The 55,857-nt window shown below is 69.7% G+C and carries 51 protein-coding genes and 1 tRNA gene (1 of these 52 only partly in view); 17 read left to right on the forward strand and 35 right to left on the reverse strand.

Going from position 1 to position 55,857, the window contains the following annotated elements; genetic code table 11:
• Positions 1–224: 224 nt before the first annotated feature.
• From gltA to BMZ47_RS05370, 3 genes are all read left to right on the forward strand, one after another.
• Positions 225–1,514: a citrate synthase gene (gene gltA / locus BMZ47_RS05360; RefSeq protein ID WP_007560684.1), complete on the forward strand. Its 1,290-nt coding sequence runs from the start codon at positions 225–227 to the stop codon at positions 1,512–1,514.
• A gap of 20 nt (positions 1,515–1,534) precedes the next feature.
• A complete protein-coding gene (locus BMZ47_RS05365) occupies positions 1,535–2,476 on the forward strand; it encodes a DNA-3-methyladenine glycosylase family protein (RefSeq protein WP_091859463.1) in 942 nt (313 codons plus the stop codon).
• Between the two features lie 72 nt (positions 2,477–2,548).
• Positions 2,549–2,797 (forward strand): amino acid transporter protein, encoded by a 249-nt coding sequence (locus tag BMZ47_RS05370; RefSeq protein WP_091859466.1) that lies wholly within the window; start codon positions 2,549–2,551, stop codon positions 2,795–2,797.
• A 261-nt stretch (positions 2,798–3,058) separates the two neighbouring features.
• Here the strand turns inward: BMZ47_RS05370 and parC are convergent, their stop codons facing one another.
• Together parC and recO are read right to left on the reverse strand one after the other, a co-directional pair.
• Positions 3,059–5,305 carry a DNA topoisomerase IV subunit A gene (gene parC / locus BMZ47_RS05375; RefSeq protein WP_007560693.1) on the reverse strand — a complete coding sequence of 749 codons (2,247 nt, stop codon included), beginning with the start codon at positions 5,303–5,305 and terminating at the stop codon, positions 3,059–3,061.
• 254 nt (positions 5,306–5,559) lie between these two features.
• The gene (recO, locus tag BMZ47_RS05380) at positions 5,560–6,279 is read right to left on the reverse strand and encodes a DNA repair protein RecO (RefSeq protein WP_091859469.1); all 720 of its coding nucleotides are present in this window, start codon (positions 6,277–6,279) and stop codon (positions 5,560–5,562) included.
• A gap of 145 nt (positions 6,280–6,424) precedes the next feature.
• Between recO and BMZ47_RS05385 the strand changes: the two genes are divergently transcribed.
• Both BMZ47_RS05385 and BMZ47_RS05390 read left to right on the forward strand, forming a co-directional pair.
• Positions 6,425–6,823 (forward strand): hypothetical protein, encoded by a 399-nt coding sequence (locus BMZ47_RS05385; RefSeq protein ID WP_091859471.1) that lies wholly within the window; start codon positions 6,425–6,427, stop codon positions 6,821–6,823.
• Between the two features lie 19 nt (positions 6,824–6,842).
• The gene (locus BMZ47_RS05390) at positions 6,843–7,538 is read left to right on the forward strand and encodes a gamma-glutamylcyclotransferase (RefSeq protein ID WP_091859474.1); all 696 of its coding nucleotides are present in this window, start codon (positions 6,843–6,845) and stop codon (positions 7,536–7,538) included.
• A gap of 3 nt (positions 7,539–7,541) precedes the next feature.
• Here the strand turns inward: BMZ47_RS05390 and BMZ47_RS28410 are convergent, their stop codons facing one another.
• Positions 7,542–7,685: a hypothetical protein gene (locus BMZ47_RS28410; protein WP_007560701.1), complete on the reverse strand. Its 144-nt coding sequence runs from the start codon at positions 7,683–7,685 to the stop codon at positions 7,542–7,544.
• 292 nt (positions 7,686–7,977) lie between these two features.
• Here BMZ47_RS28410 and BMZ47_RS05395 point away from each other — a divergent pair, with 292 nt between their 5' ends.
• Positions 7,978–8,607 carry a hypothetical protein gene (locus tag BMZ47_RS05395; protein ID WP_091859476.1) on the forward strand — a complete coding sequence of 210 codons (630 nt, stop codon included), beginning with the start codon at positions 7,978–7,980 and terminating at the stop codon, positions 8,605–8,607.
• A gap of 51 nt (positions 8,608–8,658) precedes the next feature.
• Here BMZ47_RS05395 and BMZ47_RS05400 read toward each other — a convergent pair whose 3' ends face one another.
• On the reverse strand, positions 8,659–9,573 hold the full coding sequence (locus BMZ47_RS05400) for a manganese catalase family protein (protein ID WP_007560704.1): 915 nt from the start codon (positions 9,571–9,573) through the stop codon (positions 8,659–8,661).
• A gap of 195 nt (positions 9,574–9,768) precedes the next feature.
• Positions 9,769–10,680, reverse strand: a complete 912-nt coding sequence (locus tag BMZ47_RS05405) for a LysR family transcriptional regulator (RefSeq protein ID WP_091859479.1) — start codon at positions 10,678–10,680, stop codon at positions 9,769–9,771.
• A gap of 100 nt (positions 10,681–10,780) precedes the next feature.
• Between BMZ47_RS05405 and BMZ47_RS05410 the strand changes: the two genes are divergently transcribed.
• Positions 10,781–11,455 carry a L,D-transpeptidase gene (locus BMZ47_RS05410; protein WP_091859482.1) on the forward strand — a complete coding sequence of 225 codons (675 nt, stop codon included), beginning with the start codon at positions 10,781–10,783 and terminating at the stop codon, positions 11,453–11,455.
• A 147-nt stretch (positions 11,456–11,602) separates the two neighbouring features.
• Here the strand turns inward: BMZ47_RS05410 and dnaE are convergent, their stop codons facing one another.
• On the reverse strand, positions 11,603–15,121 hold the full coding sequence (gene dnaE / locus BMZ47_RS05415) for a DNA polymerase III subunit alpha (RefSeq protein WP_091859485.1): 3,519 nt from the start codon (positions 15,119–15,121) through the stop codon (positions 11,603–11,605).
• A gap of 516 nt (positions 15,122–15,637) precedes the next feature.
• Between dnaE and BMZ47_RS05420 the strand changes: the two genes are divergently transcribed.
• On the forward strand, positions 15,638–16,951 hold the full coding sequence (locus BMZ47_RS05420; protein ID WP_091859488.1) for a glycosyltransferase: 1,314 nt from the start codon (positions 15,638–15,640) through the stop codon (positions 16,949–16,951).
• Positions 16,952–17,012: 61 nt separating this feature from the next.
• Here BMZ47_RS05420 and BMZ47_RS05425 read toward each other — a convergent pair whose 3' ends face one another.
• Positions 17,013–17,402 carry a hypothetical protein gene (locus BMZ47_RS05425; protein WP_244536734.1) on the reverse strand — a complete coding sequence of 130 codons (390 nt, stop codon included), beginning with the start codon at positions 17,400–17,402 and terminating at the stop codon, positions 17,013–17,015.
• Between the two features lie 427 nt (positions 17,403–17,829).
• Here BMZ47_RS05425 and BMZ47_RS05430 point away from each other — a divergent pair, with 427 nt between their 5' ends.
• Complete coding sequence (locus BMZ47_RS05430) at positions 17,830–18,489, forward strand: hypothetical protein (RefSeq protein ID WP_091859490.1); 660 nt, start codon at positions 17,830–17,832, stop codon at positions 18,487–18,489.
• A gap of 12 nt (positions 18,490–18,501) precedes the next feature.
• Here BMZ47_RS05430 and BMZ47_RS05435 read toward each other — a convergent pair whose 3' ends face one another.
• From BMZ47_RS05435 to proS, 3 genes are all read right to left on the reverse strand, one after another.
• A complete protein-coding gene (locus BMZ47_RS05435; RefSeq protein WP_091859493.1) occupies positions 18,502–19,215 on the reverse strand; it encodes an ABC transporter ATP-binding protein in 714 nt (237 codons plus the stop codon).
• A gap of 13 nt (positions 19,216–19,228) precedes the next feature.
• Complete coding sequence (locus BMZ47_RS05440; RefSeq protein ID WP_007560720.1) at positions 19,229–20,527, reverse strand: lipoprotein-releasing ABC transporter permease subunit; 1,299 nt, start codon at positions 20,525–20,527, stop codon at positions 19,229–19,231.
• Positions 20,528–20,758: 231 nt separating this feature from the next.
• Positions 20,759–22,084 carry a proline--tRNA ligase gene (gene proS / locus BMZ47_RS05445; RefSeq protein WP_091859496.1) on the reverse strand — a complete coding sequence of 442 codons (1,326 nt, stop codon included), beginning with the start codon at positions 22,082–22,084 and terminating at the stop codon, positions 20,759–20,761.
• A 658-nt stretch (positions 22,085–22,742) separates the two neighbouring features.
• On the opposite strand from proS, the gene BMZ47_RS05450 reads away from it, so the two are divergent.
• Entirely contained in the window at positions 22,743–22,940 is a 198-nt protein-coding gene (locus BMZ47_RS05450) for a hypothetical protein (RefSeq protein ID WP_091859499.1), read from the forward strand.
• Positions 22,941–22,969: 29 nt separating this feature from the next.
• Here the strand turns inward: BMZ47_RS05450 and BMZ47_RS05455 are convergent, their stop codons facing one another.
• From BMZ47_RS05455 to BMZ47_RS28415, 20 genes are all read right to left on the reverse strand, one after another.
• Positions 22,970–23,305 (reverse strand): DUF1467 family protein, encoded by a 336-nt coding sequence (locus BMZ47_RS05455; protein ID WP_091859504.1) that lies wholly within the window; start codon positions 23,303–23,305, stop codon positions 22,970–22,972.
• Complete coding sequence (mce, locus tag BMZ47_RS05460) at positions 23,302–23,706, reverse strand: methylmalonyl-CoA epimerase (RefSeq protein WP_091859507.1); 405 nt, start codon at positions 23,704–23,706, stop codon at positions 23,302–23,304. The genes BMZ47_RS05455 and mce overlap by 4 nt, the downstream gene beginning before the upstream one ends.
• Positions 23,707–23,976: 270 nt before the next feature.
• Positions 23,977–25,650, reverse strand: coding sequence for a ribonuclease J (locus BMZ47_RS05465; protein ID WP_007560730.1), 1,674 nt, complete (start codon positions 25,648–25,650; stop codon positions 23,977–23,979).
• A 16-nt stretch (positions 25,651–25,666) separates the two neighbouring features.
• Complete coding sequence (locus tag BMZ47_RS05470) at positions 25,667–26,470, reverse strand: biotin--[acetyl-CoA-carboxylase] ligase (protein WP_091859510.1); 804 nt, start codon at positions 26,468–26,470, stop codon at positions 25,667–25,669.
• A 49-nt stretch (positions 26,471–26,519) separates the two neighbouring features.
• Positions 26,520–27,965, reverse strand: coding sequence for an NADH-quinone oxidoreductase subunit NuoN (gene nuoN, locus BMZ47_RS05475; protein ID WP_007560733.1), 1,446 nt, complete (start codon positions 27,963–27,965; stop codon positions 26,520–26,522).
• A 10-nt stretch (positions 27,966–27,975) separates the two neighbouring features.
• Positions 27,976–29,496 carry an NADH-quinone oxidoreductase subunit M gene (locus BMZ47_RS05480; protein ID WP_091859513.1) on the reverse strand — a complete coding sequence of 507 codons (1,521 nt, stop codon included), beginning with the start codon at positions 29,494–29,496 and terminating at the stop codon, positions 27,976–27,978.
• A 1-nt stretch (position 29,497) separates the two neighbouring features.
• Positions 29,498–31,621 (reverse strand): NADH-quinone oxidoreductase subunit L, encoded by a 2,124-nt coding sequence (nuoL, locus tag BMZ47_RS05485; protein ID WP_091859516.1) that lies wholly within the window; start codon positions 31,619–31,621, stop codon positions 29,498–29,500.
• 98 nt (positions 31,622–31,719) lie between these two features.
• A complete protein-coding gene (gene nuoK / locus BMZ47_RS05490; protein WP_007560740.1) occupies positions 31,720–32,025 on the reverse strand; it encodes an NADH-quinone oxidoreductase subunit NuoK in 306 nt (101 codons plus the stop codon).
• Positions 32,026–32,047: 22 nt separating this feature from the next.
• Entirely contained in the window at positions 32,048–32,668 is a 621-nt protein-coding gene (locus tag BMZ47_RS05495; RefSeq protein WP_007560743.1) for an NADH-quinone oxidoreductase subunit J, read from the reverse strand.
• A gap of 120 nt (positions 32,669–32,788) precedes the next feature.
• Positions 32,789–33,277, reverse strand: a complete 489-nt coding sequence (gene nuoI / locus BMZ47_RS05500) for an NADH-quinone oxidoreductase subunit NuoI (RefSeq protein WP_007560744.1) — start codon at positions 33,275–33,277, stop codon at positions 32,789–32,791.
• Positions 33,278–33,306: 29 nt separating this feature from the next.
• Complete coding sequence (gene nuoH / locus BMZ47_RS05505) at positions 33,307–34,329, reverse strand: NADH-quinone oxidoreductase subunit NuoH (RefSeq protein ID WP_007560745.1); 1,023 nt, start codon at positions 34,327–34,329, stop codon at positions 33,307–33,309.
• Positions 34,330–34,339: 10 nt separating this feature from the next.
• Positions 34,340–36,421, reverse strand: a complete 2,082-nt coding sequence (gene nuoG / locus BMZ47_RS05510; RefSeq protein WP_091859764.1) for an NADH-quinone oxidoreductase subunit NuoG — start codon at positions 36,419–36,421, stop codon at positions 34,340–34,342.
• Between the two features lie 10 nt (positions 36,422–36,431).
• Positions 36,432–36,662 (reverse strand): hypothetical protein, encoded by a 231-nt coding sequence (locus tag BMZ47_RS05515; RefSeq protein ID WP_091859518.1) that lies wholly within the window; start codon positions 36,660–36,662, stop codon positions 36,432–36,434.
• Positions 36,663–36,666: 4 nt separating this feature from the next.
• Positions 36,667–37,968 (reverse strand): NADH-quinone oxidoreductase subunit NuoF, encoded by a 1,302-nt coding sequence (gene nuoF, locus BMZ47_RS05520; RefSeq protein ID WP_007560748.1) that lies wholly within the window; start codon positions 37,966–37,968, stop codon positions 36,667–36,669.
• A 12-nt stretch (positions 37,969–37,980) separates the two neighbouring features.
• A complete protein-coding gene (locus BMZ47_RS29105) occupies positions 37,981–38,112 on the reverse strand; it encodes a hypothetical protein (RefSeq protein WP_268868498.1) in 132 nt (43 codons plus the stop codon).
• Between the two features lie 5 nt (positions 38,113–38,117).
• On the reverse strand, positions 38,118–39,479 hold the full coding sequence (nuoE, locus tag BMZ47_RS05525; protein WP_091859521.1) for an NADH-quinone oxidoreductase subunit NuoE: 1,362 nt from the start codon (positions 39,477–39,479) through the stop codon (positions 38,118–38,120).
• A gap of 12 nt (positions 39,480–39,491) precedes the next feature.
• Positions 39,492–40,682 carry an NADH-quinone oxidoreductase subunit D gene (locus BMZ47_RS05530; RefSeq protein WP_007560751.1) on the reverse strand — a complete coding sequence of 397 codons (1,191 nt, stop codon included), beginning with the start codon at positions 40,680–40,682 and terminating at the stop codon, positions 39,492–39,494.
• A 16-nt stretch (positions 40,683–40,698) separates the two neighbouring features.
• Positions 40,699–41,346, reverse strand: coding sequence for an NADH-quinone oxidoreductase subunit C (locus BMZ47_RS05535; RefSeq protein WP_007560752.1), 648 nt, complete (start codon positions 41,344–41,346; stop codon positions 40,699–40,701).
• 9 nt (positions 41,347–41,355) lie between these two features.
• Positions 41,356–41,955, reverse strand: coding sequence for a NuoB/complex I 20 kDa subunit family protein (locus BMZ47_RS05540; RefSeq protein WP_007560753.1), 600 nt, complete (start codon positions 41,953–41,955; stop codon positions 41,356–41,358).
• A 41-nt stretch (positions 41,956–41,996) separates the two neighbouring features.
• Positions 41,997–42,362 carry an NADH-quinone oxidoreductase subunit A gene (locus BMZ47_RS28415; protein WP_007560754.1) on the reverse strand — a complete coding sequence of 122 codons (366 nt, stop codon included), beginning with the start codon at positions 42,360–42,362 and terminating at the stop codon, positions 41,997–41,999.
• A 342-nt stretch (positions 42,363–42,704) separates the two neighbouring features.
• Between BMZ47_RS28415 and BMZ47_RS05550 the strand changes: the two genes are divergently transcribed.
• Positions 42,705–42,781: transfer RNA gene (locus BMZ47_RS05550), tRNA-Asp, on the forward strand.
• 277 nt (positions 42,782–43,058) lie between these two features.
• Here the strand turns inward: BMZ47_RS05550 and BMZ47_RS05555 are convergent.
• On the reverse strand, positions 43,059–43,967 hold the full coding sequence (locus tag BMZ47_RS05555) for an EamA family transporter (RefSeq protein WP_091859524.1): 909 nt from the start codon (positions 43,965–43,967) through the stop codon (positions 43,059–43,061).
• 49 nt (positions 43,968–44,016) lie between these two features.
• Positions 44,017–44,313, reverse strand: a complete 297-nt coding sequence (locus BMZ47_RS05560; protein ID WP_091859766.1) for a DUF1127 domain-containing protein — start codon at positions 44,311–44,313, stop codon at positions 44,017–44,019.
• Positions 44,314–44,426: 113 nt separating this feature from the next.
• Between BMZ47_RS05560 and BMZ47_RS05565 the strand changes: the two genes are divergently transcribed.
• Together BMZ47_RS05565 and rnhA are read left to right on the forward strand one after the other, a co-directional pair.
• Complete coding sequence (locus tag BMZ47_RS05565; protein WP_007560757.1) at positions 44,427–45,818, forward strand: aminotransferase-like domain-containing protein; 1,392 nt, start codon at positions 44,427–44,429, stop codon at positions 45,816–45,818.
• 436 nt (positions 45,819–46,254) lie between these two features.
• Positions 46,255–46,929 carry a ribonuclease HI gene (gene rnhA, locus BMZ47_RS05570; RefSeq protein ID WP_091859527.1) on the forward strand — a complete coding sequence of 225 codons (675 nt, stop codon included), beginning with the start codon at positions 46,255–46,257 and terminating at the stop codon, positions 46,927–46,929.
• Positions 46,930–46,968: 39 nt separating this feature from the next.
• On the opposite strand, the gene BMZ47_RS05575 is transcribed toward rnhA, so the two are convergent.
• Both BMZ47_RS05575 and BMZ47_RS05580 read right to left on the reverse strand, forming a co-directional pair.
• On the reverse strand, positions 46,969–48,306 hold the full coding sequence (locus tag BMZ47_RS05575) for a sensor histidine kinase (protein ID WP_091859531.1): 1,338 nt from the start codon (positions 48,304–48,306) through the stop codon (positions 46,969–46,971).
• Positions 48,306–48,971 carry a response regulator gene (locus BMZ47_RS05580; protein WP_091859534.1) on the reverse strand — a complete coding sequence of 222 codons (666 nt, stop codon included), beginning with the start codon at positions 48,969–48,971 and terminating at the stop codon, positions 48,306–48,308. Before BMZ47_RS05580 ends, BMZ47_RS05575 begins: the two co-directional genes overlap by 1 nt.
• A gap of 271 nt (positions 48,972–49,242) precedes the next feature.
• On the opposite strand from BMZ47_RS05580, the gene BMZ47_RS05585 reads away from it, so the two are divergent.
• From BMZ47_RS05585 to BMZ47_RS05595, 3 genes are all read left to right on the forward strand, one after another.
• Positions 49,243–49,923, forward strand: coding sequence for a DNA-binding protein (locus BMZ47_RS05585; RefSeq protein WP_091859538.1), 681 nt, complete (start codon positions 49,243–49,245; stop codon positions 49,921–49,923).
• A gap of 130 nt (positions 49,924–50,053) precedes the next feature.
• Positions 50,054–50,362, forward strand: a complete 309-nt coding sequence (locus BMZ47_RS05590) for a hypothetical protein (protein WP_244536742.1) — start codon at positions 50,054–50,056, stop codon at positions 50,360–50,362.
• 278 nt (positions 50,363–50,640) lie between these two features.
• Positions 50,641–52,392 carry an ABC transporter ATP-binding protein gene (locus tag BMZ47_RS05595; protein ID WP_091859541.1) on the forward strand — a complete coding sequence of 584 codons (1,752 nt, stop codon included), beginning with the start codon at positions 50,641–50,643 and terminating at the stop codon, positions 52,390–52,392.
• 10 nt (positions 52,393–52,402) lie between these two features.
• Here BMZ47_RS05595 and BMZ47_RS05600 read toward each other — a convergent pair whose 3' ends face one another.
• A complete protein-coding gene (locus BMZ47_RS05600) occupies positions 52,403–54,790 on the reverse strand; it encodes a bifunctional diguanylate cyclase/phosphodiesterase (protein WP_091859772.1) in 2,388 nt (795 codons plus the stop codon).
• Between the two features lie 487 nt (positions 54,791–55,277).
• Between BMZ47_RS05600 and BMZ47_RS05605 the strand changes: the two genes are divergently transcribed.
• Positions 55,278–55,857, forward strand: the 5' portion of a protein-coding gene (locus BMZ47_RS05605) for an aldose 1-epimerase family protein (RefSeq protein WP_091859543.1). It continues 296 nt past the right edge of the window; only the first 580 of its 876 coding nucleotides appear in the window; the start codon lies at positions 55,278–55,280; its stop codon lies off the right edge, out of view.

Below are 55,857 nucleotides of genomic sequence, written 5' to 3' on the forward strand. Positions count from 1 at the left end.
ATCCGGTCGCGCTGATCGGGCGACCGGGAACTGCGGGCGCCGGGTTGGATTTCGCTTGGCGAAGGGGTCGGGTTGTCACCCACCCCGTTGCTGCTGCACTGCCGTTTGGGTAACCCATGGCGCGTGAGCACCCGCAACATAACGCGGCGTGCTCCGGCCCCGGGGTCGCCTCGGGCAACCCGAGGCCGGCATCCGCCACGTCGCCAGAGAAGGGTCCACGTTCCATGAGCGCATCCAGCACCATCACCGTGGACGGCAAGGAGATCGAACTGCCGGTCAAATCCGGCACGATCGGCCCGGACGTCATCGATATCGGCAAGCTCTACGCCAAGACCGGCGCCTTCACCTTCGACCCGGGCTTCACCTCGACGGCGAGTTGCGAATCGAAGATCACCTACATCGACGGTGACGAGGGCGTGCTGCTCTACCGCGGCTACCCGATCGAGCAGCTCGCCGAGAAGGGCGACTTCCTCGAGACCTGCTACCTGATGCTGTTCGGCACCCTGCCGACCGCGGCCCAGAAGGCCGATTTCGACTACCGGGTCACGCGCCACACCATGGTGCACGACCAGATGAACCGGTTCTTCACGGGCTTCCGCCGCGACGCCCACCCGATGGCCGTGATGGTGGCCTCGGTCGGCGCGCTCTCGGCCTTCTACCACGACTCGACCGATATCACGGACGAGAGCCAGCGGATGATCGCGTCGATCCGCATGATCGCCAAGATGCCGACGCTGGCCGCGATGGCCTACAAGTATTCCATCGGCCAACCCTTCGTGTATCCGAAGAACGACCTCGACTACACCTCGAACTTCCTGCGGATGTGTTACGCGGTGCCGTGCGAGGAGTACGAGGTCAACCCGGTCTTCGCCAAGGCGCTGGACAAGATCTTCATCCTGCACGCCGACCACGAGCAGAACGCCTCGACCTCGACCGTCCGGCTCGCCGGCTCCTCGGGCGCGAACCCGTTCGCCTGCATCGCGGCCGGCATCGCCTGCCTGTGGGGCCCGGCCCATGGCGGCGCCAACGAGGCGGCGCTGAAGATGCTGATGGAGATCGGCACGCCCGAGAACGTCGGCAAGTACGTCGCCAAGGCCAAGGACAAGAACGACCCGTTCCGCCTGATGGGCTTCGGCCACCGGGTCTACAAGAACTACGACCCGCGCGCCCGGATCATGCAGAGCACCACGCACCAGGTGCTGAAGGAGCTCGGCAAGACCGAGGATCCGCTGCTGCACGTGGCCATGGAGCTGGAGCAGATCGCCCTCAAGGACGAGTACTTCATCGAGAAGAAGCTCTACCCGAACATCGATTTCTACTCGGGCATCACCCTCAAGGCGATGGGCTTCCCGACCGACATGTTCACCGTGCTGTTCGCGGTGGCGCGCACGGTCGGCTGGATCGCGCAATGGGCCGAGATGATCGAGGACCCGATGCAGAAGATCGGCCGTCCGCGCCAGCTCTATGTCGGCCCGACCCAGCGCGACTACGTGCCGGTGGACCAGCGCGGCTGAGCCGGCCCATCGAACCCGATGTGACCCCTGGGGCGGCCGAAGGGCCGCCCCTCTCGTTTGCGCAGGCCGCGGGATCCGTCGCCAGGCTCCGCCTCCCCGTCCGGCCGCCCTACGATTGGGCGTCGATCCGCGCCTTCCTGGCGAAGCGGGCGATCCTCGGGGTCGAATCGGCCGAGACCGGCGGCCAGACCTATGCGCGCACCATCTGCATCGGCGGCCGGCCCGGCATCGTCGCGGTCGCGTTCGGCGATGATGCGCTGCACGCGACGCTCCACGGCCTCGCCTCAAGCTCCGAACCGGAGATCGCCGCGCGCCTGCGCCGCCTGTTCGATTGCGATACCGACCCGGCGGCGATCGCGGCCTGCCTGTCCCGGGACCCGACCCTGTCGGACTTGGTGGCGGCTCGCCCCGGATTGCGCCTGCCGGGCGCCTGGGACCCGTTCGAGACCGGCTGCCGGGCGATCTTGGGTCAGCAGGTTTCCGTCGCCGCCGCGATCCGGCTCGCCGGAAAGCTGGTCGCGGCCTTCGGGACGCCCCTGGCGGAGCCGGTCGGTCCCCTGACCCATGTCTTCCCGACGCCCGCCCAGCTGGTCGAGGCCGATGTGGCACTCGCCCTGAACATGCCCCGGTCCCGCGGCGCGGCGATCCGAGCACTGGCGGCGGCGGCACTTGCCGATCCGGACCTGTTCGCCCCCGCCGGGACCCTGGAGGCGGCGGTGCTGCGCTTCACGGCGATTCGCGGGATCGGTCCCTGGACGGCCCAGTACATCGCCATGCGGGCGCTCCAGCTGCCGGATGCGCTGCCGGTGGGCGATGTCGGCCTGCTGCGCGCCCTCGCGACCGGCATTGGCCGCCCGAGCCCGGCCGCGCTCCTCGCCCGGGCCGAGGCCTGGCGGCCGTTCCGCGCCTACGCGGCCCAGCACCTCTGGGCCGCGGACGAAGCGGCCGTGACGGGGCGGTGAGGCGAGCGGTGGGCTTCCTTTTCCCCATGGGCAGGCCGGGTTTACGTTAGGGCCGGCCGGGGGGCTTGGTTCATGCCGGAACTGGACGAGGAAGCGCGCGACAAGCTTGTCGCGAACGAGCGCATCAAGTTCACAGGGACCTACGCCAATGGTCTCGCCGTCGCGATCTTCGCCGTGGGTGGTTTCGCGCCGTTCATATCGACCGCCCTGTCGGATCGCCCACATTTCGCGCCCGTGCTCATCGCGATGGCGGTTTGCTGGATCATGAGTGGCGCCATACCTTCGGGTGTGCGGCACGCGCTACGGGATCTTCGCCCATGACGACAGCCCAGTTCCTTCTCCTGCTCGCGGTGCCCTTTGCTGGCGGCGTGCTGGCCTTCGGCGCGCTCTGGCTCGGCCAGCGTTCGCACTGAGACAGGGTCTGTCCCACCCGCGCCCTTATCCTAGGTGCCGGAGCGTAGCGGAGGCCTCGAAGGAGGCCCCCAGCTGGCCTTGCGATCTCTCAAGCCCTCCTTCGAGGCTGCGGCGCAGGATCTCGGCGACGAGAAAGCGGGTTCGGCGTCCGTCACGATCTCGTTTCGCTCAGCGCCCGAACCGCTCGAACTTCGGGAAGCTGCGCGCCATCATCAGGCCGACCTCGCCGCGATGGCCGAGCCACTTCTCCAGCACCGCAGCGTTGGCCAGCCGCCCCTCGGCCGAGCCGTCCTGCCAGGGCAGGCCGTCGGCCAGCTTGAAGACGTGCGCGTCCGTGAGGCCCCCGCTGCGGCAGCGCTGGAGGCGGACGCCCTTGCCGCGGGAGAGTTCGGCCACCTCCGAGATCGGGAAGATCAGCAGCAGCTTCTCGGTGTTCACCACCGCCACGTGATCGCCGTCGGCCGGGACGAGCACCACGGCGGTCGCGTCCCCGTCCAGGCCGAGCACGCCCTTGCCCTTGCGGGTGTTGGCCACCAGCGCGTCGGAGGGCGCCACGAAGCCGCGCCCGTCCGAGCCGGCGATGAGCAGCTTGGTCTCCGGCTTGTAAGGCAGCGCCGCCACCACCTCGGTGCCGTCGTCGAGGTCGACCATCAGGCGCACCGGATCGCCGAAGCCGCGGCCGCCCGGCAGCTTGGAGGCCTCGATGGTGAAGACCTTGCCGTTCGAGGCGAGCAGCAGGATCTTCTGGGTGGTCTCGCTCGGGAAGGCGATCTTCAGCCCGTCATCGCCCTTGAAGGCGACGCCCGAGAGGTCGGAGACGTGGCCCTTCAAGGCCCGGATCCAGCCCTTGGTCGAGACGATCACGGTGATCGGCTCGCGCTCGACCAGGGCCGCGGTGAAGTCGATGCCGCCGACATCGGGCGGGCTCGCGAGCGTCGTCCGCCGCTTGCCGAGCTTGGTCTCGGGCCCGAACGTCTTCTTCACGGCGCGGATCTGCGCCTGGATCGTCTTCCACTGCGCCGGCTCTGAGGCCAGGAGCGCATCGAGCTCGGCCTTCTCGGCGGTGAGCGCGTCCAGCTCGCGCTTCAGCTCCATCTCCTCCAGCTTGCGCAAGCTGCGCAGGCGGGTGTCGAGGATCGCGTTGGCCTGGACCTCGGTCAGCTCGAACCGCGCCATCAGAGCGGGCTTCGGCTCGTCCTCCTCGCGGATGATGCGGATCACCTCGTCGAGGTCGAGATAGACGATGAGTAGGCCGCCCAGGATCTCCAGCCGGCGGTCGATCTGCCCGAGCCGGTAGCGGGAGCGGCGCTGCAGCACCACCCGGCGGTGGTCGACCCATTCCCGCAGACACTCGGTGAGCCCGATCACCTTCGGCACGAGGCCGCCGACCAGGACGTTGAGGTTGAGCGGGATGCGGGCTTCGAGTTCCGTGAGCCGGAACAGCGATTCCATCAGGATCACGGGATCGACCGTGCGCGAGCGCGGCTCAAGCACGACGCGCACGTCCTCGGCCGATTCGTCGCGCACGTCGGCCAGCAGCGGCAGCTTCTTCTCCTGGAGAAGCTCGGCCATCTTCTCGATCAGCCGGCCCTTCGGGATGCCGTAGGGGATCTCCGTGACGATGATGTTCCAGGTGCCGCGGCCGAGATCCTCCTTGTGCCAGCGCGCCCGGACCCGGAAGGCGCCCCGGCCGGTCCGGTAGGCCTCGGCGATCGATTCGGGCGAATCGACCAGGATGCCCCCGGTGGGGAAATCCGGCCCCTGCACGAAGCTGTTGAGCTGGGCCGATGTCGCCCCCGGATGGCTGATCAGGTAGAGCGCCGCGTCGCAGAGCTCGGCCGCGTTGTGCGGCGGGATCGAGGTCGCCATGCCGACCGCGATGCCCTGGCTGCCGTTGGCGAGGAGGTTCGGGAAGGCGGCCGGCAGCACCACCGGCTCCTCCTTCTCGCCGTTGTAGGAGGGGCGGAAATCGACCGTGTCCTCGTCGATCCCGTCGAGCAGCAGCCGGGCGACCTCGGTGAGGCGGGCCTCGGTGTAGCGGTAGGCGGCCGGACCATCGCCGTCGATGTTGCCGAAATTGCCCTGACCGTCGACCAGCGGATAGCGCTGCGCGAAGTCCTGGGAGAGGCGCACCAGCGCGTCGTAGATCGCCTGGTCGCCGTGCGGATGGAAGTCGCCCATCACGTCGCCGACGATCTTGGCGCATTTCTTGTGCGCGGTGTTCGGGTCGAGGCGGAGCAGCCGCATCCCGTACAGGATGCGCCGGTGTACGGGCTTCAGCCCGTCGCGGGCATCCGGCAGCGCCCGGTGCATGATCGTGGAGAGCGCATAGGCGAGGTAGCGCTCCTCCAGCGCGGATTTCAGCTCGACGCTCTCGATCCCGTCGCCGGATGGCGGCTCGAAGGGCTGGCCCATGACGGCTCCTGTCTCAGGGCAGGGCCGCCGACCGGCAGCACCACCACAACGCGCGATCCGTCATTCCGGGGCGCCGGAGGCGAGCCCGGAATCCAGAACCGCCCGCCGTGCCCGGGGTGACGGACGCGTCCACCCGTTCGACGATGCGGCTCTGAATTCCAGGCTCCGCTGCGCGGCCCCGGAATGACGGGGTTGGTCTCAACCGAGGCTCGGGCGGTCCCCGGCTCGGTCACATGCGGAACATAGCGCGAACATTACTCGGCCTCGCGACCGAGCGCAACGAATCGCGCGCGCTCCTCCGGCGCGGCGAGGCCGCGCGGACCCCAGACGTGCCGGTCGAGGAAGTACCCCGTCAAGGTAAACCCTTGCGCAACGCCGTCGGGCCCCGGCAATCCGCCTGCATGCAGGAAGGTGGGTAGGGCCAGGAGCTTATCGCGAAAAGGCTCTCCGGCGGAGGCGCTGACCGCCCGGCCGCTCTTGGGCGAGACGTAGGCCAGGGCGTCGTTGCCCCCGGTGGCCGCGCAGGCGGTGAGATCGAGGCCGAAGCCGAGTTCCGACAGGATCTCCAGCTCGAACCGCACCATCAGCGGCGGCGCCACGGCCGGGTTGTCGAGATGTTCGACCAGGATGCCCGCCGCCTCGTAGAGCGCCGGATGCGGGTCGCGCTCGGGCAGGAGACGCAGCAGCGCGGCCATGTGGCCGAGCCCGTAGAGGGCGATGCCCGAGCCGATCATCCGCGAGACCTGGGATTCGAGCGGCTCCACCGTGTAGGCGCCGAGCCCCTCGTCGAGCCGCGCCCGCCAGGTCAGCCGGACCCGGTTGCCGGGCTGGAGCACCGGCTGCATCCGGCGCGAGCGCCCGCCATGCACGAGCCCGAGATGGCGGCCGTGCGCCTCGGTCATCGCCTCCAGGATGACGCCGCTCTCCCCGTGCCGGCGCAGGCCCAGCACCAGCGCGTCGTCGGTCCATTGCATCAAGGTCACATCACCGGCTGAGAAGGCGCGGATCGCGGCACCGGCGATCCACCCCGAATCCCCTCATATAAGGGCTCCGGTGCCGCGCTGCCGCCTTTGCGCGCCCCGTAGGTGACGGTAGCTTGGCCGGGAAGGAATCACCCGCATGCGCCGCGTCGCTCCGGTTCTTGCCCTGGCCCTGACCATCACCGCGGCGCCGGCCGCGCCCAAGGCGGCGAAGCCCGCCGCCGAGGACGCGCCCTCCCCGGCCCTGAAGCAGCGGATCGCGGCTTTGGCCCTCAAGCAGGTCGATTTCGGATCGGTCTCGCTGCTGCCGGTGCGGTTCGAGGGCAGCCGGCTCGCGGGGCCGATCGAGGATGGCGGCCGGACGCTCTACTGCGTGTCGAGCCGGATGAGCGGCCGCACCTTCGGCAAGCCCGAGCGGCCGAAGGCGGTGATGCGCTATGCGGCCGACCGGCTGGAGGTGATCGACGACGACGAGGTCTGCACCGGCCACCGCAGCCAGCCGTTCCCGGAACTGGACGCCCTGGGCAACGCGCGTTGAACCTGCCGCGTTGACAGGCATGCCGTCATCCCAAGCGCGCCGTCTCGACCTCAGCCTCGACCTGATCGCCCGCGCCCATGCCACCCCCGTCCCGGACGACCCGAGCGCCCTCGAGGTGCTCAGCGACGCGGAGCTGCGTCCCGGGCTCGAGGCGATCACCGCGGGCCGCGAGGGGCACGACATCTGGGTCTTCGCCTACGGCTCGCTGATGTGGCGGCCGGAATTCCCGGTGGCCGAGAGCCGGATCGGGACCGTGCGCGGCTTTCACCGTCGCTTCTGCCTGCTCCAGCGCCGGTTTCGCGGCACGCCGGAGCGGCCGGGCTTCGTCCTGGCGCTCGATCGCGGCGGCCTGTGCAAGGGTCTGGCGTTCCGGCTGCCCGGCCTGGAGATCCGCGAGGCGCTGATGCCGGTCTGGCGCCGCGAGATGCGCGGCCGGGGCTACGTCGCCCGGTGGCTGCCGGTGGCGACCGAGGCCGGCACCGTCTCGGCGCTGACCTTCCTGGCCAACCGCGCCAACGAGCGCTACGCCGGCCGCCTCTCGGATGCCGAGATCGCGGAAAAAATCGCGGCCGCCTGCGGGCATGCCGGCCCCAGCGCCGAGTACCTGTTCCGGACCGTCGAGGCCTGCGAGCGCCTCGGCATCCGCGACCGGCATCTCTGGAACCTTCAGGCGCTGGTGGCCGCCCGGCTCAGGGCCTGCGCGCCGGGCGCGTGAGGCTCACGCCCAGGCACGCTTCATCGCGATGACGACACGGCCGCCCGCCTGCTCCGTATCCGGGTTGCGCGGCTCGCGGATGCCGGGCGCGCGCCCGGTGGTGACATAGACCACGAGGGTGAGGGCGAGGAGGATCTTGATGCGCATCGCGACGCTCAGGGTTGAGCAAGCGTGCATAGGATCGATCGGTTTTTACGGAGTTGCCGCGAGGCCCACAGGTTGTGGTTGTGGGCGCTTCCTGCAGCCGTGGTGAACGAACGGTTGCGGCCGAACCGCGATCGCCTGGGCATCATCTGAGGCAGCCGCTTCCGACCTTCGGAAAAAGACGATGCAGAACCAAGGATCTAGCGCATCGCGCCGGTTCCGGTATCCGGCGCGATGCGCTATGCCGCCGGCCCGAGTTTCCCACAGGCGCAAGTTTCCGACAGGCGAGGACAGGATGCGGCTCCGGATCGGCGTGGCCCTGGCGATTCTGGTGATTGCGGTCGCCGTTCTCGCCGCCGGACCCTGGCCCCACGGGTTCCGGCTGTCGGACATCCTGACCGGGGGCACGCCGGTGCTGCCCGACGGCTCGCGGCCGGTGCCGGGCTCCACGGACCTCGCCGGCAACGCCACCCTCGGCGTGGTCCAGCACCCGGCGACCCTGCGGCTCGCCTGCGATCCGGCCGGATCCGGCCTGTCGGCGGTTCTGACGGTGCCGCACTTCGCGGATTTCGCAGAGGGTTTCGACGTGGCCGGCCTGCAGGGCGGCGGAAACGCGGCGCCGCTCACCGGCATCCTGGTCTCGAACGCCGCCGGCGTCCGTTCCGTGCGGATGGCGGCGCAGGGCGCGGAAGCCCGCGATCCCGACAGGAGCATCAGCCTCACGGTGGCCGGCGCCCGCCGGGGCGAGGACCCGCTGCGCGGCGTCGCCCTCGCGCTCGCCCAGGCCGGCACGCGGCTCACCTGGACGCAGGCGAGCCCGCGCGGCGGGGATCAGACCCTGACGGCGGTCTTTTCCGTGGCGGACAGCGATGCGGTGGCGTTGAAGACGGCTCTCGGAAGCTGCCTCGCCGCGCCACCGCTGTAGACGTTGTAGGGTGGTTCGGCGCCGCGCGGGGCGACGCCGGATCCGATGGGCTCAGCGGCCCTTCTTGTAGAGCTTGCTGGCGATCTCGAAGATCTCTTCCGGCGCGTAATCCGGCGCGAAGGCACCGTAATTGCCATCGAGTTCGGGGATCTTGCCGCCCTCGGGGGCGCCGTCGATCACCTCGAGATTGCCCGGCGGATCACCCGGCAGCGCCACCTCGTCGTTCGACCAGACGCCGGCCGCTTCCTTATAATCGACCTCGCTGAACGTGTAGAGGCGGCGGTGCTTGCCCTCGTCGAGGTACTTCTGACACTCCGGCACCCGCGACAGGTCGATGTTCGGGGTCGGCAGCATCTTCTCGATCTCGACGCCGGTCAGCTTCTTCAGGGCCAGCGCATAGGCGTGCGCGTGCAGCGAGCCGCGCACCAGCAGATACGCGCAGACCTCACGGCCGGTCGGCTCGCTCATGGTCTCGTAGACCCGAAGCTTGTGGATGCGCGCACCGCATTCCAGGTGGAAGTTGTGCAGCAGGTCGATGATCAGATTGCCGGTGGTCGTGACCATGTCCATGTTCCAGGACGCGGCGTTCGAATTCATCGGCATCGCGCCGCCGCCATTCGACAGGAAGCTGCCGGCAAGACGCACATCCTGCATCTCGGCGAAGGGTGCCTTGGAGATGTCGACGTCCTTGGCCGGGTTGCCCGGGCCGTTGTTCAGCATGGCGATGCCGGTCGAGACCAGCTCGACGTGGCCGATCTCTTCGGCGAAAATGCTCGAGACGAGGCTGTAGAATGGGCGGAGCTTGGTCTTGTTACGAAAATTGAAGCTCTGGAACATGTAGTTCCCGAGTGTCGACATCTCGCCGTACTTACCGCCGAGCAGTTCCTGCAGGGCGGCGGCTGCGTTGGGCTCGGGCTTCTTGGGCTCCGGCAGCTCCGCGAGCAGGCGGTCGATCTTCATGAACATGCGGGCAGCTCCGTTTGCGCGAGGTGCGCTCGGAACCTACGGGTGAGGCGCCCACATGTTCCGACCGCCGACCGGGCTTCTTCCGTGCCCGGCGGGGAATCTTTTTCTTCCGAAGCGGGTTAGAGCGGAAAAAAATCTTGCGTGCGCACCAGTATCGGGAGGTGATGGTCGCTGGCCCGGCCGCCGGTCCCCGCGTCACACGTTTGCGTGCATCCCCTCCACGGCGCGGATCCGCGGCACGGCGAAATCGGTTAAGGCGCGCACCGCCGGGCGCATGTGGCGCACGGACGGGTAGACCAGATAGGCCTCGGTCGAGCGGACCTCGTAATCCGGGAGCACGCGCACGAGCCGGCCCGCCGCGAGGTGATCGGCCACCAGCAGGTGCTGCACCGGACCCATCACCCGCCCCGCCAGAAGGGTCGCGACCAAGACCTCGGCGTTGTTGGTGCGGAGCACCGGTTGCACCGGGACGGTCACGGTCTCGCGGTCCCGATGCAGGATCAGGGCGCTGCGGGCATCGACCGCCGCCCGGGTCGCCACGAGAGCGCAGGTGGCGAGCTGCTCGGGCGTCTCGATCCCGCCGGCCTGCGCCAGGTAGGCGGGGGCGGCGACCAGGATGCGCTGCACCCACCCGAGCCGGCGGACCACGAGATCCTGGCCCTCCGGCCGGCCGTAACGGAGCGCAAGGTCGTAATCCTCGTGCACGAGATCGATCACACGATCCTCCAGCACCAGATCCACCGTCACCCGCGGGTGTTCCGCCTGGAACGCTGTCACGATCGGATGCAGGTGCTTCACGCCGATGCAGGAGGGCGCGTGCAGGCGCAAGCGACCCTCGACGGAGCCCGCCTCGGTCCGGGCATCCTCCAGCGCCGCGTCGATCGCGGCCAGAGCCGGCTGGCTCGCTTCATAGAGCCGCTGGCCCTGCGGGGTCGGCCGCACCAGCCGGGCGGAGCGCTCCAGCAGGCGGGCGCCGATATGGGTCTCCAGGTTGCGCAGATGCTTGCTCACCGCCGGCTGCGAGACGCCGAGATCCCGCGCCGCCGCGCTCAGGGAGCTGCGCTCGACGGTGCGGAGGAAGGCGCGCAGGGCGAGGGCCAGGTCCATGGATGCCATCCGGTTATGGGTCCGATCACCCCATAGCCGCTGGGCGGGGCGACAGCGTGGCGGTTCTCTCGATCCGCACCCTTCGCGAGATCGCCGACCCATGACCCTCACCCGGCGAACCCTGCTCGCAGGCACACCCCTTCTGCTGGCCGGTTGCGTTACCCGCGAGACGGCGCCGGTGGCGGATCTGCGCCCACCGGTCGATCCCGCCTTTGTCGCAATGTATGCCGCCCTCCCCGGCGAGCCCTTCCCGGTCCCGGCGGTGGACCTGACGGGGATCGACCCGCGCTTCCTGCGCCAGGAGGTCGACTACGGCACGGCCGAACCCCCCGGCACGGTCGTGGTCGATCCGGGCGCGCGCTTCGCCTATCTCGTGCGGGAGAAGGGACGGGCGATCCGCTACGGCGTGGGCGTCGGCCGGGAGGAGGCGTTCAACTTCCGGGGGCCGGCCACCATCGCCCGCAAGGCCGAATGGCCGCGCTGGACGCCGACGCCGGCGATGATCCGGCGCGAGCCCCAGCGCTACGGGCCCTTCGCCGGCGGACTGCCGGGCGGCACCGGCAACCCCCTCGGGCCCCGGGCGCTCTACCTCTACCGGGACGGCCAGGACACGCTCTACCGCCTGCACGGCACGACGGAACCCCACACCATCGGCACGATGGTGTCCTCGGGCTGCGTCCGGTTCCTGAGCCAGGACATCATCGACCTCTACGGCCGCGTGCCGGTGGGGACGCGGGCCGTGGTCCTGGCCGCGACCGGATCGGCGGCGCGCTAGACAGCTCATCCCAGGTTTCCGCGGACGCTTCAGCCTTCGCCCTGTCATCCCGGGCTCCGCTTCGCGGCCCCGGGATGACGGGGCTGTTCTTAGACCGACCTCCGCAAAAACCACGGATCGCCGGCCAAGCAGGCTTCCGGCCCGATGTCAGCTCACCTCCACCTGCACCACCCCCGGCACGGTCCGGAGCTGGCCGGCGAGCTGGGGCGAGGCCTGGAACTTGCCCGGGAGCCGGATCTCGACCTCGCGGTCGCCGCCGTCGAGCTTGAGGATCAGCGAGACCTCGCTCTCCCCCCGCATCGACAGCCGCTGCTGCACCGGCGCGACCCCGCGCGGGTCGCTCAGATGGATGCGGATGCCCTTCTGGTGGCGGGCGACCGCGTGGTCGAGGGGTTCCGCGGTCAGGATCCGGGCGCGCACGTCCTCGCCCTCCAGATTCGCCTGGAGCTGGAGCACCAGGGGTCGGCCCGGCTCGAGGATGTCGCGGTACTGGCCGAGCCCTTCGGAGAAGATGATCGCCTCGAAATGCGCGGTCCGGTCCGACAGGGTGACGATGCCCATCTTGTTGCCGGTCTTGGTGCGCCGCTCCGCCCGGTCGAGCACCGAGGCGGCGACCCGGCCGACGCTGCTGGTCCCGGCCCGCACCGAGCGGCAGAAATCGGCCCAGCTCTGCACCCGCAGCTTGTCCAGCAGGTCGCCGTACTCGTCGAGCGGGTGGCCCGAGACGAAGAACCCGATCGCCGTGTATTCGCGCTTGAGCGTGTCGGCCATCGGCCAGACCTCGTGCGGCGGGATCCGCAGGGACACGTCGTCCGCGACCACGCCGCCGAACATGTCGGTGACGCCCGTGGAGGCCGCCTCGGCGGCGCTGGTGGCGAGCTTCATCATCGGCTCGACCGCCGCGAAGGCCCGGGCCCGGTCGGGCTCGATGCAGTCCAGCGCACCGGCCTGGACCAGGCTCTCCAGGGTGCGCTTGTTGATCATCCGCGGGTTGAGCCGGCGGGCCAGGCAGGCGAGGTCCTTGAACGGGCGGTCGCCCCGGGCCTCCACCAGCGCCCGCACCGCCTCGCGGCCGACGCCCTTGATGGCGGCGAGCGCGTAGAAGATCTTGCCGTCGCGCACCTCGAACACCTCGCCGGAGGTGTTGATCGAGGGCGGCTCGACCGTGATCTTGAGGCGCTGCGCGTCCTGGCGGAATTCGGCGAGCTTGTCGGTGTTGTCGATGTCGAGCGTCATGGCGGCGGCCAGGAACTCGACCGGGTAGTTCGCCTTGAGGTAGCCGGTCTGGTAGGTCAGCAGGGCGTAGGCCGCCGCGTGGCTCTTGTTGAAGCCGTAATCGGCGAACTTGGCCAGGAGGTCGAAGATCTCGTTGGCCTTGGCCTTGGTCAGGCCGCGCTCGGTGCAGCCCTTCAGGAACCGGTCGCGCTGCGCGTCCATCTCGGCGCGGATCTTCTTGCCCATGGCGCGCCGGAGCATGTCGGCCTCGCCGAGCGAGTAGCCGGCCAGGACCTTGGCGATCTCCATCACCTGTTCCTGGTAGACGATGATGCCGAAGGTCTCCTTCAGCATCGGCTCCAGCTTCGGATCCGGGTACCAGGACGCCTCGTTGCCGGCATCGCGGCCGAGCTTGCGCTCGCAATAGACCGGGATGTTGGCCATCGGGCCGGGCCGGTAGAGGGCGACGAGGGCGATGATGTCCTCGAACCGGTCGGCCTGCATCTCGCAGAGCGCCTTGCGCATGCCGGCGGATTCCACCTGGAACACCCCGACCGTCTCGCCCCGGCCCATCGGCGTGTAGGTGTTCTTGTCGTCGAGCGGCAGGCTCGCCAGGTCGATCTCGATGCCGCGCTGCTTCAGCAGGTCGGTGCAGCACCGCAGCATGGTGAGCGTCTTGAGGCCCAGGAAGTCGAACTTCACGAGGCCGGCCTGCTCGACCCACTTCATGTTGAACTGGGTCACCCGCATCCCGGTCTTCGGGTCTCGGTAGAGCGGGACCAGCTCCTCGAGTGGCCGGTCGCCGATCACCACGCCGGCCGCGTGGGTCGAGGCGTGGCGGTGCAGGCCTTCGAGCTTCTTGGCGATGTCGATGAGCCGGGCGACGATCGGCTCCTCCTCCATGGCCTGTTGGAGCTTGGGCTCGCCCTCGATCGCCTGGGCGAGCGTCACCGGGTTGGCCGGGTTCTGCGGCACGAGCTTGGTCAGCTTGTCGACCTGCCCGTAGGGCATCTCCAGCACGCGGCCGACATCGCGCAGCACGCCGCGGGCGAGCAGCGTACCGAAGGTGATGATCTGCCCGACCTGCCGCTCGCCGTAGCGCTGCTGGACGTAGCGGATCACGCGCTCGCGGCCCTCGACACAGAAGTCGATGTCGAAATCCGGCATCGAGACGCGCTCGGGGTTGAGGAAGCGCTCGAACAGCAGGCCGAAGCGGAGCGGGTCGAGGTCGGTGATCAGCAGCGACCACGCCACCAGCGAGCCGGCACCGGAGCCGCGGCCCGGGCCCACCGGAATGTCGTGGTCCTTGGCCCACTTGATGAAATCGGAGACGATCAGGAAGTAGCCCGGGAACTTCATCTTGACGATGACGTCGAGCTCGAAGGCGAGGCGCTTGCGGTAATCGTCCTCCGAGAAGCCCGGCGCCGTGCCGTGCTGCTTCAGGCGCAGCTCCAGCCCGGCTTCGGCCTGGCGGCGCAGTTCGGTCGGCTCGTCGGCCGCCACCGCCTGGACCGGGGCGTCCGACGCCTCGGCCAGCGCGTCGGCCATGGGCGGCGTCTCCCCCGCCGCCACGGAGCCGAAATTGGGCAGGATCGGCTTGCGGGTCCGCGCCCGCACGGCGCAGCGCATGGCGATCTCGACCGTGGCCTGGAGCGCGTCCGGCAGATCGTGGAACAGCGCAGCCATCTCGGCGCGGGTCTTGAAGGCGTGGCGCGGGGTGACCCGGCGCCGACGCTCGTCCGAGACCAGCCGCCCGTCCGCGATGGCGAGCAGCGCGTCATGGGCGTCGTAATCGTCGGGCTTGGCGAAGAACGGCTCGTTGGTCGCCGCGATCCCGAGGCCGTGGCGGCCGGCGAGGTCGAGGAGCGCCGTCTCGATCCGCGCCTCCTCGGGCAAGCCGTGGCGCTGGATCTCGACGTAGAGCCGGTCCTCGCCGAAGGCCGCCTTGAGCTGCTTCAGCCGGCTCAGGGCCAGCTCGGGCCGGCCGGCCCGGAACGCCGCGTCGAGGGGGCCGGACAGGCCGCCGGTGAGCGCGATCAGGCCGGTGCCGCACTCGGCCAGGGCGGCGGCTTCGACCCGCGGCGCCTCGCCGAGCGCCGTGTCGAAATAGGCGCGGCTCGCCAGCCGCAGCAGGTTGGCATAGCCGGCCTCGTCCTGGGCGAGCAGCACGACCCCGTGGCTCGTCGGCGCCGCGCGCTGGTGCGGGTCGGCCGCCTCGAACGCCACCGAGAGCTGCACCCCGGCGATCGGCTGAACGCCCTCCCCGGCCGCCTTCTCGGAGAATTCCAGCGCCCCGAACAGGTTGTTGGTGTCGGTGAGGGCGAGAGCCGGCTGCCGGTCGCCGACCGCGGCCTTGACCAGGGAGCCGACTTTCAGCGCCCCTTCCAGAAGGGAATAGGATGAATGGACGTGGAGGTGGACGAATCCGACCTCCTTGAGCTGGCGTGGCATGGCCGACCTTGATCCGGGGTCGCCCAACATCCCCGCTCGGCCTTGCCAAGTCGACGTATGGCGACGCCATCGGCGACGATATCCACCGGTCGTGTTCCGGGCGCACCAGTTCGGCCACCCGCTGTGGACAATCCGCGCTCGAGCGCCGATCGCCTGTGCATAAGGCGTTTCGGGCGGGAACCGCGCGCCAAAACGCAAAGCCCGGCTAACGGACGGGTGCCAGTGCTATCGCCCAGGCGCCGACAGCCGCGAACAGCATCCCGAACGCCATGAACTCGACCATTCCGGTCAGGACCAACCGCTTCAGCATCGTCGTGCCTCCCGTGTTCCGCCCCCATTATGTTCATGTTTTGTTCCGTTGAAAGCGCCTTCGGGCCTGCGGCGCCTGCGGCTTTAAAACGTGGTAAACAAATAGTGGCTTGATGCAGATCGGGTGGCCTGGCATGCCGCCGGCCTATACGGGCGTTCGATATTTGACCGGGGGGGTCAAAGGAGCAGGCTATTCCCGCGCAACACATGGGGGGACGGATCCAGGTCGCACTGGTGGCCGTCGGCACGCATGGCGACGTGCTGCCGTTCATCGCGCTGGGCCACACGCTTCTGGCCCGCGGGCACGGGGTCTCGCTGGCGGCACCGGCCCCGTTCGAGGCGATGGCGCGCCGCGCCGGCCTCGCTTTCCAGCCGCTCGGCTCGGCCGCCGACTACGAGTCCGTCATCGACCAGCCTGAACTCTGGCATCCGCGCTGGGGCTTCCGCCCCATGTTCGACTTCGCCATGCAGGTCGCCGAGACGACCTGCCTCTGGCTCGGGGCGACCCGGGCGCGCGGGGTCGAGCAGATCGTCGTCGCCTCGCCCCTGGCCTGGGGCGCGCGGTTGGCGCAGGAACTCTACGACATCCCGTCCGCCACGCTGCACGTGATGCCGTTCCTGATCGAGAGCCGGTCCGATCCGCCCCGGCTGCCCGGGCTGCCGCTGCCCCGGATCCTCCCGGCGGCCGCGCGCGCCTGGCTCAACCAGGGGGCCGACACGGTGGCGGTCGGCCCGTTCACGCTCCCGCCCCTGAACGCGCTGCGCGCGCGGCTGGGCCTCGATCCGGTCGCCCGGCTGCGCCACTGGTGGAACAGCCCGACCCGCATGCTGCTGATGTTCCCGGACTGGTACGCCGCCCCCCAGGCGGACTGGCCGGCCCAGGCGGTGCAGCTCGGCTTCCCGCTGGTCGACCGGTTCGGCGACGTGCCGGCGATGCCCCCGGAGCTCGAGGCCTTCCTGGCCGACGGGGACGCACCGCTCGTGTTCACCTACGGCTCGGCGATGCGCCAGGGGGCGTCCTTCTTCGAGACCGCCTTGGCGGTCTGCCGCCGGATGGGCCGGCGCGGCGTGCTGCTCGCCCCCCAGGACGGCCAGATCCCGAAGCCGCTGCCGCCCGGGATCATCCACCTGCCCTACGCCCCCCTGAGCGCGCTGCTGCCGCGCAGCGCGGCCCTGGTCCACCATGGCGGCGTCGGTACGGTGGCGCAGGCCCTGGCGGCGGGCATCCCGCAGCTCGTGGTCCCGGTCGCGTTCGACCATTTCGACGAGGGGCAGCGCCTCAAGGATCGGAGGCTGGGCGCGACCTTGAGCCGCCGGGCCTTCCGGCCGGCCCGGGCCGCCCGCATCCTCGGTCGCCTGCTGTCCGATCCGGCCGTGACGCGCGCCTGCGCCCGGGCCAAGGCGCGCATGGCCGAGGGCCCCGACGCGATCGGCGCGGCCTGCGACAGGGTCGAGGCGTTGGCGTTCCTGGAGGCCGAACGCGGATCCGGGCGGAACGCCGCGCAGGCCGCCCGCCGGTGAGGGGTTTCGCCATCGGGGTCGCGTGAGATCGCCCCGGCCGTATCAGCGATACGCTTGGCGATCAGGTGCGCCGGGGCATCCGAAAGGTCCGGATGCTCGGCACCGTCCCTGAGGGGGCGGCGAGCCACGCCCGGCGCTGCTCGATCAGCGCCGTGAGCCGTTCGCGTCGGGCGTTGGGGCGCCTGCAGTCCCAGCCGTCGAGGTCCGTGGGCTCGTAGCTGAGGATCGACGCCACCGCGACGACGACGGTGAGGATGGCCAACGCCGCGAACGGCCAAGCGAGGCCGAGCCCGACCAACGCGGCAATCGCGAGCTTCCCGGCCAACGAACCCACGACCTTGGCCTTCATCAGGACGAAAAGGCTGGTGCCACCCCCTGCCCCGCCGCGCAGGGCGCGGACGACCCGTTTGCGGAAGCGATGCCGTGCGGCCAGGGCCTCCAGGCGGCGCAAGTGCCGGCTGACCCGCGCGATCCCCGAACAGACCGGATCGGGACCGGCGGCGGCATGGGATCGATCCGTCACCGCCTCTCCCGATCCCGGCTCTCGTCCGACCTGCATGCCCCGAGCCTAGCGCGCCCTCCTGCGCGGGTCGATGCCGGCCGAATTTGTCCGCGAGCGGAGACACCTCCGCCCGCCAAACCCGCACGGGGCCCTGCAAAGGCTGACGGATCTCGGCCGGATCTCCGAGACGGACGCCGCTGACGGCCGGCCGGCGAATGAAGACTATGGTCCTGCATCGCTGGACATGTCGCCTGACCGCGCGATGATGCGGCTCACCGTGACTCGCGTGCCGACGCCGGAGGCCGAGCGCTGGGCGCGGGTTTTTTTTCCAGGGTCGTGGTGCGTCGATCCACGATCGTCTCATCGGGAGGTTGCGGTGATCCGCCTGCTGTCGAGTGTCATGGTGCTGGGTCTGGCGCACGGCGCCTACGCCGCGGATGTCATCGTGGATTATCGGGATAGCGGCTTCCGGGATGCCGACCCTTCGGTGCTGCCGGACGAGCGGGTCCGGCTGGTGCGGATCATGGCGGAGGAGGCGCCGAAGGCCCTGCGCATGGAACTGGGCACCGATTTCGTGGTGCTGGGCTCGGCCGCCGGCGCGTTCACGCGGGCGGACGGCCGCGAGCGCGCCTATCTCATCCAGGAGAAGGCGCCTGTGGCCAGCGACCCGTTTCCGGATGCGGCGGCACCGGTCCTCGTCGTGGTCGGCGACGGCATGAAGGCGCGCTTCTTCCGCCTTCCCAAGGACGTCCAGTATCAGCGGCTCGTCGCGGCGGCTGATGTCGATCGCGATGGACGCAGCGAGGTGCTGCTCGAATCCGGCGCCTACAACATGGGCGAGAGCGTCACCGCGCTCACCGTCGTCAAGCTCGACCCCGCCACCGGGCTCGCGACGCCGGGGCAGGTCCTCCGGGATGTGTTCACCGACAGCTGCGAGGGCGGCTCGGGCCGCAAAGCCCGCACGGCCTCGACCCTCTCCCTCGACGCATCGTCGGGAGGTCTCGTCGCGCGCCGCTACCAGCTCAAGTGTCGATGAGGGACGCCGCCCTCACTCCAGCGGCGTGATCAGCCCGTCGCGGATCGTCACCCGGCGGTCCATGCGGGCGGCGAGGTCCAGATTGTGCGTGGCGACCAGGGCCGCGAGGCCCGAGGCCCGCACCAGCGACATCAGCACCGAGAAGACGTGGCCGGCCGTGCCGGGGTCGAGATTGCCGGTGGGCTCGTCGGCGAGCAGCAGCCGCGGGCCGTTGGCCACCGCCCGGGCGATGGCGACGCGCTGCTGCTCGCCGCCCGACAGCTCGGCCGGGCGATGCGGCAGGCGCTCCTTGAGGCCCAGGAAGCTCAGGAGCTCGGTGGCGCGGGCCTTGGCCTCCGCCCGGCCGAGGCCCCGGATCAGCTGCGGCATCACCACGTTCTCGAGCGCCGAGAATTCCGGCAGCAGATGGTGGAACTGGTAGACGAAGCCCATCTCCTCGCGGCGCAGGCGGGTGCGCTCGGCATCCGGCATCGCGGCCGTGGGCCGCCCGCCGATATAGACCTCGCCGCCGTCGGGCCGCTCCAGCAGGCCCGCGAGGTGCAGGAGCGTGGACTTGCCGGCCCCCGAGGGCGCCACCAGGGCCACGAGCTCCCCGGGCCAGATCGCGAGGTCGGCCCCGCGCAGGATCTCCAGGGCCCCTTCGGCCTGCGGGTAGCGCCGCTCGACGCGGGCAAAGAACAGGGCCGGCACCGGCGGAGTGCCGGCGGGCGGGCTTGCATCGCTCATGGGGTGCGGACCGTCAGCCGTAGCGCAGGGCCTGCACCGGATCGAGCCGGGCGGCACGCCAGGAGGGATAGAGCGTCGCCGCGAGCGACAGCAGGAGCGCGGTGATCACCACGGCGGTGATCTCCTTCGGGTTCATCTGGGCCGGGATCTCGGCGAGGAACCGCACGGTCGGATCCCAGGCGCCGGGAAACAGCACATGCTGGATCGGCTTGATGTTCAGGGTGATCAGGACCCCGAGCCCGAGGCCGCTCAGGGTTCCCACCAGGCCGATCAGCGCGCCGTTGATCAGGAACACGCGCATGATCGTGCCCGGGGTCGCCCCCATGGTGCGCAGGATCGCGATGTCGCTCGACTTGTCGCGCACGAGCAGGATCAGGCCCGAGACGATGTTGAGCGTCGCCACCACGACGATCAGGCTGAGGATCAGGAACATCACGTTGCGCTCGACCTCCAGCGCCCCGAAGAAGGTGCGGTTGCGCTGCCGCCAATCGGTGAGCAGCACCGGGCGCTCGGCCGCCATCTCCAGGGGCTCGCGCATCTCGCCGACCTGATCGGGCTTGTCGACGTAGATCTCGATCATGCTGACGTCGCTCTCCCGGTTGAAGAACGCCTGCGCCTCGGTGAGCGGCATGAACACGAAGGTCTGGTCGAACTCGGTCATGCCGACCTCGAACACCGCCTTGACCGCGTAGCTCTTGGTGCGGGGCGCCGTGCCGAAGGGCGTGGACGAGCCCTTCGGCGTCACCAGCGTGATGTTGTCCCCGGCCTGGAGGCCCAGGGAATCCGCGAGCCGCCGGCCGATCAGGACGCCGCTGCCGTCGTCGAACCCCTCCAGGGTGCCGCCCCGGATCGCGCTCGACACCGCGGCGAGCGCGTCGAGATCGGCGGCGCGCACGCCGCGCACGATCACGCCGGAGCCGCCGAACTGCGACGAGGCGAAGGCCTGGCCTTCCACCAGCGGCACCGCGGCGCGCACGCCGGCCACCTTCGAGAGGCGCTCCGACAGGTCGACCCAATCGTTGAACGGCCGGTCGATCGGCGTGGCGAACAGGTGCCCGTTGATGCCGACGATCTTGGAGAGCAGCTCCGCCCGGAACCCGTTCATCACCGAGAGCACGATGATCAGGGTGGCGACGCCGAGCGCGATGCCGAGCACGGAGAAGAACGCGACCACCGAGACGCCGCCGCCCCGGCGACGCGCCCGCAGGTAGCGACCGGCGATGATCCACTCGAACGGCGCGAACGGGGCCGTGCCCTCGCGGAAGGAGGCCGCGAAGCTCCTCACCCGGTCGATCGCCGCTGCTCCCGTCATCGGATTAGCCCTAAGCACCATTGACCGCGCTGTCGCCGCTCCCGCGGCGAAAATGATGCATGAACACGGATTGAAGCAGAATTGCTGCTAGCAATGCTGCCTAGAGCCGTTCCCGATCGTGTTGCAATCGGAAACGGCGCGCAGGCGGTGTCGCGATGCGCTCGCCGGCGCCGAACCGGGATCCGCGTCGGCCGGGAGCGCTCCGGAGCCGCTCGCCCCGCAGCCGAGCGGTCAGACGCGGCGGATGCGGGCCAGCAGGTCGACGGTGGCGAGGCTCTCGCGCTCGCCCCCGGCGCGCCGCTTCAACTCGACCTTGCCGTCGGCCAGGCCCTTCGGCCCGACGATCACCTGCCAGGGCAGGCCGATCAGGTCGGCGGTGGCGAATTTCGCGCCCGGGCGCTCGTCGCGGTCGTCGTAGAGCACGGACAGGCCGGCGGCCTCGAGCTCCGCCTGGATCTGCGCGCAGGCGGTGTCGGTGCCGGCATCGCCGACCTTGAGGTTGATCAGCGCCACGTCGAAGGGCGCCACCGCATCCGGCCAGATGATCCCGGCCCCGTCGTGGCTGGCCTCGACGATCGCGGCCACCAGCCGGCTCGGGCCGATGCCGTAGGAGCCCATATGGACCGGCCGCTCGATCCCGTCCGGCCCGGCGACCTTGGCGCCCATCGGCTCGGAATACTTGGTGCCGAAATAGAAGATGTGCCCGACCTCGATGCCGCGGGCGCTCAGGCGGTTCTCCTCCGGCACCTCCGCGAAGGCCTCCGGCTCGTGGATCTCGTCGGTGGCGGCGTAATGCGAGGTCCAGGCGTCGACGATGCCCTGGAGCGCGGCCACGTCGTCGAAATCCACCGTCTCGGGCGGGGTCTCGAAATCGAGATAGGCCCGGTCGCAGAACACCTCGCTCTCGCCGGTCTTGGCCAGGATGATGAACTCGTGAGACAGGTCGCCGCCGATCGGGCCGGTATCGGCGCGCATCGGGATCGCCCGGAGACCGAGCCCCGCGAAGGTGCGCAGGTAGGCCACGAACATGCGGTTATAGGCGTGGCGCGCCCCGGCCTGATCGAAGTCGAACGAATAGGCGTCCTTCATCAGGAACTCGCGCGAGCGCATCGTGCCGAAGCGCGGCCGCACCTCGTCCCGGAACTTCCACGAGATCTGGTAGAGGTTCTTGGGCAGGTCCTTGTAGGAGCGCACGCTCGCCCGGAAGATCTCCGTGACCATCTCCTCGGCGGTCGGGCCGTAGAGCATCTCGCGGTCGTGCCGGTCCTTCAGGCGCAGCATCTCCTTGCCGTAGGCGTCGTAGCGCCCGGATTCCCGCCACAGCTCGGCTGACTGGACGGTCGGCATCAGGATCTCGATGGCGCCGGAGCGATCCTGCTCCCGGCGGATCACCGCGCAGACGCGCTCCAGCACCCGCAGGCCGAGGGGCAACCAGGCGTAGATCCCGGCCGCCTCCTGACGCACCAGGCCGGCGCGCAGCATCAACCGGTGGGAGACGATCTCGGCTTCCTTGGGCGTCTCGCGCAAGGTCGGCATGAAGTAGCGAGAAAGACGCATGTTTTCCGAGTCTTGGCCTGGATCGGGCCGGGAGGAACCGCGGCGCGAGGGCACACAACACGCCGGGGCCGTAAATTACAAGCACCGTCGGATCACGGCGCGGCCTAATCGGGCCGCGCCGCCACGGGCTGGCCGGCCGGGCCCGATGCCGCAATCGGAATCGATCTGCCCATTTGCCGGCAAGAAAGCGCAGATTTTTCTCGCAGACCCGGTGACAACACGAATTGTTGTTCCTATAAGCGGGGCGTGATGTTTGCGACGCCCGCAAGAGGCGGCGCAGGGTCCGAGTCTCGGGAGGAAAACCGACCGCCACGCAGGCAATGCGTAGGACAATTAAAGGTCGAGCCACTGCAGCTTGAAAAGCAAGGCCTCGGGCCTTGCTTTTTTTGTTGTTGGACATCCTTCGCGGCGGCGCCCCCGATCCTTCGACCGAGGCGCGGGGCCTGAATACGGCGCCAACCAGCTCATCGCCCAAGAGTCTTGCCAGCCGATCAGGGCGCGTTGCCTGCCTGCGGCAATCGGCATGCTGTGAAGAGCGGTGAAAGCGCGAACAAGTCGATGGTTTGTCGACTATTGGACTTTGCCGGCGCAAGCCATTAACCCGCAACACCTTTTTGCGGCGCATGCTGGGGCATGGACCTTACCGGGTGAGCCCGCCATGCATTTTCAGATCCGCCAGGCCGAGCATCTCTGGTCCTGGGTCCTGCTCAACGAAGCCGACGAGACGGTCGCTGAATCGCACCGGACCTTCCCGTCGGCGGCACAGGCCTCCGCGGCCGCCCTCGCCTTCGCCCATCTCGTCTCGCGGGCGGGCAGGTCGCTGACGGTGCGGTCGTCTTCCGGGACGCTGCTGTAAGCCGACCGTCTTTTGTAGGGACCCCTGCCCTACAATCCCGTCAGCGGGAACACCGCCAGAGCGGCCAGGAAAGCGACACCGGCGACCAGCGTCGTCCAGATCGCCTTCTCGCGCAGCCGCGGGGAGGCCGGAGCGCCGAGATCCTGTCCCGGAACCACGTGCCCGGGCCGGGTCTCGGGCTGGTTGCGCAGGGGCAGCACCGCGAAGAGCAGCGTCCACCACACGACGAAGTAGAGCGCGATCGCCCCGCCGATGGTGAGCCGGAACTGGCTCACCCCGACGGACACGAAAGCGGCCACGAGCACGGCCACGGTGACCAGGGTCGCCGGGGTCGAGCGCGTCAGCGTGGTCAGGATCCGGCTCACACCTGCTCCAGCTCGACCAGCGTGCCGAGAAAGTCCTTGGGGTGCAGGAACAGGACCGGCTTGCCATGGGCGCCGATCCGCGGCTCGCCGGCGCCAAGCACCCGGGCGCCCTGCGCCTTCAACCGGTCGCGGGCGGCCAGGATGTCGTCGACCTCGTAGCAGACGTGGTGGATGCCGCCGCCCGGATTGCGCGCCACGAAGGCCTCGATCGGCGAGCCCTCGCCGAGCGGCGCCATCAGCTCGATCTTGCTGTTCGGCAGTTCGACGAACACCACCGTGACGCCGTGCTCGGGCTGCGGCAGCGGTGGCGTGAGCGTGGCGCCCAGCGTGTCGCGATAGACCGCGCAGGCGGCGTCGAGATCCTGCACGGCGATGGCCACGTGATTGAGCCGCCCGATCATTTTTTGATTCCTCCCACCAACGAAGCCCTCTTTCCGAGAGCGTCTTGTTCGGGCTGCGGATCAGCCACTGCGAGCTGACGCCACGTGCCCCCCCCCTCCCATGCGGGAGAGGGTTGGGGTGAGGGATCCTTCCTATCCGGAAGATCCTGCCCCTCACCCTGTCCCTCTCCCGATCGGGAGAGGGGACCTGCGGAGCGTCCGGCTGTCGTCCGACAAGCCAGTGCATCCCACGCCCGAGACACTAGAGCGCCGTCGGGTCGGCAACCAGTGTCACACCTCGACGACCTGCACGTGGCAGGCGGGCTTCTTGCCCCAGACCTCGTTGACGGCCGTGCGCACGGCCCGGTCGACCGTCTTCTCGACGCCCTCCGAGTCCTTGAGCTTGCCGCGCGACATCCCCGACAGGGTGCGCGAGACCGCATCGACCACCGTCTCGATCAGCGGCTCGCCGGAACGGCCGCGGTTGGGCAGGCCGATGATGTCCACCGCCGGATCGCCCAGCACGACGCCGTCCTCGTCGATGGCGATCGCCACCGAGACCAGGCCGGCCTGCATCAGCTTGCGCCGCTCCGGGATCGCCCGGTCCTTCTCGTCGATCAGGACGTTGCCGTCCTTGTACAGGCGGCCGGCCTTCACGTGATCGATGACCTCGGGCTTGCCGGGGCTGAGGCGAACGAGGCTGCCGTTGCGGGCCTTGACCACGTTCTGGACGCCCTGGGCCCGGGCGAAGCGGGCATGCTCGTCGAGGTGCAGCGCCTCGCCGTGGACCGGGATCGCGGTGCCCGGCCGGGTCCACTTGTACATCTCGACCATCTCGTCCCGCCGGGGATGGCCGGAGACGTGGACCAGCTCGGTCCGGTCGGTGATGACCTCGACGCCCTGCTCGACCAGATCGTTGATGATCGACCCGACATCGCGCTCGTTGCCGGGGATCGCCCGCGAGGAGAAGATCACCCGGTCGCCGGCGGCCAGGCTGATATCCGGATGGTCCCGGCGGGAGACCCGGGCCAGAGCCGCCCGCGGCTCGCCCTGCGAGCCGGTGAGCAGGGCCACGACCCGCTCGCGGGGCAGGTTCTTCCAGGAATCCGACCGGCGGAACTCGGGCAGGCCGTCGAGGTAGCCGCACTCGCGCGCCACGTCGATCACCCGGTCCATGGCCCGGCCGACCGCGACGACCTCGCGCCCGCAGGCGGCCGCCGCCTCGGCGACCGCGCGGATGCGGGCAACGTTCGACGCGAAGGTGGTGACCGCGACCCGGTGGGGCGAATCCGCGATCAGGGTCTTGAGGGTTGCGGCAACCTCCTTCTCGCTCGGCGAGAAGCCCTCGCGGACCACGTTGGTCGAGTCGCAGACCAGCGCCAGGATGCCCTCGTCGCCGAGCGCCGTGAACGCCTCCGGCGAGGTGATGTCGCCGGCCACCGGGGTCGGGTCGATCTTCCAGTCGCCGGTATGGACCACCAGGCCCGCGGCGGTGCGGATCGCGATGGCGTTCGACTCGGGGATCGAGTGCGAGACCGGGATGTAGTCGATCTCGAACGGGCCGACGGTGACGCGCCGGCCGGGCTTCACCTCGCGCAGCTCGACCTTCGGGGCGCCGGGCTCGGAAAGGCGGCGCGTCTCCAGCAGGTTCTTGGCGAAGCGCGTCGCGTAGACCGGCACCTTGAGGCGCGGCCACAGCTCCGAGATCGCCCCGATATGGTCCTCGTGCGCGTGGGTGATGAAGATCCCCAGCAGGTCCTTCCGCTTCTCCTCGATGAAGGAGAGATCGGGGAACATCAGGTCGATCCCCGGCATCTGCTCCTCGCCGGCGAAGCCCATGCCGCAATCGACCATGATCCACTTCCGGCCCTTCTCCGGACCGAACCCGTAGAGGGCCGCATTCATCCCGATCTCGCCCACGCCGCCGAGCGGCAGGAAGACCAGCTCCTCCTGTCCCATCACCATCTGTCGTCGTCCAACGTCATGCCGCCGTCGCGGCCGTTCCGAAATGCACCTCGCCCGCCGTCACGGTATGCCGTTTTCCGTCGGGGGCGAGGATCACGAGCCGCCCCCCCTCGTCGATGGTCTCGAACACCCCCCGCAGGATGTGCTCGCCGCTGCGCACCGCGATCTCCGACCCAAGACCCGCGGCCCGCGCGAGCCAATCCTCGCGCAGGTCAGCGAAATTCCGTCCCCGGTCCCAGGTCCGTGCGCGCACGGCCATCCGGTCCGAGAGATGTTCCAGTAGCGCTTCGGCGCCGCCGGCGTAACCCGTCGCGGCCAAGCTCGCGGCCTCGAGCCCCTCCGGCGCCGCCGCGACGTTGACGCCGAAGCCGATCACCGCCGCCCTGCGGCCGCCCGGCAGCGTCTCCGCCTCGAGCAGGAGCCCGGCCAGCTTCCGGCCGTCGAGCAGCACGTCGTTCGGCCATTTCAACCAGAGAGATCGGGCGCCGCGGCCGGTTCGGGTATCCGGCAGGGTGCCGCAGGCCGTCTCCAGCGCCTCGATCAGGGCGAGGCCCGCGACGAAACCGAGTTCGGCGAGGTGACCCGCCGCCACCCCGGCCACCGGCCAGAGGACGCTGGCGGCCAGGTTGCCCGGCAGCGACGCCCAGACGTTGCCGCGCCGACCGCGTCCGGCCTCCTGCCGATGCGTGACCACCCAGAGCGGACCGGTCTCCCCGGCCCGAGCTTGCGCCATGGCCTCCGTATTGGTCGAGCCGAGACTGTCGTGGACGTGCAGGCGGTGGCCCTGGGCGCGCGCCTCGGACCCGAGACGGTAGCTCAAGGCGTTCTTTTCTGATCGCGCCGCAGGCTCATCGGAAGCGAGGCTGGATCTAGAACAGGGACCGGGCTGCCCGGCCGGCGACGCCGACCAGCGGTCCGGGGAGCAGGAAGAACAGCACCACCACGACGCTCGAGAGAGCCAGCACAACGCGCAGGCCCGGGGCCATCGCCTCGTAGGGCTCCTTGGGCTCGTCGAAATACATGATCTTGACCAGCCGCAGGTAGTAGTAGGCGCCGACCACGCTGGTCACCACGCCGATCACCGCCAGCGTCACGAGTCCGGCCTTGATGGCGGCGGCGAAGACGTAGAACTTGGCGAAGAACCCGGCGAGCGGCGGGATGCCGGCCAGCGAGAACATCATCGCGGCGAGGCAGAAGGCCAGCCAGGGATGGGTGCGCGACAGGCCCGACAGGTCGTCGATCGACTCGAACATCACCTCCCGGCGCCGCAGCGACAGGATGATCGCGAAGGTGCCGAGCGTCATCGCCAGGTAGATGATCATGTAGGTGACGAGCCCGCTGATCCCCTCCTCGGAGCCGCAGGCGAGCCCGATCAGCGCGTAGCCGATATTGGCGATCGACGAGTAGGCCATCAGGCGCTTGATCGAGCGCTGGCCGATGGCCGCGAACGAGCCGAGCGCCATCGAGACCACGGCGACGAAGATGAAGATCTGCTGCCAGATCGCCGTCACGTCCGGCATGGCGCCGATGAAGACCCGCACCGTCATGGCGACGGCGGCCATCTTGGGCGCGGTGGCGAAGAAGGCGGTCACCGGGGTCGGCGAGCCCTCGTAGACGTCGGGCGTCCACATATGGAACGGCACCGCCGCCATCTTGAAGCAGACGCCCGCGGCCAGGAACACGATGCCCAGCACGATGCCGAGCCCGGCCGTCTCGTTGAGCGCCGAGACGATCCCGGGGAACGAGACCGTGCCGGTGAAGCCGTAGACCAGGGAGGCGCCGTAGAGCAGCATCCCGGAGGAGAGCGCGCCGAGCACGAAGTACTTCAGGCCGGCCTCGGTGGAGCGGGCGTCGTCCCGGTGGAACGCCGCGATCACGTAGGCGGCCAGCGATTGCAGCTCGAGGCCGAGATAGAGCGCGATCAGGTCGTTGGCCGAGACCATGACCATCATGCCGATGGTGCAGAGCACGATCAGCACCGGGAACTCGAACCGGTCGATATGCTCGCGCTTGAAGAAGTCGTGCGCCAGCAGGATCGTCGCCGCGGAGCCGAGCAGCACCAGCGACTTCATCACCTTGGAGAAGGCGTCCGAGACGAAGGCCCCCGACAGGGTGGTGACCCGGCCGGCGGTCGGCTGCGACAGCACCACGAACAGGGCGAACAGCAGCAGGACGAGGGCGCCGATGCTGACGCTCTCGGCGGAGCGGTCGCCGCGCCAGGCGCCGTAGAGGATCAGGAGCAGCACCCCGACGCCGAGGATCAGCTCGGGCAGGAGCGGGGCCAGCGAGGGCAGGACGGAGTGGACGGTGGGCATCTGTTCCGTCTCAGCGAGCGAGCGGCAGCGCGGCGGCCGCGGTCTGGGTGTTGGCGAGGGCGGCCTTCATGCCGGCCATCAGCGCGTCGGTCGAGGGCGCGAAGACGTCGAGCACAGGGGCCGGATGCACGCCGTAATAGATCGTCAGCACCACCAGCGGTGCCAGGATGATCTTCTCCCGCGTGTCGAGGTCGAGGATGCCCTGGAGGTTGGGCTTCTCCAGCTTGCCGTAGATCACCCTCGCGTAGAGCCACAGGGCGTAGGCCGCCGACAGGATGATGCCGAAGGTCGAGAAGAAGGCGACGTTCGGGTTAGCCTTGAAGGCGCCGAGCATCGACAGGAACTCGCCGACGAAGCCGGAGGTGCCGGGCAGGCCGACATTGGCCATGGTGAACACCATCATGGCCACCGCGTAGAGCGGCATCCGCTTCACCAGGCCGCCATAGGCGGCGATCTCGCGGGTGTGCATCCGGTCGTAGACCACGCCGACGCAGAGGAAGAGCGCCGCCGCCACGATGCCGTGGGAGATCATCAGGAACAGCGCGCCCTGGATGCCCTGCTCGTTGAGGGTGAACAGGCCGAGCGTCACGAAGCCCATATGGGCCACCGACGAGTAGGCGATCAGCTTCTTGATGTCGGTCTGCATCAGCGCGGTGAGCGAGGTGAAGATGATCGCGATCACCGAGAGGGCGAAGACCAGGGGGGCGAAGTCGTGGCTCGCCACCGGCAGCATCGGCAGCGAGATCCGGATGAAGCCGTAGCCGCCCATCTTCAGCAGGATGCCCGCCAGGATCACCGAGCCGGCCGTGGGCGCCTCGACGTGGGCGTCGGGCAGCCAGGTATGGACCGGCCACATCGGCATCTTCACCGCGAAGGAGGCGAAGAAGGCCAGCCACAGCCAGGTCTGCATCCCCACCGGGAAGCGGTACTGGAGCAGAATCGGGATGTCGGTGGTGCCGGCCTGCCAGTACATCGCCATCACGGCGAGCAGCATCAGCACCGAGCCGAGCAGGGTGTAGAGGAAGAACTTGAAGCTGGCGTAGATCCGCCGCGCGCCGCCCCAGATGCCGATGATCAGGAACATCGGGATCAGGCCGGCCTCGAAGAACAGGTAGAACAGCAGCAGGTCGAGGGAGGCGAACACGCCGATCATCGTCGTCTCGAGGACGAGGAAGGCGACGAAGTATTCCTTCACGCGGACGTGGATCGAGGTCCACGACGCGCCGATGCAGAACGGCATCAGGAAGGTGGTGAGCAGGATCAGCGGCATCGAGAAGCCGTCGACGCCCAGCTTGAACCGGATCGTCTCGGCCAGCCACGGATGGCTCTCGACCAGCTGGAAGCTCGCCGACGAGGCGTCGTAGCGGCCCCAGGCCACCAGCGAGAGCAGGAAGGTGACGATCGTGGTGGCGAGCGCCGCCCAGCGGCTGTTGCGCGCCACCGACTCGTCGTCGCCCTTGAGGGTGAGGATGAAGGCCGCCCCGCAGAGCGGGACGATCAACAGGCCGGAGAGGATGCCGAGGCCGAGCATATCAGTGAGCACCCTTGGGCAGGCCGGCCATCAGGTACCAGCTGATCAGGCCAGCGACGCCGATGAGCATGACGAAGGCGTAGTGGTAGACGTAGCCCGTCTGCAGGCGGACCACGCCGCGGGTCACGTCGACGACGCGCGCCGCGATGCCGTTGGGGCCGAGCCCGTCGATGATCTTTCCGTCGCCCTGCTTCCAGAGGAACAGGCCGAAATCCTTGGCCGGACGGACGAAGATCCGGTCGTAGAGCTCGTCGAAGTACCACTTGTTGAGCAGGAACCGGTACAGCGACGGCTGCTGCGCGGCGAGCGCACCGGGCAGTTCCGGACGGCGGATATACATCCAGAAGGCCAGGACGAAGCCGAGGATCAGCATGATCAACGGTGCGTAGGAGACCAGCGCCGGGACCTCGTGGATCTCGTGCATGATGTGGTTCTCGGGGCCGTGCGCCAGGGCATGGCCCCAGAACGCATCCATGCCGGACCCGATGAAGCGGTCGTGGAAGATGATCCCGGCAAACAGCGCGCCGAAGGCGAGGATCGCCAGCGGGATGGTCATCACCAGGGGGCTCTCGTGGGGCGTGTGGTCCCCGTGATGGCCGTGGCCGTGATGATCGTCCGCGACGAGGTCGCTCTTGTGGGCCGGCTCGACGTCGTGGCCGTGATCGTCGTGGGCGACGCCCTCGGTATGGCCCGGGGCGCCGTCGGCCTCGTGGGCCAGGTCGGCAGGAGCGGTGCCTGAATGCGCGACCGCCGGGGCGGCGTGGTGGTCATGCGCCGCGTGGACGCCCCAGCGGGCCGGTCCCTCGAAGGTCATGAAGAACAGGCGCCAGGAATAGAAGGACGTGAAGAACGCCGCCACCACGGTGCACAGGAAGGCGAGCGTGTGGCCGGGCCGGGTCGAGGCGTAGGCGGCCTCGATGATGGCGTCCTTGGAATAGTAGCCGGCCGTGTAGGGGAAGCCGATCAGCGCCAGGGAGCCGATCGCCATCATGGCGCAGGTGAACGGGATGTGGGAGCGCAGGCCGCCCATGTTCCGCATGTCCTGCTCGTGGTGCATCGCGTGGATGACCGAGCCGGCCCCGAGGAACAGCAGCGCCTTGAAGAAGGCGTGGGTGAACAGGTGGAACACCCCGGCCGAGTAGGCGCCGACGCCGAGCGCCACGAACATGTAGCCGAGCTGCGAGCAGGTCGAGTAGGCGATCACCCGCTTGATGTCGTTCTGCACCAGCCCGATCGTGGCCGCGAAGAAGGCCGTGATGCCGCCGATCACCGTGACGACGATCAGCGCGTTCGGCGCCTCCTCGAACAGCGGCGACAGCCGGGCGACCATGAACACGCCGGCGGTCACCATGGTGGCGGCGTGGATCAGCGCGGAGACCGGGGTCGGGCCCTCCATGGCGTCCGGCAGCCAGGTGTGCAGCAGGAACTGCGCCGACTTGCCCATGGCGCCCATGAACAGCAGCAGGCAGGCCAGCGTCAGCGCGTTCCAGTCATGGCCGAGCAGGTGGAAGCTCAGGGTCTTGATCGCGTCGACCTTGGCGAAGATCGCGTCGAACGCCACCGAGCCGGTCAGCACGAAGACCAGGAAGATACCGAGCGAGAAGCCGAAATCGCCGACCCGGTTGACGATGAACGCCTTCATGGCGGCGGCGTTGGCCGAGGGCTTCTCGTACCAGAAGCCGATCAGCAGGTACGAGGCGAGACCCACGCCTTCCCAGCCGAAGAACATCTGCACGAGGTTGTCGGCCGTCACCAGCATCAGCATGGCGAAGGTGAACAGCGACAGGTAGGCGAAGAACCGCGGCCGGTGCGGATCCTCGTGCATGTAGCCGACGGAGTAGAGGTGGACGAGGGTCGAGACCGTGGTCACGACCACGAGCATCACCCGGGTCAGCGCGTCGACCTTGAAGGCCCAGTCGACCGTGAGGTCGCCGGCCGAGAACCAGGACGCGACCTGCACCCGTTCGGCGTGGCCGCCCTCGAGGAACACGCCCCAGGCGATCAGGGCCGTGAAGGCGAGGAACGCCGTGGTGATGTATTCGCAGGCCCGGGCCCCGATATACCGACCGAACAGGCCGGCGATCAGGAAGCCGATGAGCGGGAAGAAGACGATCGCGTGATACATCGCTCTCTTGCAGTCCGTCCTCCGGGCCGACCGCGGGGCGGCGGCATCCGGATTGTCACTCGGGGCCCGTCAACTCAGGGCGCGCGAAAAAGGGCGCCCTAGCCCTTCATCATGCTCACGTCCTCGACCGCGATGGAGCCGCGGTTGCGGAAGAAGACCACGAGGATGGCGAGGCCGATGGCCGATTCGGCGGCCGCGACGGTCAGCACGAACAGGGCGAAGACCTGTCCGGTGATGTCGTTCAGCTGCGTCGAGAAGGCGACCAGGTTGATGTTGACCGCGAGCAGGATCAGCTCGATCGACATCAGGATGACGATGACGTTCTTGCGGTTGATGAAGATCCCGAGCACGCCCAGCGTGAACAGGATCGCCGCGACGGTGAGGTAGTGGCTCAGGCCGATCATCGTTCGAAACCTCCGGCGGGCATCAGACCTCGACACCCTGGCGGGAGGGCACCTTGCGGGTCTCCACCGCCATGCTCTGGGTGCGGGCGTTCTGGACCGAGATGTTCTGGCGCTTGACGCCCGGGCGGTCGCGCAGGGTCAGCACGATCGCGCCGATCATCGCCACCAGCAGGATCAGGCCCGCTAGCTGGAAGAAGTAGGCGTATTCCGTGTAGATCACCCGGCCGAGGGCCTGGGCGTTGGTGACGTTCTCGGCCGCCGCGACGTTGCCCAGCGGCGCCTGCACCAGGCCCGGATCGATCGTCCAGGAGCCGACCACCAGGAGCAGCTCGACCAGGAAGATCGCGCCGATCAGGCCGCCGATCGGCAAGTATTGCTGGAAGCCCTGGCGCAGCTCGGCGAAGTCCACGTCGAGCATCATCACGACGAACAGGAACAACACCGCGACCGCGCCGACATAGACGACGACGAGGATCATCGCCAGGAACTCGGCGCCCATCAGGACGAACAGCCCGGCGGCGTTCACGAAGGCGAGAATCAGGAACAGCACCGAGGCGACGGGATTGCGCGAGGCGATCACCATGAAGCCCGACGCGACCGTGACGCTCGCGAACAGATAGAAGAAGGCGGCTGCTGCGGTCATGCGCTCGTCGGGATCGGCCGCCGAAGCGGCCCCTTCTGCCTTGCGTGGAAACGGGCCGCAGCGGGCGGCCCGTCTATAGAACCCGGTCGGCGGGGGCACAACAGCGCCCCCGTCATGGCCTCACCGGTAAGGCGCATCCATCGCGATGTTGCGCGCGATCTCGCGCTCCCAGCGATCGCCGTTCAGGAGGAGCTTCTGCTTGTCGTAGAGCAGCTCCTCACGGGTCTCGACCGAGAACTCGAAGTTCGGCCCCTCGACGATGGCGTCCACCGGGCAGGCCTCCTGGCACATGCCGCAATAGATGCATTTCACCATGTCGATGTCGTAGCGCGTCGTCCGGCGCGTGCCGTCGTTGCGGCGCGGGCCGGCCTCGATGGTGATGGCCTGGGCCGGGCAGATCGCCTCGCAGAGCTTGCACGCGATGCACCGCTCCTCGCCGTTGGGATAGCGGCGCAGGGCGTGCTCGCCCCGGAAGCGCGGGCCGCGATGGCCCATCTCGAAGGGATAGTTGATCGTCGCCTTCGGCTTGAAGAAGTAGCGCATGCCGAGGATCATCCCCGACACGAACTCCTTCAGCAGCAGGCTCTTTGCGACCTGATCGAGCTTCATGGCCCGGATCTCCGATTCGGCGGGTGGGCTCAGGCGCCCGGCGCGAGGCCGGTCAGCTTGAGCACGAAGGCGACGACGACGACCGAGACCAGCGAGATCGGCAGGAAGACCTTCCAGCCGAGACGCATGAGCTGATCGTAGCGGTAGCGCGGCACGATGGACTTCACCATCGCGAACAGGAAGAACAGGAAGCTGGCCTTCAGGATGAACCAGATCACGCCCGGCACCCAGGTGAACGGCGCGAACGGGATCGGCGACAGCCAGCCGCCCAGGAACAGCACGGTGCCCAGGGCGCACATGCTCATGATGGCGACGTACTCGCCCAGCATGAACAGCAGGTAGGGCGTCGAGGAATACTCGACCATGTAACCGGCCACCAGCTCCGACTCCGCCTCCGGCAGGTCGAAGGGCGGGCGGTTCGTCTCGGCGAGCGCCGAGATGAAGAACACCACGAACATCGGGAACAGCCACAGCCAGTACCAGCCGAACAGGCCGAGGCTGGTGTCCTGCGCCATCACGATGCGCGAGAGGTTCAGCGAGCCGGCGCAGAGCAGCACGCAGATGATCACGAAGCCGAGCGAGACCTCGTAGGAGATCATCTGGGCCGCCGAGCGCAGGGCGCCCAGGAAGGCGTATTTCGAGTTCGATGCCCAGCCGCCCATGATGACGCCGTAGACGCCCAGGCTGGAGATGGCGAAGATGTAGGTGATGCCGACATTGATGTCGGCGATCGCCCAGCCGTCGGCGAGCGGGATCACCGCCCAGCTCGACAGGGCCAGCATCGCGAAGACCAGCGGCGCCAGCAGGTAGATCGCCTTGTTGGCGCCCGCCGGAATCACCGGCTCCTTCAGCACGAACTTCAGAAGGTCGGCGAAGGATTGGAACAGGCCGAACGGCCCGACCACGTTGGGGCCGCGCCGGAGCTGCACCGCCGCCCAGATCTTGCGGTCGGCGAGCAGCGCGTAGGCGATGAAGACGAGCAGCGCTGCGAGCAGCACGAAGCTCTTCAGCACGATCAGGAGCACGGTCCCGAGGATTTCGAGCGGCGTCATCGTCGGATCCCTACTCTGCCGCCGCGAGCGGCTGTGCCTCGGCGGCGCGCTCGCGGGCGAGGCGCGAGCACTCGGCCAGCACCCGCGAGGCGCGGGCGATCGGGTTGGTGAGGTAGAAGTCGGTGACCGGCGAGGCGAAGGCGGGGCCGCCCGTCGCGCCGCCGAGGCCGGCGAGCCGGTCCACGGCCGCCGCGACGTCGCCGGTCTCCACGGTCCCGACCGCCGCGAGATGCGGGTGCGCGGCGTAGAGCGCCCGACGGAGCGCGGTGAGCGAATCGAACGGCAGGCGGTGGCCCAGCACGTCCGACAGGGCGCGCAGGATCGCCCAATCCTCGCGGGCATCCCCCGGCGGGAAGCCGGCGCGGTTGCCCATCTGGACCCGGCCCTCGGTGTTCACCCAGGTGGCGGACTTCTCGGTATAGGCCGCGCCGGGCAGGATCACGTCCGCCCGGGAGGCGCCGCGGTCGCCATGGGTGCCCTGGTAGATCACGAAGGCGCCCGGGGCGACGTCGCGCTCGTCGGCACCGAGATTGAACAGGACGTCGACGCCGCCGGCCTCCAGCATGGCCGGGAAGCCGAGCCCGCCCGCCCCCGGCACGAAGCCGAGATCGAGGGCGCCGACCCGGGCGGCGGCGGTGTGCAGCACGCCGAAGCCGTTCCACTCCGGCAGCACCGCGCCGATTTCCTTGGCGAGGGCCGCGGCCGCCGCCAGGATACCGGGCTCGACATTGGCGCCGACGATGACCAGCGGCGCCTTCGCCTCCTTGAGCACGTCCAGGAAGCTGTGCTCGCCGCGGGCGAGGCCCGCGAGCGATTCGGGGCCGGCGCCGATGTAGTGGCTGGGATAGGTCAGATCGACCGGCTCGCCGATCACCCCGACCGCGAGCGGCGCCATGCGCCAGCGCTTGCGGATGCGGACGTTCAGCAGCGAGGCCTCGGTGCGCGGGTTCGCGCCGACGATCAGGATCGCGTCCGCGGTCTCGATGCCCGGGATGGTCGGGTTGAACAGGTACGAGGCGCGGCCCAGCGCCGGATCGAGCCCGGGCTCGGCCTGGCGGCAATCGAGATTGGGGGTGCCGAGCGCGCGCATCAGCTCGCGCAGGGCGAAGATCTCCTCGACGCCCGCGAGGTCGCCGACCACGGCGCCGATGCGCTTCGGATCGGCGCCCTTCACCTTGGCGGCGATGGCCTGGAACGCCTCACCCCAGGAGGCCGGCCGCAGCCGTCCGTTCTCGCGCAGGTACGGCCGGTCGAGGCGCTGCATCCGCAGCCCGTCGACATGGTAGCGGGTCTTGTCGGAGATCCACTCCTCGTTGATCTCCTCGCTGACCCGCGGCTCGATCTGCATCACCTCGCGGCCGCGGGTGTCAACGCGGATCGACGAGCCGACCGCGTCCATCACGTCGACCGATTCGGTCTTGTTCAGCTCCCAGGGCCGGACGTTGTAGCTCTGCGGCCGGTGCACCAGGGCGCCCACCGGGCAGAGGTCGGCGACGTTGCCCTGAAGCTCCGACGCCATCGACTGCTCGAGATAGCTGGTGATCTCCATGTCCTCGCCGCGGCCGATGGCGCCGAGGTCGGGCACGCCCGCCACCTCTGCCAGGAAGCGCACGCAGCGGGTGCAGTGGATGCAGCGGTTCATCGCGGTCCGCACCAGCGGGCCGATATGCTTCTCCTCGACCGCGCGCTTGTTCTCCTGGTAGCGGGTCGAATCGACCCCGTAGGCCATGGCCTGATCCTGCAGGTCGCAATGGCCGCCCTGGTCGCAGATCGGGCAATCGAGCGGGTGGTTGATGAGGAGGAACTCCATCACCCCTTCCCGGGCCTTCTTGGTCAGGCCGGAGCGGGTGAGGACCTCCGGCGGCTCGCCGTTCGGGCCGGGCCGGCAATCCTTCACCGCGTAGGCGCAGCTCGCCACGGGCTTGGGCGCGCCCTTCAGCTCCACCAGGCACATCCGGCAATTGCCGGCGATGGACAGGCGCTCGTGGAAGCAGAAGCGCGGGATCTCGGCCCCCGCGGCCTCGCAGGCCTGGAGCAGCGTGTATTCGGCCGGAACCTCGACCTCGGTGCCGTCGACGAGGATTTTTGTCATCGGTGCCATCTCAGTGCGGGGCGTCGGCGAGATCGAGGCGTCGCTCGATCCGTTCGAGGCGCGCCTCGACCCGGTCGATGCGCCGATTGACGCCGGCGATCGACAAATCGACTCTTGCGACGTGCTCTTCCACGGCGGTCATGCGTGTCTTCAGCTCGCGGACATCGTCCGCCAGCCGATCCACCTTCTCGTCGATCCGACGCAGGTAGACGAGCAGCAGGTTGTCGGGCTGGTCCACCATCCCGTCACTCCGCGGCCATCGGGATCGGGTCGGAATGCGGGTTGGCCGTGTAGCGGTCGATCCGCTTCTCGATCTCGGGACGGAAGTGCTTGATCAGGCCCTGGATCGGCCACGCCGCCGCGTCGCCGAGCGCGCAGATCGTGTGACCCTCGATCTGCTTGGTGACTTCGAACAGCATGTCGATCTCGCGCTTCTGCGCGCGACCCTCGGTCATCCGCTGCATCACCCGCCACATCCAGCCGGTGCCTTCCCGGCACGGCGTGCACTGGCCGCAGGATTCGTGCTTGTAGAAGTACGAGATCCGGGTGATCGCCGCGACGATGTCGGTGGACCGGTCGAGCACGATCACCGCCGCGGTGCCCAGGCCCGAGCCGAGGTTGCGCAGGGTGTCGAAATCCATCTTGGCGTCGATGATCTGCTCGGCCGGCACCAGCGGCACCGACGAGCCGCCCGGGATCGAGCAGAGCAGGTTGTCCCAGCCGCCGCGCATGCCGCCGCAATGCCGGTCCACCAGCTCGCGGAAGGTGATGCCGAGCTCCGCCTCGACGTTGCACGGCTTGTTGACGTGCCCGGAGACGCAGAACAGCTTGGTGCCGGTGTTGTTCTTGCCGCCGAGCCCGGCGAACCAGGCGCCGCCCCGGCGCAGGATCGTGCCGGCGACCGCGATCGACTCGACGTTGTTGACCGTCGTCGGGCAGCCGTAGAGGCCCATATTGGCCGGGAATGGCGGCTTGAGCCGCGGCATGCCCTTCTTGCCTTCGAGGCTCTCGATCAGCGCCGTCTCTTCGCCGCAGATATAGGCGCCCGCGCCGTGGTGGACGTAGATGTCGAAGGGATAGTCGTGCACGTTCGACTGGCCGACGAGACGGGCCTCGTAGGCCTCGTCCACGGCCTTCTGGAGCGCGTGCTTCTCGGCCACGTACTCGCCGCGGATGTAGATGTAGCAGGCATGCGCGCCCATGGCGAAACAGGCCAGCATGCAGCCCTCGATCAGGAGATGCGGGTCGTGCCGCATGATCTCCCGGTCCTTGCAGGTGCCCGGCTCCGACTCGTCGGCGTTGACGACGAGGTAGTGCGGGCGCCCGTCCGACTTCTTGGGCATGAACGACCATTTCAGGCCGGTGGGGAATCCCGCGCCGCCGCGGCCGCGCAGGCCCGACGCCTTCATCTCCTCGATGATCCAGTCGCGGCCCTGCTCCAGGAGGAACTTGGTCCCGTCCCAGGCCCCCCGCTGCTTGGCAGCCTCCAGGCCCGGCGAATGCAGGCCGTAGAGGTTGGTGAAGATGCGATCCTGATCCGACAGCATGTTCTTCGTTCCTCAGCTGACCGGAGCGTCGACGGTATCGAGCCGGAAAGCGCGCGATGCGCGCACGCCCGCGTCGGTGCCGCTCAGGCGCACCGGCATGGCCGTCAGCACCTCGTCGATCAGCGCGTTTGTGACGGCGGACATGGCGGTCAGTTCCCGGTGCCCGACAGCGATTGAGCCTGCCCGACCCAGTTCTCCCGGTCGATGCGACCCGGGAACGCGAGGTAGGTCCCGACCCAGGTGATCTCGTCGCGGGTCCAGGCGGCGATCTGGTCGAAATGGTAGATGCCGAGGGCGTTCAGGCGCTGGCTGTTGCCCGGGCCGACGCCCTTGATCCGCGTGAGGTCGTCCGGCTTTCCGGCGCGGGCCCCGTCGAGACCCGGCGGACGGGTGCCGACCGCGTTCGCCTTCTGCTCGGGAGTCGCGTCCTTCGGCAGGGCGGCGAGCGCCCCGGCCACGCGGGCCTCCTCGGCTTCCGCCGCGACCTCGCCTTCGCTGGCCCCGGAGGCTTCCGGCTGCTGCGGGACGGTGCCGCGATCGGGCGTCTCCTGGCTGCCCTGGTCGCCGCCGGCCTGCTCGCCTTCGGACATCGCCTTGGCGGGGGCTGCCTGCACATCCGCGTCGCCCTGGCGGGGCGCCCCCTCCCTGGCCGTGGAACGGCCGGTCTCGGCCGCGTCAGCCTGGTCCTGCTCCTTGACCGGGATCTTGCCGTCGGCCGCGCGCTGGGCCGGGGCGTCGCTCACCGAGCGCTCGACCGGGCGACCGGCATCCGGCCGGGCGGGCTTCGGCTGGTCGGCGGCGCGCCGGTCGGTCGAGGCGGCCTCGTCGGACTTCGCCGCCGAGTCGTCCGGCTTGGCAGTCTCTTCGAAGCGTTTGCGCCAGGCGCCGACCCGCGAGCCGTCGAACAGGGCCGGGTCGGTCAGCGTGTCGGGACCGCCCAGCGGCTCCGAGGCGTTACGCCCGGTCTGCGAGCCGACCTTGACCGGCCGGCCGGCCGCCAGGTCGTCCATCAGGGTGCCGAGCGATTCGGGCGTCAGGTCCTCGTAATAATCCTGGTTGATCTGCACCATCGGGGCGTTGCAGCAGGCGCCCAGGCACTCGACCTCGAGCCAGGAGAAGTTGCCGTCCGGCGAGACGTGGCCGGGGGGGCCTAGCCGCGCCTCGAGCATCTCCTTCAGGCCGCGGGCGCCGCAGGAATCGCACGGCACCGTGCCGCAGACCTGGATCCAGAAGCGGCCCACCGGCTCCAGGGCGAACATCGTGTAGAAGGTCGCCACCTCCAGCACGCGGATGTTGGGCATGCCGAGCTCGGCCGCCACCGCCTCGATGGCCGCCCGCGGCAGCCAGCCGCCGTTCTGCTCCTGCGCCTTCCAGAGCAGCGAGATCACCGCGGAGGCCTGGCGGCCCTCCGGGTACTTGGCGATCTGGGTCTTCGCCCACTCGGCGTTCTCAGGGGAGAACGCGAAGCTCTCGGGCTGCTCAGAGGCCGGCGCGAGTCTGCGGTTTGCCATCCTGCTAACGCCTTACCGATCCACTTCGCCGAACACGATGTCGAGGGTGCCCAGCACGCACGACACGTCGGCCAGAAGGTGCCCCCGGCACATCCAATCCATCGCCTGAAGATGCGCGAAGCCCGGCGCGCGGATCTTGCAGCGGTACGGCTTGTTGGTCCCGTCGGACACGAGATAGACGCCGAACTCGCCCTTGGGTGCTTCCACGGCGGCGTAGACTTCGCCTTCCGGTACGTGGAACCCCTCGGTGTAGAGCTTGAAGTGGTGGATGAGCGCTTCCATCGAGCGCTTCATCTCGCGGCGCGGCGGCGGCGCGAACTTGCCGTCGATGGCAGCGATCGGGCCCTGCCCGGCCGGCTCGCGCAGCTTGGCGCAGCACTGCTTCATGATCTTGGCCGATTCCCGCATCTCTTCCATGCGGATCACCTGCCGGTCGTAGGTATCGCCGTTCCGGCCGACCGGGATGTCGAACTCCATCTCCTCGTAGCACTCGTAGGGCTGCGCCTTGCGCAGGTCCCACGGGATGCCCGAGCCGCGCAGCATGACGCCGGAGAAGCCCCATTCCATGCACTCGTCCACCGACACGATGCCGATGTCGACGTTGCGCTGCTTGAAGATGCGGTTGGCCATGACGAGGTCGTCGAGATCCTGGACGACCTGCAGGAACGGGTCGCAGAACGCGTCGATGTCGTCGATCAGCTTGGGCGGCAGGTCCTGGTGGACGCCGCCCGGCCGGAAATAGTTGGCGTGGAGCCGCGCGCCCGAGGCGCGCTCGTAGAAGATCATCAGCTTCTCGCGCTCCTCGAAGCCCCAGAGCGGGGGCGTGAGGGCGCCGACATCCATCGCCTGCGTGGTGACGTTGAGCAGGTGCGACAGGAGCCGGCCGATCTCGCAGAACAGCACGCGGATCAGCTGCGCCCGCCGGGGCACCTCGATGCCCGCGAGCTTCTCGATCGCCAGGCAGAAGGCGTGCTCCTGGTTCATCGGCGACACGTAGTCGAGCCGGTCGAAATAGGGCGTCGCCTGCAGGTAGGTCTTGTGCTCGATCAGCTTCTCGGTGCCGCGATGCAGCAGCCCGATATGCGGATCGACCCGCTCGACCACCTCGCCGTCCAGCTCCAGCACGAGGCGCAGCACGCCGTGCGCCGCCGGGTGCTGCGGGCCGAAATTGATCGCGAAGTTGCGGATGTTGTGCTCGGTCATCGGGCGGTTCCGCTCCTCAGGCCGACTTCTTCTCGTCGCCCGGGAGCACGTAATCCGTGCCCTCCCAGGGCGAGAGGAAATCGAAGTTCCGGAATTCCTGCGTCAGCTGGACCGGCTCGTAGACGACCCGGGCCTCGTCCTGGTCGTACCGGACCTCGACGAAGCCGGTGAGCGGGAAGTCCTTGCGCAGGGGGTGCCCCTCGAACCCGTAATCGGTGAGCAGCCGCCGTAGGTCCGGATGCCCCGAGAACAGGATGCCGTAGAGGTCGTAGGTCTCGCGCTCGTACCAATTGGCGGCCGGGAACACCTCGATCGCCGAGGGGACCGGCGTCACCTCGTCGGTCTGCACCTTCACCCGGATGCGCGCGTTGTGGCGCAGCGAGAGCAGGTGGTAGACCACGTCGAAGCGCTTCTCGCGCTGCGGGTAGTCCGCGCCGCAGATGTCGATGAAGCTGCGGAACGCGCAGGCCGGGTCGTCGCGCAGGTAGGTCAGCGCGTAGATGATGTCGGAGGCCTGAACCACCAGGGTCAGCTCGCCGAATGCGATGGTGTGCGACACCACCGCCGGGCCGAGCGCGCCGGTGATGCGCTCGGCCATCGCCGTGAGGGCGCCCGCGCCGCTCTCCGGCTGCGTGTGCGACAGGATCGAGATGCCGTTCGTCATGGCCGTCCCTCAGCGCTCGATCGTGCCGGTCCGGCGGATCTTCTTCTGGAGAAGCAGCACGCCGTAGAGCAGCGCCTCGGCGGTGGGCGGGCAGCCGGGCACGTAGATGTCCACCGGCACCACCCGGTCGCAGCCGCGCACCACCGAATAGGAATAGTGGTAGTAGCCGCCGCCGTTGGCGCAGGAGCCCATCGAGATCACGTAGCGCGGCTCCGGCATCTGGTCGTAGACCTTGCGCAGGGCCGGGGCCATCTTGTTGGTCAGGGTGCCGGCGACGATCATCACGTCCGACTGGCGGGGCGAGCCGCGCGGCGCGAAGCCGAAGCGCTCGCAATCGTAGCGCGGCATCGACATCTGCATCATCTCGACGGCGCAGCAGGCGAGCCCGAAGGTCATCCACATCAGCGAGCCGGTGCGGGCCCAGTTGATCAGCTCGTCCGTGGTGGTGAGCAGGAAGCCGCGGTCGGCCAGCTCGTCGCTGATCGACAGGAAGGTCGGGTCGTCCGCGCCGATCGGCCGGCCGGTATTGGGATCGATGATCCCCTTCGGCTGGGGCGCGACCGCGGGCGCGCGGGACAGGCTGTGGGTCGTGTCGGTGATCAGGGCCATCGGCGACTCGGAAAACGGTGCGGGCAGGCGGCTGTTGCGAATCAATCCCACTCGAGGGCGCCCTTGCGCCACTCGTAGACGAAACCGACCGTCAGCACGCCCAGGAAGACGATCATCGACCAGAAGCCGAACCAGCCAAGGTCTCCGAAGGTGATCGCCCACGGGAACAGGAACGCGACCTCGAGATCGAAGATGATGAACAGAATCGCCACGAGGTAGAACCGCACGTCGAACTTCATGCGGGCATCGTCGAAAGCATTGAAGCCGCACTCGTAGGCCGAGAGCTTCTCCGGATCCGGGCTCTTGAAGGCGACCAGGAACGGCACGACCAGCAGGGCGGTGGCGATGAACAGAGCCACGCCGATGAACACGATGAGCGGAAGGTAGTCCGCCAACAAGCCGGTCATGCCAGGGCCTCGCGAGAGCGTCTCGATCTGACGTGGGAAACCGCGGTGCGCCGCCGAACCGGATTCGCCCGTGGAATTGTTCTTATGCCAGGATGCGCGCGGCCGGAGGCTTAGTCGAGCCGCCGACCCGTGACAATGGCTTGTCGCGTCGCACAAAGTGCACGTCCTGTCTTGTGTAGGGATGTGGGCGTGCGCGGCAGCCCTGCAACACGACGCAAGCGCGCAGGCCATCCGGTCGCGTCCCGCACGAAACCGCCACGGACGCGCTTGACAGTCCCCCGCCTGGCCCATAAACCCCGCCCCGTCGCCGGGCGAAACGCCCCTTCGAGGCGACCACGCCGTGCGGGCGTAGCTCAGTTGGTTAGAGTGCCGGCCTGTCACGCCGGAGGTCGCGGGTTCGAGCCCCGTCGCCCGCGCCACTTCCACGATCCCCCGATATCAGGACCGAACCGCGCCTCCGATCATTTTGGGGGCCGTTTTTCGTTCGCGCTGCGGCTGGGGCCCTGACGGCTCGGTGTATCCGCGCTGTCGAACCCGACCCGTTTAGCCGGAGCTCCTGCGCGACCTGACACTCGCTTCTCTGTCCGCGCCGCGACCATCGCCGTGTCATCCCGGGGGCCTTCGTGGCGCGGGATGACGCGGCGGCGGCATGGGCGTCCGTGCAAGTCTGCCGAACGTCACGCGCGTATCGGCGGCTCAGCTGACGGCCCGCGGTGGCGCATCCACCGCCACGCGCATCGGATCCACATTACGCCTGCGGCCGCCGCGGATGCTGAGGGCGATTCCGGCGAGGATCAGGCTTCCGCCCGCCAGGATGTCGGGGCTCAGCGGCTCGCCGAGCATCAGGTGCGTGCTCAGGATGCCGGCCACCGGCACGAGCAGCGCGAACGGCGTCACGGCCGCCGCGGGATAGCGGGTCAGGAGCCGGTTCCACAGGCCGAAAGCCAGCAGGGTCGTCGGATAGGCCTGGAAGGCGATCGACGTCACGGCCGCCCAGTCCGGATGCGCCAGAGTGGCGAGGGCGGCCGGTCCCTCGACGATCAGGGACAGGCCCAGCAGCGGCCCCGCGGTGGCGAGGCTGCCCCAGACCATCAGGGCGAGCATGTCGACCCGCCCGATCCGCTTCGCGGTGACGTTCGCGCAGGCCCAGGCCGACGCGGCCGCGACGACCAGCAGTAGTGGCCCGAGCGGTGCGCCCCCGGCTCGACCCAGTGCGATCGTCGCCGTGCCCAGGAGGGCGACCACGCCCCCGAGCACCTGGAGCCCGCGCGGCCGCTCCCGCAGGAACAGCCAGGCGAGTGCCACCGTGAACGGCACCTGGACCTGGATCAGCAGCGACGACAGGCCGGCCGGCATGCCCAGCCGGATCGCCGTGAACAGCAACCCGAACTGACCGACCCCCAGGGCCAGGCCGAACACGATCACCAGGGTGGCCGGGGCCCGGGGCGGCCGGATCACCAGCACGGCCGGTATCGCCGCGAGGGCGAAGCGCAGGGCGCAGAGCAGCAGCGGTGGGGTCGTCTCGAGGCCGATCTTGATCGCCACGAAGTTGGCGCCGAGGATCGTGACCACCAGGATCGCCGACAGCGTGTCGCGCAACGTCATCCAACGGTCCTTGCCACTGTCCTTGCAACTGTCCCCGCCCCGGCCCGCCTCACCACGCGCGTGCGCCCCGCGCCCGGCGGCGGGCCTCGCGCCGGCCGATCAGCAGGTCGGTGGCGTCGCGGAGACCCGGCACCGCCGCGTCGGCGACGTCCTGCGGCGTCAGACCGATATCCTTCAGCTCCCGCTCGGACAGAGTCGAGAGCCGGTGCAGGACGCGCCGGTTCATCGCCGCGCGCGACAGCTCCGACCGCACCTCCGCGGCGGTCTCGGTGATCGCCCCGACGATCCGGGCGATCCAGGACGGCGGGGTGCCGGCGCGGGCGGTCTCGGTGAGGCACTGGTCCATGGCGCGATCCTCCATCTCCTCAGGACGCGACGATCCTGACCGGGCCGGGCTGGCGGCGACAGGAACAGTTCGGTACGCTTTCGAAGAATTGTCCGGTCGGAAAGGCAGTACGGATGCAGGTCGCGCCTAAGCCCACCGGGACGCGCGTCGAGATCGTGGCCGGCGAGATCCGCGAGCGCATCGCGGCGCGCCACCTCGTGCCCGGGGTCCGGATCCCGTCGGTGCGGGCCTTCGCGGAATCCATGGGCGTGTCGAAGTCGACCGTGGTGGAGGCCTATGACCGGCTGGCCGCCGAGGGCACCCTGGTGGCGCGGCCGGGCTCGGGCTTCTACGTCGCCGGCAAGACCCGGCCGCTCTCGCTCCAGGCGATGGGGCCGCGGCTCGACCGGATCGTCGACCCCCTGTGGATCACCCGCCAGGCGCAGCAGGCCGGCTCGGACCAGCTCAAGCCCGGGGCTGGCTGGCTGCCGGATTCCTGGATGCCCCACGAGGCGATCCGGCGGGGCCTGCGCCGGGTGGCGCGGGCGGATCTGGCCGAGATGACCAATTACGACCGGCCGCTGGGCTACGAGCCCCTGCGGATCCAGATCGCCCGCAAGATCGCCGAGAAGGGCGTCGGCGCCGAGCCGGACCAGATCGTGCTGGTCGAATCGGCCACCCAGGCCCTCGACCTGGTCTGCCGGTTCCTGCTCCAGCCCGGCGACACCGTCCTGGTGGACGATCCCTGCTACTTCAACTTCCTTGCGCTGCTGCGGGCGCACCGGGTCTCGGTCATCGGCGTGCCGCTGACCCCGGAGGGGCCGGACCTGCGGGCCCTCGGCGCCCTGCTCGAGCGGCACCGGCCGCGCTTCTACCTGACCAACGCGGCGCTCCAGAACCCGACCGGCGCGAGCCTCGCCCCGGCCATCGCGCACCGGCTGCTGAAGCTGTGCGAGTCGCACGACACCCTGATCGTCGAGGACGAGATCTTCGGCGATCTCGAGCCCGAGCCGGCGCCCCGGCTCGCCGGGTTCGACGGGCTGGAGCGGGTGATCCAGATCGGCAGCTTCTCGAAAACCCTGTCGGCGGCCGCGCGCTGCGGCTGGATCGCGCTCCGGGCCGATTGGGTCGAGCCCCTGGTCGACCTGAAGCTCGCGCTCAGCCTGGGCAACGGCCACGTTACGGCGGCTTTGGTGCACAGCCTGATCACCGAGGGCTGCTATCGTCGGCACCTCGCCGAGACCAAGCGGCGGCTCGCCGGCGCCATGGTCCAGGCCTCGGCCGAACTCGGCGCCTGCGGCCTGGAGCCGTGGGCGCAGCCCCGGGGCGGCTTCTTCCTGTGGATGCGCCTGCCGGACGGGCGCGACGGCGCCGAGGTGGCGCGCCGGGCGCTGGCGCAGGGCATGGTCCTGGCCCCGGGCACGGCCTTCAGCCTGTCCGACGACTGGAACGGCTACATGCGCTTCAACGTCGCCCATTGCATCGACCCGCGCATCCGGCCGATCCTGCGGGCGGCGCTGGCTTGATCGATGCGGGGCCATGGCGGGTTTGCGAGCGCAGCGACCGGGCGGCATTCCTCGTTTGGCTGAGCCCGATCAGCTTGCGCTTAGGGAGGCTGCTTTCGACCGAGGCCAGTCGTGAAGACAGCCGTTGGCGCGTCTCGAAAGCATCCATTCGTCGGCCGTCCGGCCAATTCGGCTCGGCGTGAAGCAGCGCATCGCGTTTGAGTCTGAGTGCCGCGGGGGGAGTTCCCTTGAGGGCGGCGGATCTGCGACACTCTCGATCTCGCTGACGCGCGCGACGCCCACCCTCCCTGCGGCGTGTCATCCGCATGGCGAGGCTGCACGGTGCGCCGTGCTTCAGCGGGTCTCGCACTGAGCTGGAGATACGATCTGTCAGCCAATTTCGGGCATCGCTGGCGGCCTCCTATCGACCACCCCCTACGGAAGGGCTGACGCCACGATGCGAACGATCGTTTATGCCGATGGCGGTTGCGACCCGAACCCCGGGCCAGGCGGTTGGGGGGTCGTCGTTGCGGCTCCGGACAATACGGTCGAGCTGTGCGGCGGAGAACCCGGCACCACGACCAACAACCGCATGGAGCTGACGGCTGCGATCAAGGGCCTCGAGCATTTCCCGGCCGGGGCCGCGATCGAGATGCGGTGCGACAGCCAGTACGTCGTCAAATCGGTGACCGAGTGGATGCGCGGTTGGAAGGCGAAAGGCTGGCGCACGACGACGGGTGACGTGAAGAATGTCGACCTCATGAAGCGCCTCGACGAACTGAACGCGGCGCGCGACGTGAAATGGACCTGGGTCCGAGGCCATGCGGGCGACCGTCTCAATGAGCGCGCCGACGCTCTCGTCCACCGGGGCCGCCGCGAAGCGAAGCTTGGCAAGCTCGAGTCGCGGAACAGTGCTGCGCCGATACCTGCCTCTGCCTCTGCCTCTGCCCCTGCATCGACGCCGCCGAGCCAGGGTGCCAACCTGCGCGTCGATCTTGCGCTTGGCCTCCAGGTCACGCGGGCCGCGAAGGCGGCGGGTGTCACGCCCGACGCTCTGGTCGAGGATGCGATCCGCTTTTACCTCGAGACTGGGCCGAGCGAGATCGCACGCCTGCGATCGAGCCGAACGTAGTGGACGCGGTCGATCGCGGCGAAGCCTGGTCGTCCAGCCTCACGCCGGCAGGGTCAGCTCCGCCTTCAGCCCGCCCAGCTCCGAGCGCCCGAGGGTGAGCCCGCCGCCGTAGAGCTCGGCGAGTTCGAGGGTGATCGGCAGCCCGAAGCCGTGGCCCGGCACGCCCTCGTCCAGGCGGCGGCCGCGTTCCATGACTGCAGCGGCGGCCGCGCCGTCGAGGCCCGGCCCGTCATCCTCGACCCGCACCACGATGCCGCTCGCCTCGCCGGCGGCCACGACCCGGACCCGGCTGCGGCACCAGCGGCAGGCATTGTCCACGAGGTTGCCGAGCATCTCGTCGAGATCCTGCTCCTCGCAGGGCACGGATAGGGCGTCCGGCACGGCGAGGTCGATCGCCACGCCCTTCTCGGCGTAGAGCCGCACCAGCGCGTCGCGCAGGTCCGAGACGCGCGGCGCCAGGGGCGTGCGCCCCCGGGCCGAGCCGGCCAGCGCCGCGGCGCGAGCCCGGCGCAGGTGGTGGCGGACCCGCCGGTCCATGTCGTCGACCTGGAGGCGCAGCGCCCCGTCGGGATCGCGGGCCCGGTCGGCCAGGGCCATCGACAGGGTCGCGAGCGGCGTCTTGAGGGCGTGGGCCAGGTTGGCGACGTGGCCGCGGGCGCGCTCGAGGTTCTGCGCGTTCTGGTCGAGCAGCGCGTTCAGCTCCGCCACCAGCGGCTTGATCTCGGCGGGCTGCTCCTCCGGCACCCGCTCCCGGCGCCCGGCGCGCACGGCGGCGAGGTCGGCCCGCAGGCGCCGCAGCGGCGCCAGGCCGAGACGCACCTGCAGGGCCAGCCCGGCGATCAGGCAGAGGCCGAGCACCCCGAGCGCCAGGGCCAGGCTGGTCAGGGCCTCGCGCAGGGGCCCGTACAGGGCCGCCCGCGGTGCCGCCGCGATGATCGTGGCGGGGGGCGTCCCCGGCACGTCGAGGATGCGCAGGATCAGCCGCTCCCCCCGCGGCCCGGTGCCGTCCGCCGGATGCGGGTGATCGGCCGCGTCGTCGGGCCCCGGATCGGTGACGGTGATGTGGCCGCCCCGCAGGGAGCCCGAGCCGTAGGTCTCGGCCCCGCGGCGGACCTCCCAGGCCCAGCCCGGCCCGTCCCGGTCGAAGGGCGGCGCGTCGCGGTTCTGGGACAGGAGCCCCGCCTCCAGCCCGGCCCGTAGCGCGACGATCTGGGCATCGAGATGCCCCTCGATCTGCCCGCGGACGAAGCGGTGCAGGATCACCCCGATGGCGAGGCCGGCCACCACCAGCGCCGCCAGCACCAGCGCCAGGGCGGCCGCGAGCAGGCGGGTCCGCAGGGAGCGGCGCGGCGGGGGGCCCTTCTTCGGCGGCGGCATCAGGCCGGATCCGCGTGCAGGCGGTAGCCGTGGCCGCGCACGCTCTCGATCCGGGCCGGGGCGATCTTCCGGCGCAACCGGGTGATGATCACCTCCACGGAATTCGAATCGACATCCGCGTCGCCCTCGTAGACCCGCTCGATCAGGTGCGGGCGCGGCACCACCGCGTCGCGGTTGAGCATCAGGCAGGACAGGACCCGCCATTCGAGGCCGGTGAGCTTGAGCGGCAGGCCCTCGTGCTCGAAGGCGCCCAGCCCGGTGTCGAAGCTCAGGGGGCCGCAGGCGATCCGGCTCGCCCCGCCGCCCTGCGACCGGCGCACCAGGGCGCGCAGGCGGATCACCAGCTCCTCCACCCGCACCGGCTTGACCAGGTAATCGTCCGCCCCCGCCTTGAAGGCCGCGACCTTGTCGCTCCAGCCGTCCCGGGCGGTGAGCACCAGCACCGGCAGGGTCTGCCCGGCGGCCCGCCAGGCGCGCAGCACTGAGACGCCGTCGCCCTTGGGCAGGCCGAGGTCGAGCACCACCGCGTCGTAGCCCTCGGTCTCGCCGAGATGCTGCGCGTCCTCGCCGGTGGCGGCCCGGTCGAGGACGAAGTTCTCCGCGCGCAGGACCTTGGCCAGTTCGGTGGCCAGGGCCGCGTCGTCCTCGACCAGCAGGATCTTCACGGATTCGCCCTCCCCCAAACCCGGCCCAATGCCGGAAAGCGCGCGGCGACGGGAAGTTAGGGCCGATTTCTCACGCGGCCCGTCAATCCGGCATCCCGCATCGGCACGCGCGGCCAAGTCCTTGATCGCCCGCGCGTCTCGGCGCCGATCCGGCCATAGGGAGCCGGGTTTAACCGGGGCTGAACCGGGCGGTTCAGGCCGGATTCGCGGGGGCGACTTACGAAGGCGCCACGGACCGATCGGGTCCCCAGCCTTCGGAAGGACGATTCAGATGACCGACCACACCACGATCGACGGCACCGCCCGGGAGATCCGCGAGCCCGCCCCCGCCAAGACCGCCAGAACGATCCCGGCCCGGACCTGGGTGGTGGCCGCGATCGCGGCGCCCCTGGCGCTGGGCGCCGCCGGCCTGTCCCTGGCGCAGGGGACGCCGTTCCAGCCGACCCCGGTCGATCCGGTGGCGATCCAGGCGCTCGCCCCGTCGAGCGCCACCGCGATCAAGGGTGAGGTCGCCGAGATCTACGGCAACAAGTTCGTGGTCCAGGATCCCACCGGCCGGGCGCTGGTCGAGACCGGGCCCGCCGGCGAGGGCGGCACCCTGGTCGCCAAGGGCGAGGCCGTGACCGTGCAGGGCCGGTTCGAGACCGGGTTCCTGCATGCCAGCGTCCTGACCCACGGCGACGGCCGCAAGGTGGTGATCGGGCCGGCGGGCGGGCCTCCGACCGGCAGCCTCGACTGGGCCAAGGACCGGCTGGGCCTCGGGCCGAATCCGGACGTGCCGGCGCTCACCGCCGCCGTCCAGGCCGCCGGCTACGGCGACGTGCGGGTGACCGGACGCGGCCCGCGCCACCTCGACGTCGCCGCTAAGGACCGGGACGGGCGCGAGCACGAACTCCATGTCGGCTTCGACGGCCAGGTCCGCGAGCGGCCGGTGCCGGGCGCCCGGCCCTGAGATCGGGCCGCGCCGCATTCGCCCGCCGCCGGACCGCATCGCTGTCCGGCGGCAGGCAGCTCATGCAACCGTTTCCGCCCTGCCGCGTCCTCCCGTCACCGATCCGGACAGGAGATGCGCCGTGGAACCGATGAAGCCGATGGAACCGATGAAGCCGATGGAACCCATGAAGCCGATGGAACCGATGAAGGGCATGGAGCCCTTCTGGCCGAAGGATCTCGGCGAGCCCGCGACCAGCGGCTCCCAGAACGGCATGAAATACGCGTTCTTCCCGGACAAGCACCGGCTCCTGATCGAGCGCGACGGCCAGGTCACGACCTACGACAGCGGCGACCACCGGATCGGCGGCGTCTCGCAAGCGGACGGCAGCACCCAGTCGCTGACCTTCTCCAGCCAGAACGGCGACGTCGATCTGGGCTCGCTGAAGAAGCTCGACTGACGGTCCGGCTAGGCGCCCGCTCTCCCACCCAACCCCCTCATCCTGAGGCGACGGAGCGAAGCGGAGGCCTCCAGCCGGCCGCGCGATCCCTGGAGGGCTCCTTCGAGGCTCGCTGCGCTCGCACCTCAGGATGAGGGGGTTGGATGGGCGTCCCATGTTCTCGGGGCACCGGGCGGATCTTCATCGCGCCTTCCGCCCCCGGCCACCTTCCCCTCCGGCACCGGGCCCTCTAAGCCCGGCCCGGCCATGCGAGCCCTTCCGCCGACCCGTCCCGAACCATGCGCGCGCTGATCGACCTCGTGCGCATCATGCGCGCGCGCGACCGGCGCCGGCTCGCCCTGATCGCCCTGGGCCTGGCGGTCGCGGCGCTGCTGGAGGTGGTCGGCGTCGCCTCGGTGATCCCGTTCCTGACCCTGGTCGGCGACCCCTCCGCGGCGACCCGGGTGCCCTACCTCGCCCAGGCCCGTGAGACCCTCGGCCTCGCCGACGAGCGCAGCTTCCTGCTGGTCACCGGCGGGGCGGCGCTGCTGGCGATCCTGACCACCGCCGTGGTCAATGCCGGGCTGACCTACGCGCAGCTCCTGTTCACGCATCTGGCCGGCTACGGGTTCAGCCGGCGGCTGCTGTTCCGCTACCTCGACCGGGAGCGGCTGTTCTTCGCCCAGGCCAACAGCGCCGAGCTCGCCAAGAACGTCCTGTCCGAGACCGACCGGCTGGTGGTCGGCGTGCTGACCCCGGCCACCGTGCTGGCCTCCCGGGCGACCTCGGCGCTCGCGGTGATCGTCTTCCTGCTGGCCTACGCGCCCCAGCTCGCCCTGATCCTCGGGGGCGGCTTCGGCGGCCTCTATGTCGGGATCTACCTGATCATGCGGGCCCGGCTCGCCCGGCTCGGCGGCCGTTCGGTCACCGACAACGAGGCCCGGTTCCGGATCGTGCAGGAGACCTTCGGGGCGCTGACGGAACTGAAGCTCTACGGCCGGGCCGAGGCCTTCGCGGGCCGGTTCGACGCCCCGGCCCGGGCCTACGCGGTCGCGACGGCGGCGAGCCTGCTCACCGGCCAGATGCCGCGCTTCGTCATTGAGGCCCTCGCCTTCGGCGGCGTGATCGTGGTGGTGCTGTTCGCCCTCGCCCAGGGGCTCGACGTCGCCGGAATCCTGCCGCTGCTCGGCCTGTTCGCCTTCGCGGGCTACCGGATGCTGCCGGCCTTCCAGAACATTTTTACCTCCGTCTCGCTGATGCGGTTCTACAGCCCGGTGGTGCAGGTGATCGTCGACGAGCTCGCCGACGAACGTCATCCCGCGCCTCGCACCGGTGAGCGCCTCCCCTTTGCGAGGGAAATCCGGCTGGAAAACATCGGCTTCGATTACGGCACCGGCCGGCCGGCGCTCAGCGGCATCGACCTCACCATCCCGGTCAACACCACGGTGGGTCTTGCCGGCCGCACCGGCTCGGGCAAATCGACCCTGGCGGGCCTGCTGCTGGGGGTGCTCACCCCGGGCACCGGCCGGGTCACCGTGGACGGGCGGGAACTCGACGCGAGCGCCCGCCCCGCCTGGCAGAACCGCATCGGCTACGTCCCGCAGGACGTGTTTCTCGTGGACGGCACGGTGGCCGAGAACATTGCGCTGGGCCTCGACGCGCCGGATCGCGCCGCGGTCGAGCGCGCGGCCCGGCTCGCCGGCGCCCACGACTTCGTGGCCGCCCTGCCCCGGGGCTACGGCGAGCGCGTCGGCGAGCGCGGGGCGCGGCTGTCGGGCGGCCAGCGCCAGCGGATCGGCATCGCCCGGGCGCTCTACCACGACCCGGACGTGATCGTGTTCGACGAGGCGACCTCGGCGCTGGACGACGAGACGCAAGGAGCGGTGATGCGCGCCCTGCGGGCGCTCGCGGGCCGGCGCACCCTGATCCTGATCGCCCACCGGCTCTCCACCCTGGAGGGGGCCGACGCGGTCCACGTCCTGGAGGCGGGGCGCCTCGTCGCCTCCGGGCCGCCGGAGACGATCCTGCCGGGGTTGGGAGCCGTGGCGTGAACGAAGGCGGTCAGGCCACCAGAGCCTGCCCGTCACTCTCGGGTTCCGGGCCGTGCGTATGCGCGGCGAACGTCGCGATCGCGGCGGGCCGGCCCATCAGGTAGCCCTGCGCGGCGTCGCAATTCTCGCTGACCAGGAAACCGAGCTCCGCCTCCGTCTCGACGCCCTCGGCCAGGACCGGAAGGCCCAGGCCACGGCCGAGGCCGAGCACGGACCGGACGATCGCGGCGGCCTGCTCGTTGCCGTCCACCGCCCGGATGAACGAGCCGTCGATCTTGATCCGGTCGAACGGATAGGTCCGCAGGTTCGACAGGGAGGAATAGCCGGTCCCGAAATCGTCCATGGCGATGCGCACCCCCAGGGCCTTGAGCTGGCGCAGGGTGGACTGGGCCCGGGCGGGATCGCGGATCAGGGCCGTCTCGGTGATCTCGATCTCCAGGCGCTCGGGCTTCAGCCCGGTCTGGAACAGGACCTCGTGGACCAGCTGCGCGAAGTGCGGCGCGTGGAGCTGCAGGCCCGAGACGTTGACGGCGATGGTGAGCGGGTTCGGCCAGCCGGCGGCCTCGCGGCAGGCTTCCCGCAGCACCCATTCGCCGATCTGCAGGATCGCGCCGCTCTCCTCCGCGATCGGGATGAACAGGCCCGGCGGCACCGCGCCGCGCTGCGGATGCTGCCAGCGCAGCAGCACCTCGAAGCCGAGCACGGACCCGTCCCGCACATCGGTCTGCGGCTGGTAGACGAGGTGCATCTCGCCGCGGGCCACGGCATGCCGCATGTCGTGTTCGAGGAGGCCCCGCTCGCGGACCTGTGCGCCCATGCGCGCCTCGAAGAACCGGTAGGTGCCGCGGCCCTCGGACTTGGCGCGGTAGAGGGCCGTGTCGGCGTAGCTCAGGAGCGAGGCCCGCTCATCCGTGTCGTCGGGGAAGAGCGCGATGCCGACGCTGGTGGCGATCGTCGGGCCGGCCCCGTCGGCGCTGTTGCGCAGGGCGTCCAGGATCTGCTCGGCCAGGCGCCCGGCCGCGATCGCTTGATCGCAGGGCATGAGGATCGCGAATTCATCGCCGCCCAGCCGGGCCATCAGCTGGGTCTTGTCGAGGAGCGCGCTCACCGACTTCGCGACGGTGATCAGCATGGCGTCGCCGGCCGCGTGGCCGAAGAGGTCGTTGACCTCCTTGAACCGGTCCAGGTCGAGGCAGAGCACCGCCAGCCGCCGGCCCGTCACCTTGGCGACCTTCAGTTCCTGATCCAGGCGCTGGTTGAAGCGCGCCCGGTTGGCGAGGCTGGTCAGCGCATCGTGGTGCGCCAGGAACTCGATCTGTCCCTCGGCCCGGCGCCGGGCGCGCAGATCGCGGACCGCGATGGCGTAATGCGGCTGGTTGCCGTAGGTGACCGGCCGCACGATCAGCTCGACCGGGATCTTGGCGGCGTCTTCGGCGCGCTGCAGCTCCGTCTCCACCGGCTGATCCGCCGGGGTGGCCAGCGCCAGGCGCGTCGCGGCTTCCGGCAGGAACCGCGACAGCGGGATTCCCGACAGGTCGGCGGCGGCGACGCCCACGAGGGTGCCGAAGCTGTCGTTGGCGCTGACGATGCGATCGCCGCGGCACACGACCAGTCCTTCGACCGCGGCGTTGGCGAGGCTGTGCAGGCGCTCCCGTTCCAGGACCGCCTGGCGGCGATCGCGGATGTCGAGGGTCAGCGCCGCGCCGGCGAGGAACAGGATGGCCAGGCTCGCCAGGGCGACGCCGACGGCGAGCCAGCGCGCCGGGATGGCGCTCTCCGATATCAGGACGCCCGGATCGGGCACGATCGTGACCGCGCCCATGGCGACGAAATGGTGGCTGCAGATCGCGAGCAGCAGCAGCAGCGCGCCCGTCAGGCGTCCCTTCAGCCGTTCGCCCGCAAGCGCCACCGGCAGGGCGGCGCCGGCCAAGAACGCGCCGAGGACCAGGGACGCCGCCACGAGGGCGCGATCCCAGCGGATGTGCCCGGCGATCTCGAACGCGGCCATGCCGGTATAATGCATGGCCGCGATGCCGAGCCCGAGGACGGCGCCGCCGAGCGCGGCCGCGAACGGCAGGGCGGGGGTGATCGCGATGGCGAGGCCGAGCCCGGTGATCGCGATGGCGTAGATGAGCGAGAGGCCCGTGAGGCCGACGGCGTAGGCGCTCGGCAGGTTCGGCTCGAAGGCCAGCATGGCGATGAAGTGGGTCGCCCAGATGCCGGATCCCCCGGCGACCGCCGCGACGCAGAGCCAGACCGCCCGGATCCGTGGGGTCGCCTTGCGGGCATGCCGCAGAAGCTCGATGCACGTGGTCGTCGCCAGGGCGCATGTCAGAGCCGCCAGACCGACGAGCCAGACATCATGGGAATCGACGAAGCAGCCAACGACCTTGAGCATCATGTAAAACCGGGGACGGAGATAGCACTCTCTGGCTATAGTGATCCGCTTTTTAGACCGTTAATCTGACGTATCGCGCGATCCAAAAACGACTGCTTCTAATATAGGTTATAAAATCTCGGGTTGTGGCAGCTATAGACGCGTGGTTGAAGGCGGTCTCGGCGCGCGCGTCTTCGGCCGTCGATCCGGCGGGTCGGCGGCCGCTGTTTCGTCTCGGAATTTTGCCGCAGGGCGAAGGCGATCCACCGCGTCACACGGGCACAGACGGTTCCGCTTCCGCGGGCTCCGTACGGAAACAGACGAACGGCGTTTCCGCTCATGCGGGTCTCGGGGGCCGTGGCAGGCCGCCGAGCACGATCCCGCGTGTCGGCGGCGGACGGGGGCGGGGCGAACCTCCGGGCCGCCGCGCCTGTCGAGGGCCCGCGCCCCTTGCGTCCCGGCCCGCGTCCGTTACCTCGGCTGTCCGAGGATCGCCCGGGAGGCCCGCTTGAGCACGCGCATCGACCTGACCGCGCCGGATGGAACCACGGCCACGCTCGCCACCCACGGCGCCGAGCCGGTCTCCTGGCGGGTCGGCGGGGCCGAGTATCTGTGGAGCGGCGACCCGGCGCATTGGAATCGGCACGCCCCCTGGCTCTTCCCGGTGGTCGGCGCCTCGGCCGGCGGGCAGGTGACGGTCGGGTCCGAGACCTACCCGATGGCGCAGCACGGCTTCGCCCGGGACCTGCCCTTCTCGGTGGTGGAGCGCAGCGCCGACGCGGTGATTCTGCGGCTGGCCGACGGGCCGGAGACCCGGCGGCACTACCCGTTCGCGTTCCGGCTCGATGTCGCCGCCCGGGTGCGTCCCGCCGGCCTCGATCTCGAGGTCACCGTGGCCAATCCGGGCGACGCGCCCCTGCCCTACGCGCTCGGCTTCCACCCGGCCTTCCCGTGGCCCTTCGCGGGCGGCGCGCGGGCCAAGGATGGCGGCTACGCGGTCGAGTTCGAGCAGGCCGAGCGCCCATTCGCGCCGCAGGTCGGCCCCGGCGGCCTTCTGCTGCGCGCGGAGCAGCCGATCCCGTTGGTGG

Source organism: Methylobacterium brachiatum (genome assembly GCF_900113845.1).
Taxonomy (GTDB): domain Bacteria; phylum Pseudomonadota; class Alphaproteobacteria; order Rhizobiales; family Beijerinckiaceae; genus Methylobacterium; species Methylobacterium brachiatum.

What these genes read in the sequence shown, in the direction of transcription:
- gltA (WP_007560684.1), top strand. Translation starts at nt 225, where the DNA reads ATGAGCGCATCCAGCACCATCACCGTGGACGGCAAGGAGATCGAACTG.
- BMZ47_RS05370 (WP_091859466.1), top strand. Translation starts at nt 2,549, where the DNA reads ATGCCGGAACTGGACGAGGAAGCGCGCGACAAGCTTGTCGCGAACGAG.
- parC (WP_007560693.1), bottom strand. Translation starts at nt 5,305, where the DNA reads ATGGGCCAGCCCTTCGAGCCGCCATCCGGCGACGGGATCGAGAGCGTC.
- recO (WP_091859469.1), bottom strand. Translation starts at nt 6,279, where the DNA reads ATGCAATGGACCGACGACGCGCTGGTGCTGGGCCTGCGCCGGCACGGG.
- BMZ47_RS05385 (WP_091859471.1), top strand. Translation starts at nt 6,425, where the DNA reads ATGCGCCGCGTCGCTCCGGTTCTTGCCCTGGCCCTGACCATCACCGCG.
- BMZ47_RS05390 (WP_091859474.1), top strand. Translation starts at nt 6,843, where the DNA reads ATGCCGTCATCCCAAGCGCGCCGTCTCGACCTCAGCCTCGACCTGATC.
- BMZ47_RS28410 (WP_007560701.1), bottom strand. Translation starts at nt 7,685, where the DNA reads ATGCGCATCAAGATCCTCCTCGCCCTCACCCTCGTGGTCTATGTCACC.
- BMZ47_RS05395 (WP_091859476.1), top strand. Translation starts at nt 7,978, where the DNA reads ATGCGGCTCCGGATCGGCGTGGCCCTGGCGATTCTGGTGATTGCGGTC.
- BMZ47_RS05400 (WP_007560704.1), bottom strand. Translation starts at nt 9,573, where the DNA reads ATGTTCATGAAGATCGACCGCCTGCTCGCGGAGCTGCCGGAGCCCAAG.
- BMZ47_RS05405 (WP_091859479.1), bottom strand. Translation starts at nt 10,680, where the DNA reads ATGGACCTGGCCCTCGCCCTGCGCGCCTTCCTCCGCACCGTCGAGCGC.
- BMZ47_RS05410 (WP_091859482.1), top strand. Translation starts at nt 10,781, where the DNA reads ATGACCCTCACCCGGCGAACCCTGCTCGCAGGCACACCCCTTCTGCTG.
- dnaE (WP_091859485.1), bottom strand. Translation starts at nt 15,121, where the DNA reads ATGCCACGCCAGCTCAAGGAGGTCGGATTCGTCCACCTCCACGTCCAT.
- BMZ47_RS05420 (WP_091859488.1), top strand. Translation starts at nt 15,638, where the DNA reads ATGGGGGGACGGATCCAGGTCGCACTGGTGGCCGTCGGCACGCATGGC.
- BMZ47_RS05435 (WP_091859493.1), bottom strand. Translation starts at nt 19,215, where the DNA reads ATGAGCGATGCAAGCCCGCCCGCCGGCACTCCGCCGGTGCCGGCCCTG.
- BMZ47_RS05440 (WP_007560720.1), bottom strand. Translation starts at nt 20,527, where the DNA reads ATGACGGGAGCAGCGGCGATCGACCGGGTGAGGAGCTTCGCGGCCTCC.
- proS (WP_091859496.1), bottom strand. Translation starts at nt 22,084, where the DNA reads ATGCGTCTTTCTCGCTACTTCATGCCGACCTTGCGCGAGACGCCCAAG.
- BMZ47_RS05450 (WP_091859499.1), top strand. Translation starts at nt 22,743, where the DNA reads ATGCATTTTCAGATCCGCCAGGCCGAGCATCTCTGGTCCTGGGTCCTG.
- mce (WP_091859507.1), bottom strand. Translation starts at nt 23,706, where the DNA reads ATGATCGGGCGGCTCAATCACGTGGCCATCGCCGTGCAGGATCTCGAC.
- BMZ47_RS05465 (WP_007560730.1), bottom strand. Translation starts at nt 25,650, where the DNA reads ATGGTGATGGGACAGGAGGAGCTGGTCTTCCTGCCGCTCGGCGGCGTG.
- nuoN (WP_007560733.1), bottom strand. Translation starts at nt 27,965, where the DNA reads ATGCCCACCGTCCACTCCGTCCTGCCCTCGCTGGCCCCGCTCCTGCCC.
- BMZ47_RS05480 (WP_091859513.1), bottom strand. Translation starts at nt 29,496, where the DNA reads ATGCTCGGCCTCGGCATCCTCTCCGGCCTGTTGATCGTCCCGCTCTGC.
- nuoL (WP_091859516.1), bottom strand. Translation starts at nt 31,621, where the DNA reads ATGTATCACGCGATCGTCTTCTTCCCGCTCATCGGCTTCCTGATCGCC.
- nuoK (WP_007560740.1), bottom strand. Translation starts at nt 32,025, where the DNA reads ATGATCGGCCTGAGCCACTACCTCACCGTCGCGGCGATCCTGTTCACG.
- BMZ47_RS05495 (WP_007560743.1), bottom strand. Translation starts at nt 32,668, where the DNA reads ATGACCGCAGCAGCCGCCTTCTTCTATCTGTTCGCGAGCGTCACGGTC.
- nuoI (WP_007560744.1), bottom strand. Translation starts at nt 33,277, where the DNA reads ATGAAGCTCGATCAGGTCGCAAAGAGCCTGCTGCTGAAGGAGTTCGTG.
- nuoH (WP_007560745.1), bottom strand. Translation starts at nt 34,329, where the DNA reads ATGACGCCGCTCGAAATCCTCGGGACCGTGCTCCTGATCGTGCTGAAG.
- nuoG (WP_091859764.1), bottom strand. Translation starts at nt 36,421, where the DNA reads ATGACAAAAATCCTCGTCGACGGCACCGAGGTCGAGGTTCCGGCCGAA.
- BMZ47_RS05515 (WP_091859518.1), bottom strand. Translation starts at nt 36,662, where the DNA reads ATGGTGGACCAGCCCGACAACCTGCTGCTCGTCTACCTGCGTCGGATC.
- nuoF (WP_007560748.1), bottom strand. Translation starts at nt 37,968, where the DNA reads ATGCTGTCGGATCAGGATCGCATCTTCACCAACCTCTACGGCCTGCAT.
- BMZ47_RS29105 (WP_268868498.1), bottom strand. Translation starts at nt 38,112, where the DNA reads ATGTCCGCCGTCACAAACGCGCTGATCGACGAGGTGCTGACGGCCATG.
- nuoE (WP_091859521.1), bottom strand. Translation starts at nt 39,479, where the DNA reads ATGGCAAACCGCAGACTCGCGCCGGCCTCTGAGCAGCCCGAGAGCTTC.
- BMZ47_RS05530 (WP_007560751.1), bottom strand. Translation starts at nt 40,682, where the DNA reads ATGACCGAGCACAACATCCGCAACTTCGCGATCAATTTCGGCCCGCAG.
- BMZ47_RS05535 (WP_007560752.1), bottom strand. Translation starts at nt 41,346, where the DNA reads ATGACGAACGGCATCTCGATCCTGTCGCACACGCAGCCGGAGAGCGGC.
- BMZ47_RS05540 (WP_007560753.1), bottom strand. Translation starts at nt 41,955, where the DNA reads ATGGCCCTGATCACCGACACGACCCACAGCCTGTCCCGCGCGCCCGCG.
- BMZ47_RS28415 (WP_007560754.1), bottom strand. Translation starts at nt 42,362, where the DNA reads ATGACCGGCTTGTTGGCGGACTACCTTCCGCTCATCGTGTTCATCGGC.
- BMZ47_RS05555 (WP_091859524.1), bottom strand. Translation starts at nt 43,967, where the DNA reads ATGACGTTGCGCGACACGCTGTCGGCGATCCTGGTGGTCACGATCCTC.
- BMZ47_RS05560 (WP_091859766.1), bottom strand. Translation starts at nt 44,313, where the DNA reads ATGGACCAGTGCCTCACCGAGACCGCCCGCGCCGGCACCCCGCCGTCC.
- BMZ47_RS05565 (WP_007560757.1), top strand. Translation starts at nt 44,427, where the DNA reads ATGCAGGTCGCGCCTAAGCCCACCGGGACGCGCGTCGAGATCGTGGCC.
- rnhA (WP_091859527.1), top strand. Translation starts at nt 46,255, where the DNA reads ATGCGAACGATCGTTTATGCCGATGGCGGTTGCGACCCGAACCCCGGG.
- BMZ47_RS05575 (WP_091859531.1), bottom strand. Translation starts at nt 48,306, where the DNA reads ATGCCGCCGCCGAAGAAGGGCCCCCCGCCGCGCCGCTCCCTGCGGACC.
- BMZ47_RS05585 (WP_091859538.1), top strand. Translation starts at nt 49,243, where the DNA reads ATGACCGACCACACCACGATCGACGGCACCGCCCGGGAGATCCGCGAG.
- BMZ47_RS05590 (WP_244536742.1), top strand. Translation starts at nt 50,054, where the DNA reads ATGAAGCCGATGGAACCGATGAAGCCGATGGAACCCATGAAGCCGATG.
- BMZ47_RS05595 (WP_091859541.1), top strand. Translation starts at nt 50,641, where the DNA reads ATGCGCGCGCTGATCGACCTCGTGCGCATCATGCGCGCGCGCGACCGG.
- BMZ47_RS05600 (WP_091859772.1), bottom strand. Translation starts at nt 54,790, where the DNA reads ATGCTCAAGGTCGTTGGCTGCTTCGTCGATTCCCATGATGTCTGGCTC.